Here is a 56449-nt window from a genome sequence, read left to right on the forward strand (position 1 = left end):
GTGCCGAGTTCGGGGTGAGCCGGGCCGATTGCGTGGCCTATGGCGACTCGGGCTCGGACAAGGATCTCTTCGGCATCGTGCCGGTGTCCGTCGCCGTCAACGCGGACCGGCATCTCCGCGGTCTCGCCACGCATTCCTACACGGGACAGGACCTGCGGGCCGCTTATCAATTGGTGGCGGGCACCAGGTAGTCACGGACGGCAGAGCCGCGTCCGCGCCGCGGGGAGTCAGCCCAGGTCGGGTGCGTGCATGGCCCGTACGCCCTCGATGTTCCCGTCGAGGTAGTGTCGCAGCGACAGGGGCACGAGGTGCACGGAGGCGATTCCGACCCGGGTGAACGGGACCCGGACGATCTCGTATTCGCCCGTGGGCTCGTCCACCTCGGGACCGTGGCGCAGGGACGGGTCCATGGACTCCAGGCGGCAGACAAAGAAGTGCTGGACCTTCACTCCGGTCGCCCCGCCGTCGTCGCCGATGTGCTCGACGGTGTCGACGAAGCAGGGCACCACATCGACGATCTTGGCGCCGAGTTCCTCGTGCACCTCACGATGGAGCGCTTCGACGACAGTCGTGTCCTCCGGTTCGACCCCGCCACCCGGTGTGAGCCAGTAGGGGTCGACGCCGGGCTTGGTGCGCTTGATCAAGATCAGGTCGTCACCGTCGAGCAGGACGGCACGTGCGGTGCGCTTGACCACGGGTCGGACGGTCATGGGAGAAATGTGGCCCGACTGGTTCCACGTGAAACATCGTGTGGCCGCGATTCCTCGGGAAAGCCCCGAAGGATGCCCCGCGCCGCGGGGAACCGGGTGACGGCCGGTCTTGGGATGCCTGCCGCGGTCCTCGGCGCCGGGCTGCGCAGCGTGCTCGGCGACCGTGCCCGGAGGCCCTCGGTCCCGGGCGGCCTCACGTCCAGTCGGAGGCAGCCCGCAGCAGCCATGCGTGTGCTCGGGCGATGTGCGCCATCGCCAGCGTCCCGGTCCGTACGACAAGGAAGTACGTACGCAGCGGGGGAATGACGGGATCGAGGAGGGGGACGACATCGCCGCGCTCGATGGCGTCGGCGCAGAGGTACCGGGGCAGGACGGCGAGGCCGGCGCCCGCGGAGGCGCAGGCGAGGACCGCCCGGAGATCCGGGACGATCACCGTGCCGGACGCGGCAGGGCGGCAGTCGAAGACGGAGGCCCAGTAGCCGGCGACGAGCGGCAGCGATTCGTGGACCTCGACGATGGGGACGTCCTCCAAGGCGTGCGCGCCCTTGCGGCGGAGTCTGCCCGCACGGATCCTGGCGGCCCAGCGCGGAGCGGCGACCAGGACATGCTCTTCGTCGCAGAGCGGAGTCGCGGTGAGGAGCGCACCCCGTGGCTGGGCCGTCGTGATGGCCAGATCATGATGTCCGGCGGCGAGCCCCTCCATCGTCTCCTCGGCGTTGCCGAAGGAGGCGCGCAGCGCGAAGCCCTGGCCCTCGCCGCCGGGCATTTCCATGAGCGCGGGCAACGCGCGTTCGGCGGTGAACTCGGACGGTCCCGCGAGATGCAGGGTGCGAAGGGACGAGTCGTCGTCGAGACCGGTCTCCGCGATCTCCACGAGGGCGTCGAGATGGGGCGCCGCCTTGTGGGCGAGTTCGTCGCCCATGGTCGTGGGCGTCACCCCTCGTGCCTGGCGCAGGAACAGGGGCCGCCCCAACTGGCGTTCCAGTGTGCGGATCTGCGAGGTGACGGCGGGCTGGGAGAGGCCGAGCAGGGCGGCGGCACGCGTGAAGGAACCGGCTCGGTGCACCGTCACGAACGTGCGCAGCAAGGCCAGGTCCATGGTGCCCCTCCCCTCTCAGCACCCCCGCGCGAGCCTCAACTATAAATAAGTCGATAGGTCGCTGTCGCTACCGTGATTGGACACTGACACAGAGTCAACTAGCCTTGTTCGCGCGGTTCTTCGCGCGCAGAACCGGAGCGGTCCGAGCCACGAGGGGGGAGGCTCGGACCGTTCGCCGTACCCGGTGGGGCGCCGGTCCCGAGGCGGTGGAGTCCTACGCGGCGGACGTCTCCAGGGCCCGCAGAATGTCCGCCACCAGGTCCTCGGGGTCCTCGGCGCCGACGGAGAGACGGATGAAGCCCTCCGGCACGGCGTCGCCGCCCCAGCGGCCGCGCCGCTCGGCCGTGGACCGCACCCCGCCGAAGCTGGTGGCGTCGTCGACCAGACGCAGTGCGTCGAGGAAGCGCTCCGCGCGCTCACGCGAGGGCAGGGTGAAGGAGACGACGCAGCCGAAGCGGCGCATCTGCTGCGACGCGATCTTGTACGAGGGGTCGTCGGGCAGCCCCGGGTAGCGCAGCCCCGTCACCTCGGGGCGGTCCCGCAGGACCTCGGCGACCGTCCTCGCGGTGGCGGTCTGCCGGTCGGCCCTCAGCTGGAGCGTGGCGAGCGAGCGGTGCGCCAGCCAGGCCTCCATGGGCCCGGGGATGGCGCCGACCACCTTGCGCCAGCGTCGGACAGGAGCCATCAGCGCGGCGTCCCTGCCAGTGACATACCCGAGGAGGATGTCGCCGTGCCCCGTGAGCATCTTGGTGCCGCTGGCCACCGAGAAGTCCGCCCCCAGCTCCAGCGGGCGCTGTCCGAGCGGCGTGGCCAGTGTGTTGTCGACGGCGACGAGGGTGCCCTGCGCGTGCGCGGCGGCCACGAGGCGCCGCAGGTCGCAGACGTCCAGACCCGGGTTGGACGGCGTCTCGATCCACAGCAGCTTCGCGCCCTCCAGCACCTCCAGCTGGGCGTCGCCCGCGGTCGGGGCGGTGCGCACCTCGACACCGAACGCGGTCAGCTGCTCGCGCACCAGCGGCAGCACCTGATAGCCGTCCTCGGGCAGCACGACGATGTCGCCGGCCCGCAGCTGGGAGAAGAGCACCGCGGAGATGGCGGCCATGCCGGAGGGGAAGGAGAGCGTCTCGACGGACTCCTGTCCGGGGGCCTCCAGTTCGCCGATGGCGCGCTCCAGGAGCGTCCAGGTCGGGTTCTCGTCGCGGCCGTAGGTGTAGGGGCCGGTGGGCTCACCGGGGAGATGGAAGTGCGCGGCGAAGACCGGGCCGGGGAGGGTCGGCTCGTACTTGAGCGGCTCGGGCAGTCCGGCGCGCACCGCTCGCGTGCCGTCGCCCGGCGTCGCGGGCCCGCTGCTCCCGCTCTGCGCGGGGCCGCTGCCCCTGTCGTCCGCCGTGCCGAATTCCCCTGACGTCATGCCGCTCGTCCTTCCACGTGCTCGCGTACCGCGGCGAGCAGTCCAGGGCTCGCCGCCTCCACCATCTCAAGACATTCCTCGAAGCCGTCCAGGTGTCCGTAGTACGGATCGGGGACGTCGAGGTCGTCGCCGGCGGCGGGGTCGTACGAACGCAGCAGCCGGACCTTCCCGGCGTCCTCGGGACGGGCCGCGAGGCGGCGCAGGGCGTCGAGGTGGCCCGTGTCGAGGGCGATGACGAGATCGAGCCGGGAGAACCACGAGGCCTGGAACCGGCGGGCCGCGTGATCGCTCTCGTAGCCGTTCGCCTCCAGCACGGCGACGGTGCGCTCGTCGGCCCCGTCGCCCTCGTGCCAGCCGCCCGTGCCCGCGCTGTCGACCTCGACGAGGTCACCGAGACCCGCCCGCTCCACATGAGCGCGGAAGACGGACTCGGCCATCGGCGAGCGGCAGATGTTGCCGGTGCAGACGAAGCAGACGCGGTAGGTCATGAATTCCTCTCGGTCGTTCAGTCGCCGTCGGGCAGCACGATGTTGAGCGCCCAGGAGACGATGGAGATGATCAGGCCGCCCAGCACGGCGGTCCAGAAGCCCTCCACGTGGAAGCTCAGATCGAGTTTGTCGGCGAGCCACGAGGTGAGCAGCAGCATCAAGGCGTTCACCACCAGGGTGATCAGGCCGAGAGTGAGGATGAAGAGCGGGAAGGTCAGCACCTTCACGACCGGCTTGACCAGGAAGTTCACCAGTCCGAAGACCAGTGCGACGAGGATGAGCGTGCCTATCTTCTTGCCCGTGCTGTCGCCCGTGAGGGTGATCTTGTCGAGCAGCCAGACGGCGACGGCCAGGGCCCCCGCGTTGGCGAGCGTCTTGACTACGAAATTCTTCATGTGTCTGATCGTGGCAGAGAGATCGACTGGCCAGAAGAGGCTGCGGAAACAGCCTGAGGTGCACAGGAACGGACGAGGGCGATGAAGGCATTCCGGCTGGACGAACTGGAGGCGGAACGCGCCGCCAACGATGGTGCCTATCTGCAGTTCCTGCGGGAGCGGAACATGTCCGTCGGGCTGTACGCGCTCGACGCGGGAACCCAGGACCCGCAGAAGCCGCACGCCCAGGACGAGGTGTACTTCGTGGTCAGCGGACGGGCGTCGATCACCGTCGGTCTGGAGACCACCCAGGTGGCCCGGGGCAGCGTCGTCTACGTGCCGGCCGGGGTCGCCCACAAGTTCCACCACATCACGGAGGATCTGCGGGTTCTCGTGATGTTCTCTCCCCCCGAGAGTTGATGCCGCGTCTCAGGGTTCCCTAGGGGAACGGTCAGGGGAGGACAAGGGGTGCCAGGGCCCCGCACGGCCTCCTTCCCGGCCTAGCATCGGATGCGAGACATCACAGAACCCGGAATCGGTGTCCCGGCGTCGGGACCGCGGGCGAGGAGAGGTAAGGACAAGGACGATGCAGGAGATCTTCAGCGGTATGCCGTGGTGGGTGAAGTGGGTCGCCGTTCCCGTCATCGCCCTGGTGGTGTTCGGCGGTCTGATAGCGAGCATCGTCGGGTTCTTCATCGGCCTGCTCTTCAAGCTGCTCGTCTTCGTCGCGCTGGTCGGCGGACTGATCTTCATCGTGCGGAAGTTCATGTCGGGCTCCTCGTCCCGCAGCGACTGGTGAGGCGCGAGAGGGTGAGCGAGGGGTAACGAAAAAAGAGGAGAGGGAACCCAAGGTTCCCTCGGCCGGGGGAAGTTTTCCGGTGAGACGGCATCCGGGCGGTGACGGGCCGTTAGAGTCCGGAACTCGCGGGGCCGATCCCGCGGGAAGCGCACAGCCCCCTCCCGTGATTCCCCGCACGGGCGGTCCTCCTCGCTCTTCGGAGTGCCCCTTGGCCACGGTCGACACCGCACCCGCACCATCCGTCGCTCCTCCCTTCCGGCGACCGGGCACGCCCGTGGCCGCACGCGTGCCACCGGTCCAGCCGCGCACCTCGCCGGGGGAGCCACCCCGTTCGCGCACCCCGTCCTCCCCGGCCGGGGAGCCGGCGCCCTCCGGGCCCTCGACGGGGGCGACGCCCGCCCGGCGCACGGCGCCGGCGGAGGGGCTCACCGGGCCCACCAGGCCGTCGGTGACGCGCGGTACGCCGTCACCGGTCGCGCGGACGGCGCGACCCGCCCGCGCCCCTTCCAGGGAGCCCGAGGCCGGTCCCCTGGACTCCCACGCCACCACGCTGATCGGCTCGGTCCAGCGCGCGATGCGTCTGCTGGAGGCCGTGGCCTCGCGCGAGCAGGGCGCCCCCGCCAAACAGCTGGCCCGGGACGCCGGACTGGCGCTGCCGACGGCCTACCACCTGCTGCGCACCCTCGTCCACGAGGGCTATCTGCGCCGGGACAGCGGGCTGTTCTTCCTCGGTGAGGCCACCGAGCGGCTGAGCAGCAGCGGAGCCCGGCAGAAACGTCGCAGCACGGTCAGGGACCTGCTCGCGCACTGGCGGGACGCGATCGGCGCGCCCGTGTACTACGCGGTCTACCGCGAGGGCGAGATCGAGGTCCTGTGCGTCGCCGACTCCCCGGGGAACCCGGCGGTCCACGAGTGGGCCGACTTCCGTGAGACCGGGCACGCGCATGCCGTCGGCCAGTGTCTGCTGGCCCAGCTGGACGACACGTCCCGGCGTGACCACCTCGACCGCTATCCGGTGCGACCGCTCACCCCGTACACGGTGCGTGACAAGGACCGCCTGCTGAGGCGCCTGGAGCGGATGGGCCGGATGGAGCCGGTGATCGAGCGGCAGGAGTACGCGCTGGGCACGGTCTGTGCCGCGATCCCGGTCACCGCGGGCAGTTCCGCCGCGGCCGTGGCCTTCTCCCTGCCGTCCCATCAGGGGGAGCGGCTGATGCCCGCGGCACGCAGGCTGCAGAGCGAGGTGGGCGGGCTGCTAACAACACTCGCCATCTCTATCAGTATCTGAAAAATCACTCCTTGTAATGCGGCATGCACGTTGAGCAAGATTTCCAGCAGTGTCAGGTGAGACCACTCCTGGCCAGTCGACGGCAAACGACGGGGTAGGCGATGCGCGAGTCGGTACAGGCTGAGGTCATGATGAGCTTCCTCGTGTCCGAGGAGCTCTCCTTCCGCATTCCTGTCGAGCTGCGATACGAGACCTGTGATCCGTACGCGGTGCGGTTGACCTTCCACTTGCCCGGCGACGCGCCTGTGACCTGGGCCTTCGGGAGGGAACTGCTGATCGACGGTGTGGGCAGGCCCTGCGGCGACGGGGACGTGCACATCGCTCCGGCCGAGCCGGAGGCGCTCGGCGAGGTGCTGATCCGGCTCCAGGTGGGCGGCGATCACGCGCTGTTCCGGTCCGGGACCGCGCCGCTCGTCGCCTTCCTCGACCGGACGGACCGGCTCGTCCCCCTCGGGCAGGAACGATCTCTGGAGGGCTTCGACACCTCCCTCGACGCCGTGCTCGACCGCATCCTGACGGAGGAGCAGAGCGCGGGCTGACGCCCCGGCGGCCGGGAGCGGAGGAACGCTTCCTCACAAGGGCCGTCCGTGCAGGATGGTTTCGGCTTCCGGGGGCGGGTCAGCGCTTGCGGCGATGTCCCTTCCCGCTCCGGGCCGGAGCCCCGGCGGCCGCGGGCTGGGCGGGGACGGCGGCGCCGTCCGACCGGTCCGCGGCGACCACGAGGGCGGCCAGCGCGGTCGTCACCGGCACCGCGGCGACCAGGCCGATCGATCCGACCAGCGTGCGCACGATCTCCTCGGCGACCAGTTCGCTGTTGGCGACCGTGTCCACGCTGCTCTGCGCGATCGAGAAGAGCAGCAGCAGCGGCAGCGCGGCACCCGCGTAGGCCAGGACGAGTGTGTTGACGACCGACGCGATGTGGTCGCGGCCGATACGGATGCCCGCGCGGTACAGGCCGCGCCGGCCCATCGTGGGGTTCGCCTCGTGCAGCTCCCAGACCGCGGACGTCTGGGTGACCGTCACGTCGTCCAGGACGCCGAGCGAACCGATGATGACGCCGGCCAGCAGCAGACCGCTCATGTCGATGGACGGGTACAGACCGTGGATCAGCCCGGTGCTGTCGTCGGTGTTGCCGGTCAGGAAGGCCCAGTCGATGAAGACCGAGCCGAGCAGGCCGATCAGGATCAGCGAGAGCAGGGTGCCGACCACCGCCACGGACGTGCGGGCCGACAGACCATGGCACATGTACAGGGCGATCAGCATGATCGCGCTGGACCCGACCACGGCCACGAGCAGCGGGTTCGAGCCCTCCAGGATCGCGGGCAGGATGAAGAAGTTGAGGATCAGGAAGCTGATGGCCAGGGCCACCAGTGCCATGACGCCGCGCATGCGGCCGATCACCACGACGACGACGGCGAAGATCACGGACAGCAGCGCCAGGGGCAGTTTCCGGTTGGCGTCGGTCACCGAGTACTGCAGGTCCTTGGGGGCGGAGGGCTCGTAGGCGACGACGACCTTCTCGCTCTGGTGCAACTGCCGTGACTGGTCCGGCTGAACGATCTCGGTGAAGGTGCGGCCCTTGTCCTTGCCGCTGTCGATCCGGACCGTGGCCTTCTTGCACTCCCCCGCCGTCCGCTGCTGGGAGGAGGAGCCCCCGGCGGCGGAGCCGTCGGCCGTCGCGGAGCCGGAAGAGGCGTTGACGGACTTGCAGTCCACCTGGTCGATTCTCGTGACCGTCGCCTGCTGGGTCTGCCGGTCGAAGCCGACGCCGGTGCGCTCGTGGGCGGGCGCACTGCCGGGCCACAGCACCACGAGGCCCACCGCGACCGCGGCCGCGAAGGGGATCAGCACCGCGGCGATGACCTTGCGCAGATGCTTGGAGACCGGCGCGGCCGGACCGTGGCTGTGAGAGTGTCCGTGCCCGCCGCCCACGGGCTCGGTGCGCCCGCGCCGGGTACCGGGCGCGCGCTCCTCGTCGAGGCCGTGAGGGTCGGTGTCCCGCCCGTGTCCGTGCTCATGGCCGTGGCTGTGGTCCTGGCCGGAGCCGTGCCCGCGGCCGCCGTCGGAGCCGGGGCGCCGGGGCGGCTCGGACGGGGGGAACGGGTGCTGGCGGGTCGTCGTCACCGCCCGATCATCGCAAGAACGTCAAGGGCCCTCTGTTCACCGCGCCAAACATGGCGCTAGCGTGGAGGCACCTTTGCACACGCGGGAGCTCGGAGCACCGGGCTGAGAGGGCGCTGACCTCCGTCTTCGCGATGTTTCACATGAAACATCGGCGATCGGAAGCCGCTGCGTCGACCGCTGAACCTGTTACCGGGTAATGCCGGCGTAGGGAGTAGGTCTCATGACCGACAAGGATGTACGCACGCCTGCCTCCGATCGGACGGACGGGGTTTCCCCGCCGTCCCCGGCCGGCCCGAACGGCCGGGACGGGCAGTCCATCGGCTGGCACAAGGCGTATGTCGGGGGTACACGCCCCGATCTTCGGGTGCCCGTCCGCCAGGTGCACCTCACCAACGGGCAGTCCGTGACGCTGTACGACACCTCCGGTCCGTACACCGATCCGACCATCGACACCGATGTGCGCAGGGGACTGGCCCCGCTGCGGGAGAGCTGGATCATCGCCCGCGGAGACACCGAGGAGTACGCGGGCCGTCCCGTCCGGCCCGAGGACGACGGGATCAAGCACACGTCCCCGCGCGGGGGGCTGCGCAACCTCGACGCGGTCTTCCCCGGCCGGCCGCGCCAGCCGCGCCGCGGGCGCCCGGGGCAGCCGGTCACCCAGCTCGCCTATGCGCGCCGCGGGGAGATCACGCCCGAGATGGAGTTCGTGGCGGTCCGCGAGAACGTGGACCCCGAGGTCGTACGGGAGGAGATCGCGGCGGGCCGGGCGGTGCTGCCCGTGAATGTCAATCATCCGGAGATCGAGCCGATGATCATCGGCAAGCGGTTCCTGGTGAAGGTCAACGCCAACATCGGCAATTCCGCGGTGACTTCCTCCATCGAGGAGGAGGTGGAGAAGATGACCTGGGCGACCCGCTGGGGCGCCGACACGGTCATGGACCTGTCCACCGGTCGCAACATCCACACCACGCGGGAATGGGTGCTGCGCAACTCCCCCGTCCCCATCGGCACCGTGCCGCTCTATCAGGCGCTGGAGAAGGTCGACGGCCGTGCCGAGGAGCTGACCTGGGAGATCTACAAGGACACCGTCATCGAGCAGGCCGAGCAGGGCGTGGACTACATGACGGTCCACGCGGGCGTGCGCCTGGCGTACGTGCCGCTCACCGCGAACCGCAAGACGGGCATCGTCTCGCGCGGCGGCTCGATCATGGCCGCCTGGTGCCTCGCGCACCACAAGGAGTCGTTCCTCTACGAGAACTTCGAGGAGCTCTGCGAGATCCTCGCCGCGTACGACGTCACCTACTCGCTCGGCGACGGGCTGCGGCCGGGGTCCATCGCGGACGCCAACGACGCCGCCCAGTTCGCGGAGTTGAGGACGCTCGGGGAACTCAACAAGGTCGCGAAGCGTTTTCAGGTACAGACGATGATCGAGGGCCCGGGACATGTCCCGATGCACAAGATCAAGGAGAACATCGACCTTCAGCAGGAGATCTGTGATGAAGCTCCGTTCTATACCCTCGGCCCGCTGACGACGGACGTCGCGCCGGCCTACGACCACATCACCTCCGGCATCGGTGCCGCGATGATCGCCTGGTGGGGCACGGCGATGCTCTGCTACGTCACGCCCAAGGAGCATCTGGGCCTGCCCGATCGTGACGACGTCAAGACCGGCGTCATCACCTACAAGATCGCCGCCCACGCGGCCGACCTCGCCAAGGGGCACCCGGGTGCGCAGGAATGGGACGACGCGCTCTCGGACGCCCGCTTCGAGTTCCGGTGGGAGGACCAGTTCAACCTGGCTCTCGACCCGGACACGGCAAGGGAGTTCCACGACCGGACGCTGCCGGCCGAGCCCGCCAAGACGGCCCACTTCTGCTCCATGTGCGGGCCGAAGTTCTGCTCGATGAAGATCAGCCAGAACATCAACGAGCGGTTCGGCGGTGACGTGGCCGAGGGCGCCTCGGCCGAGGAGGTCGCGGCGGGCATGCTGCAGAAGTCGCGGGAGTTCGCCGAGGCGGGCAACCGCGTGTATCTGCCGCTGGCCGACTGACCCACCGCACGAGGGCGCGGTCCGGGACGGGTACCCGGACCGCCGTCCCTCGGCAGGCTCACGACGTGACGTCCTCGGGGTACCAGCGCAGCTCGACGGTGTTTCCGTCCGGGTCCTGCACGTAGACCGAGGTGGCGTTGCCGCGCGCGCCGTAGCGCTGCACGGGTCCCTCGAGCACGGTGAAGGTACCCGCCGCGATGACCGGGTCCCAGTCCAGCGGTTCCACGGTGAGGCAGAAGTGGTCGACGTTGGAGCCTTCGGGCGCGTGGGCGACCAGGTCGACGATGGTCTCCCCGGTGATCCGCACCGACGGGAACGGGGCCTCGCCGCGTCGCCACGCGTCGACGCGTACGGGCTCCAGTCCGAGCAGGCCGATGTAGAAGTCCAGGGACCGTTCGACGTCCTCGACGTTGAGGACCAGGTGGTCGAAGGCCTTCACACGCAGGGTGGTCATGTCGTCTCCAGGGCGACGGCGTGGCGGGCCACGCGCTGACAGGTCGGGTCGATCGTCGGCACGGACGGGCCCGGCTCCTGTGCCCGGGCCTCCCGTGGACGCCTTCCACGATCCGCCGTGCGGAGCACGGCATCAAGGCAAGATCTCTGTACGACCGTTGAGCCAGATTTAACGCCGGGGGATACATGCTGGAACGACTGGAGACCGAGACCATTCTGACGCTGGCCGAGGAGCTGCACTTCGGCCGGACCGCCGCACGGCTGGGGATCACGACCGGGCGGGTCAGTCAGGTGATCAAGGCGGTCGAGCGCAGAGTCGGCGGACTGCTCTTCGAGCGCACCAGCCGTTCGGTCCGGCTCACCCCGATCGGGCGGCAGCTGGCGGAGGATCTGGCGCCCCTGGCCGTCGCGATGGAAGCGGCCCTGCGCAGGGCGGCCGACGCGGGCCGGGGGATCACCGGAGAGCTGCGGGCCGCCTTCCTCGGCGAGTCGACCGCACCCGCCCTGCTCCGGGCGGTCTCCCTGTTCGGCGAGCGGCACCCCGACTGCCGGGTCGAGGTGCGGGAGGTCCAGCTGTCCAACTCCCGGGCGAGTCTGCTGGACGGCTCGATCGACATACTGCTCGCCTCCTTCCCCTTCGACGGCATGGCCACCGGACCCGCCCTGATGCGGGAGGGACGGGTCCTGGCCGTCCCCGCGGGGCATCCGCTGGCCCGTGAGGAACGGTTGTCCCTCGAGGTGCTCGCGGAACACCCCGTCGTGCAGTACCCGCAGGCGACCTCGGCCGGCTTCAAACGGGACCGCACACCGGAGCACACCCCCTCGGGCCGGCCCGTTCCCAAGGGCCCGGCCGGAGAGTCGTTCTCCGAGATGCTGACGCTGGTCGCGATGGGCCGGGGTGTCCTCCCGGTGGGGGAGCACTCGCGGCAGTACTACCCCCGGCCCGACGTCGCCTACGTACGCCTTCACGACGCGCCCCCCATCGAGCGGGGACTGGTGTGGAGAGAGGGCAACACCACCGAGCGGCTGCGCGCGTTCGTCCGGGCCGCGACCGACTCGGCCGGCTCCGGCTCCGTCCCCGGGCGGGCGCACCGGTCGGATCCATCGACGGCTTCTGCGGGGAGACTGGGCACATGACACCGACATCGATGAGCAAGGGCGCCAACCTTCCCGTCGCCGCGCGACAGGTGCGGGTCGTCCTCGGCTGGTCCGCGGGCCCCGGTGCGCCGGACGCCGACGCCTCGGCCCTGCTGCTGCGCGAGGACGGACGGGTGCGTGACGACAGTGACTTCGTCTTCTACAACCAGCCCCGGCACGCCTCCGGCGCCGTGCGCCACGCGGGCAAGCGGAAGGAGGGCGACGGCACGACGGACACGCTCGAGGTGGATCTGCAGGCTCTGGAGCCCGAGATCCAGCGGGTCGTTCTCGGCGCCTCCGCCGACGGGGGGCCCTTCGGCCGGCTGTCGGACCTGAGACTGCGGCTCTTCGACGCCGGTACGGGCCAGGAGCTGGCGTTCTTCGACATGGAGGCGACGACCGAGACGGCCTTCATCGGGGGCGAGCTGTATCTGCGCAGCGGTCAGTGGAAGTTCCGGGCGGTGGGCCAGGGGTATGCCTCCGGTCTCGCGGGCCTGGCCACCGATTTCGGGATCAGCGTCGACGAGGAGCCCGGTGCGGCTGCTTCCGGTGGCGCGGGCGCGACGGGCGTCACCGGGGGAGCCGTCCCGCCCGCTCCGGCGTCGTCGCCGAATCCGTTCCCGCAGGCCGCGTCCGCCCCGCCGGTCCCTCCGTCGGCTCCCGCACCGCAGGCCGCGCCCATGCCCCCGGCACCCCCGTCGGCACCCGTGCCCCCGCCCGGGCCTCCGGCACCGGCGGCTCCCCCGGCCGGCGGCGCGGCCCCCCGGCTCGTCAAGGGGGAGGAGCAACTGCCCGTGGACATGCGCAAGCGGCTCTCGCTGCGCAAGGAGCAGGTGGCGGTCAGTCTCCGCAAGCACGGGGCCGTGGGGGTCAGGGCCCGCGTGATCCTGGTCCTGGACGCCTCCGGGTCGATGTCGTTCCTGTACTCCAAGGGCGTCGTGGCCGATGTGGTGGAGCGGATGGCCGCGGTGGCGGCCCAGCTGGACGACGACGGCGAGATGCAGGCGTGGACCTTCGCGTCGAATCCGGCCCGGCTGCCGGACCTTGCCCTCGGGGAGCTGCCGGAGTGGCTGGAGCGTCATGTCCGGGTCGGTGAACTGACCCTGTTCCGGCGGAAGAAGCCGAAGAAGGGCCTGTTGCCGGGGCAGGTGGACATGCGGGCGGTCGGCATCCAGAACGAGGAGCAGAAGGTGATCGCCGAGGTCCGGGCGTTCGTCCGGGAGAACCCGGCCGCCGATCCCACGCTGGTGCTCTTCTTCTCCGACGGCGGCGTCTACCGCAACAAGGAGATCGAGACGGAACTGCGGGAGGCGGTGGAGGAGCCGGTTTTCTGGCAGTTCGTGGGTCTGGGACGCTCCAACTACGGCGTTCTGGAGCGGTTCGACACCCTCCCGGGCCGCCGCGTCGACAACGTGGGCTTCTTCGCGGTCGACGACATCGGCAACGTACCGGATCCGGAGCTCTACGACCGGCTGCTGTCCGAGTTCCCGTCCTGGATGAAGGAGGCGCGGCGGCTGGGCATCATCTGAGGACGCCCGGGCGGTTGCCCGGGATCGATGGGCAGCCCGCAGCCCGCGGTGAGCGGACCGTCCAGATACAGCCGGCGAGCCGTCCGGACGCTGCGGACGATCCGGGGTGGCGCACGGCGCACGAGGGGCACCAGGGAGCGGCGGCGGCCGCACGAGGCCGCGCCGGAGGCGGTGTGCGGGCCCGCGCACGCGCGGGCCCCCTTCCGCCGTGAAACCCGGCCGTCGGCCGGCCGGGTCACTCCGGCTGGTGTTCAGGTCCTCCGAAGTCCGGGCTCGTGAAATCCGGGCTGGAGAAGCTCGGACGCGGGCCCGCGGTTCCGTCCTCGGGGCTGCTGAACCCCGGCCGGCCGTACCCCAGGTGGGGTATGCGGCTGGGGGCCGGGGCGGGGCGGTCCAGGGCCGCCGAGCCCGGGTCCGCGAGGGCGTCCCGGAGGAACGGCAGGATGCCGCGTTCCAGGAGGGCGTCGTGCCAGGCCTCCTTGGCCCGGGCGACCTGTTCGGACAGCTCGTCCCCCGCTCCGGCCCGCAGGGACGAGGAGCCGTTGCGCAGGGCGGTCAGCAGCAGTCCGGCCGCGGCGACCAGGATGGCGGCCGCCGTGACCGCGCCGAAGACCCATCCGGTGGTCAGCAGCGTTCCGGCGATCGCCGGCTCGGGGTCGAGCACCCTCAGGACGTAGCCGACGAGCAAGAAGATCGCCGCGGCCGTCCCGGCGAGGACGGGGGCGAGGACCGCGACGACCGCGACCGCGCCGGCGCCCGCGGTCTCGGTGACCTCCCCCACGGTGGCGGCGAGGCCCATCACGGGCGTGCCCGGCTCCTGGGGGCCGGTTTCCTCGCCGACGGACGGGGCGGGCCGCACGGGGCGGCGCATGTCGCTGCGGACCTTCACATAGTGCGCGTACTCGTCCGACGCGGCCGTCGTGATGAGGGCCGTGGCGTTGAGCGCCATGGTGCGCAGTTGTTCGAGGTTGAGCCGCCGGCCGACGGCGGCGAGTTCCGGGCGGTGTGGTGCGGAGCGCAGCGCCTCATCGAGGATCCGCTCGTATTCCTGGCGGTCCTCGCTCAGCAGGTGCTGCGGAACGCTGTTCATCTGCATCCCCCGATGCTCCGTAGGGCTGATGGCTCGCACGCTGACGAGCCGTTGGGCAGAAACGGAGGGGAGCCTGCTACGGATAAGGCGATGGTAGAGCGGCGACGGCACGCCGTGACAGGGGGTTTCCAGAAATTGGCCCCCCGTCCGCCGTGCCGGGCCCGCCGGGCGCCTGTCCGGCGAACGCTCAGATATCCAGGGGAAGTTGCTGGACCAGCAGCTTTCCGGCCATGGTCACTCCGCCGTCCATCGCGATGGCCAGTCCGTCGGCGTAGACGTGCGGTCCTTCGATCACGGGACCGGCTCCGGCCTCGCCGTCCTCCGGGACCGTCTCGCCCAGGAGGTAGGGGATGGGGCTGTGGCCGTGGACGATGCGGGTGCCGCCGTAGGTGTCGAGCAGTTCGTGGACCGCCCCGGCTCCGTCGTCGCGGAAGGCGAAGCGACGGGTGAACTTGCGAAAGAGGTCCCAGCAGTCCTCGGCGTCGTTGCGGGTGAGGGTCTCGCGGACGGTGTCGTTGACCGCTTCGATGGAGTCGCCGTAGTCGAGGTAGGCGGTGGTGTCGGAGTGCACCAGAAGGTGTCCGTCGACCAGTTCCATGGCGTCGAGGCGGGCCATCCACTGCAGGTGGTGGTCCTGGAGGCGGTCCATGTCCGTCTTCTGGCCGCCGTTGAGCAGCCAGGCGGCCTGGAAGGTCGCGGTGCCGGCGCCGGAGCTGACGGGTGTGTCGCCGAACCGCTTGGCGCCGAGCAGCAGCAGCTCGTGGTTGCCCATGAGGGCCTTGCAGTAGCCGCCGGCGGCGGCGGCCTCGGCGGAGAGCCGCATCACGAGGTCGATGACGCCGATGCCGTCCGGGCCGCGATCGGTGAAGTCGCCGAGGAACCACAGGCGCGCGGTGCCGGCCGACCAGTTGCCGGCCGCGTCGACCAGGCCCTTGTCCTGGAGCGCGGCGAGGAGCTGGTCGAGATAGCCGTGCACGTCCCCGACGACGTACAGCGGGCCGGGTCCTCCGTCGCCGGGTGCGGGCGCGGGGGCCCCCGAGGGGGCGACGGCGACCTGCTGGGTGTCGCCGCGGTTGATGACGGGCAGGTCGCGCTGGGTGGGCGTGTACCCCTCGGAGAACTCACCCGGGAACTCGGACGGGGGCGGGGGCTCGCTGGACATGTACGGGTTGGACTCCCCCGGCGCGTAGCGCCCGCTCTCCCCGACCGGTCCGGCGCTCTCGCCCTGAGGCGTGTTCTGCGCATACGGACCGGTCTCGTGGACGTACCCGGGTACCCGGAAGTCGCGCAACGTCGCCGTCCGCACCACCTCGGGTCCCTGACCGGCCCCCTGAGTCATCGACCCCTCCACCACCATCGCGCCGCATCTGCACCGGTTCGGACTGCCTGGTCGCAGCGGCCCGCGGTGTCGTCCGCCCATCATAGGAATGCGGATCGCGCCATGTGATGACCCAGGGGTGGTGAATCGGAACAGGAGCCCAGTTCACCGCGGTTTTCGCCCGAATTGGGCGGGGCTCGGCCCGCCCGGATCCTGTCGGGTCTCAGCCCTGCTCGGGTGATCGGGGCGGACTGACGGTCGTACGGGGCGACCGGCGCTGTGACGAGGTCCGCACGATCAGCTCTGTCGGTATCACCTGCTCGACCGGTTGGTCCGATTCGACCCCTTCGATGGCGTCGATCAGCAGCTGGACGACGGCCGTGCCGATTCTGCGCGGTTTGAGGGAGAGGGTCGTGACGGGCGGCTCGGTGCTGGCGTAGACGTTCGACTCGCTGCAGCAGACCAGGAGCAGGTCGTCGGGTACGCGCAGCCCGTAGCGGCGGGCGGCGGCGAGCAGGTCGGTGCCGTTCGGGTCGAAGAGACCGTAGACGGCGTCCGGGCGGTCGGGCCGGGCGAGGAGCCGGTCGGCCGCCACGGCTCCCGCGCACGGATCGTGCGCCGGGTAGGCCTCGTACACCGGATCCTGGCCCACGCGCTCGCACCAGCGCAGGTAGGCGGTGGTGGAGAGGTGGGTGTAGGTGTCCGTGGTGGTGCCGGTGAGGAGGCCGATGCGGCGGGCGCCCGCGTCCGCGAGGTGGTCCAGGATGCCGAGGACCGCGGCCTCGTGGTCGTTGTCCACCCAGGCGGTGACGGGGAGCGATCCCGCGGGCCGGCCGTCGGAGACGACCGGCAGTCCCTGGCGGACCAGCTCGCTGACGACCGCGTCCTGGTCGGAGGGGTCGATGACCACGGTTCCGTCCAGGGCCACGTTCGACCACACGTCGTGGCGGGAGGTCGCGGGGAGGATGACCAGGGCGTATCCCCGGGCCAGCGCGGCCGAGGTGGCGGCTCTGGCCATCTCGGCGAAGTACGCGAACTCCGTGAAGGTGAAAGGTTCATCCCCGTACGTGGTCACGGTCAGGCCGATCAGGCCGGACTTGCCCGTGCGGAGGGTCCGGGCCGCCGCCGAGGGGCGGTAGCCCAGCCGGTCCGCGACCTCGCGGACATGGCGGCGGGTGGCGTCCGGCAGCCGCCCCTTGCCGTTGAGGGCATCGGAGACGGTCGTGATGGAGACCCCTGCGGCCGCGGCCACGTCTCTGATGCCCGCCCTGCCTGGCCGACCGCCTCGGCGCGTGGTCTCCGCCCGGCTCACCTGGTGCTTCCCTGCTGCTGTCATGGCGAGCCGATATTAGGGCTCCTGCGGTGGGGTAGCGCGGACGCATATGCACGCGTTGACAGGCACGTTTCTGCATGATCGATGTGTGCTAACTCCCTTTGAAGTGAAGGCAGTTGAGCGATCTCATCCCAAGACGTGACTTGTCGGCGCGTGCGTGCCTGCCAAGGGGGCGATGTCTCGAAGAGGTCTCAACTCACCTGTACGAGGGATGCGCGCCACGGCGTGAGCCACCGGCGCATGTGGTAGCGGGCGACGCGCCCCCTTTTCGTACGACTTCGTACGAGGAGCCCCGCGGCGGGTGCGCCGAGCGGTGGGCCCGGCCGGGTGTCCGCGGCGGCGGGGCCGGTGTCCGCGGTGCCGGACGGTGATCACCTGGCCGGTCACGAAGAGGTGTCCGTCGGACACGACCTGGTGTCCGGTTGTCCACAGGCCATTCGCACCGGAGCGGAATCCTCATAAGGTGAGAAGCATTGGTAGCCGGTGGTGGTCATGAGCCGCTGGTGGTCACGAGGAGGACTGCGGTGAGCGACACGAACCCCAAGCTGCGTGCCGAGCTGGCGGGTATCCCCACCTACAAGCCCGGGAAGCCCGCCGCAGCCGGCGGAGCCGTGGCGTACAAGCTGTCCTCCAACGAGAACCCGTATCCGCCGCTGCCCGGTGTCCTGGAGAGCCTGACCGCGGCGACCGGTTCGTTCAACCGTTACCCGGACATGGCGTGCACCGGGCTGATGAACGAGCTGGCGGACCGTTTCGGCGTCCCCGTCTCCCACCTGGCGACCGGCACCGGCTCGGTCGGCGTCGCCCAGCAGCTGCTGCAGGCCACGAGCGGTCCCGGCGACGAGGTCATCTACGCCTGGCGGTCCTTCGAGGCGTACCCGATCATCACGCAGATCAGCGGGGCGACCTCGGTGCAGGTGCCGCTGACCCCGGGCGAGGTGCACGACCTGGACGCGATGGCCGACGCCATCACGGACCGGACCCGGCTGATCTTCCTCTGCAACCCGAACAACCCGACCGGCACCGTGGTCCGCCGGGCCGAGCTGGAGCGGTTCCTGGACCGGGTCCCGAGCGATGTGCTCGTGGTGCTGGACGAGGCGTACCGCGAGTTCATCCGTGACGTCGAGGTGCCGGACGGTGTGGAGATCTACCGTGACCGGCCCAACGTCTGTGTGCTGCGCACCTTCTCCAAGGCGTACGGGCTGGCCGGCCTGCGGGTCGGTTTCGCGATCGCCCACGAGCCGATCGCGGCCGCGCTCCGCAAGACGGCGGTGCCGTTCGGCGTGAGCCAGCTGGCCCAGGACGCCGCGGTGGCGAGCCTGCGGGCCGAGGACGAACTGCTCGGCCGGGTCGGTTCGCTGGTCTCGGAGCGCACCCGGGTGGTCGACACCCTGCGCACCCAGGGCTGGACGGTGCCCGAGACGCAGGCCAACTTCGTGTGGCTGCGGCTGGGGGAGCGCACCCTCGACTTCGCCGCGCACTGCGAGCAGGCCGGTGTCGTGGTGCGTCCGTTCGCCGGTGAGGGCGTCCGCGTCACGATCGGCGAGACTGAGGCGAACGACATCTTCCTCAAGGCGACCGAGGGCTTCCACAAGGGCCTGTAGGCGCCCGGCGGACCAACCGCCCACCCGAGCGGGCCGGTCCCTGATCCGCGAGGGCGCCCGCCCATGAGTTCCGGCGAGGGCCCCGTACGCGTGAGGCGTGTACGGGGCCCTCGGCGTGCCCGGCGCCGGTCCCGAGGGGCCGAGAACGGGCGGACCCGGAGCGCGGGCGGCGCGGATGGCTCGTTCGGGCCCTTGGGCCGGCCGGTTCCACCCGGTCGGGACCCTTGGGCCCCACTGAGGGACCCCCCACCCCTCGGACGTCGAACGGGTATGCGTCATAATTGCTTGTGAATGTGAACGCGTTCACAAGCGTGTCCTGTTGCTCCCGTGATGTCTGTTGTAAAGCGGGCACACTGCCGCTGTGACCACGGCGACGTAAGGAGACTGACGACGTGGAATTGGCTTTGGCGCCGGAGACCATGGCGCGATGGCAGTTCGGCATTATCACCGTCTACCACTTCTTCTTCGTCCCTCTGACGATCTCGCTCGCCGCGCTCGTCGCCGGCCTGCAGACCGCCTGGGTGCGTACGGAGAAGCAGAAGTACCTCAGGGCGACCAAGTTCTGGGGCAAGCTCTTCCTGATCAACATCGCGATGGGTGTCGTCACCGGCATCGTCCAGGAGTTCCAGTTCGGGATGAACTGGTCCGCCTACTCGCGCTTCGTCGGTGACATCTTCGGGGCCCCGCTCGCCTTCGAGGCCCTGCTCGCCTTCTTCTTCGAGTCCACCTTCATCGGGCTGTGGATCTTCGGCTGGGACAAGCTCCCGAAGAAGCTCCACCTCGCCTGCATCTGGATGGTCTCCATCGGCACGATGCTGTCGGCGTACTTCATCCTCGCGGCCAACTCGTGGATGCAGCACCCCGTCGGCTACCGGATCAACAAGGCCAAGGGGCGCGCGGAACTCACCGACTTCTGGCACGTCCTGACGCAGAACACCGCGCTCGCCCAGGTGTTCCACACGCTCACCGCGGCGTTCCTGACCGGTGGCGCCTTCATGGTGGGCATCGCCGCGATCCATCTGGCCCGCAAGCGGCACGTCGCGGTCATGAAGACCTCGCTGCGGCTCGGCCTCGTCACCGTCGTCATCGCCGGTCTCCTCACGGCGATCAGCGGAGACACCCTCGGCAAGGTCATGTTCAAGCAGCAGCCGATGAAGATGGCCGCGGCCGAGGCGCTGTGGGACGGCCAGGACTCCGCGCCGTTCTCGATCTTCGCGTACGGAGACGTGAGCAAGGGCCACAACTCCGTCGAGCTGTCGATCCCCGGGATACTGTCCTTCCTCGCCAACGACGACTTCAACTCGTACGTCCCCGGCATCAACGACACCAACAAGGCCGAGCAGGAGAAGTACGGCCCCGGCGACTACCGGCCCATCATCCCGGTCACCTTCTGGGCGTTCCGCTGGATGATCGGCTTCGGCATGGCCTCCTTCGTGATCGGCATCGTCGGACTCTGGCTGACCCGTAAGAAGTTCATGCTGCCGCAGCACCTGAGGGTCGGCGAGGACGAGGCACCGCACCTGGTCCTGTTCAAGAACAAGGCGCTCGGCCCGAAGCTCAGCAAGTGGGGCTGGCGGATCGCCATCTGGACCCTGGCCTTCCCGCTGATCGCCAACTCCTGGGGCTGGATCTTCACCGAGATGGGCCGTCAGCCGTGGGTCGTCTACGGCGTCCTGCAGACCCGGTACGGGGTCTCCCCCACCGTCTCGCAGGGCGAGGTCATCACCTCGCTGACCGTCTACTCGCTGCTGTACGCGATCCTCGCCGTCATCGAGGTCAAGCTGCTCGCGAAGTACGTGAAGGCAGGGCCGCCCGAGCTCACCGAGGCCGACCTCAACCCGCCCACCAGGATCGGCGGCGACTCCGGTGACGCCGACAAGCCGATGGCCTTCTCCTACTAGGCTCGGGGAGCACTGAGTCATGGAACTTCACGACGTCTGGTTCGTCCTCATCGCGGTCCTGTGGACCGGTTACTTCTTCCTGGAGGGCTTCGACTTCGGAGTCGGCATCCTCACCAAGCTGCTGGCCCGCGACCGCACCGAGAAGCGGGTTCTGATCAACACGATCGGCCCGGTGTGGGACGGCAACGAGGTGTGGCTGCTCACCGCCGGCGGTGCCACCTTCGCCGCCTTCCCCGAGTGGTACGCCACCCTCTTCTCGGGCTTCTATCTGCCGCTGCTGATCATCCTCGTCACGCTGATCGTGCGGGGTGTCGCCTTCGAGTACCGGGCCAAGCGCCCCGAGGAGCACTGGCAGCGCAACTGGGAGACGGCGATCTTCTGGACCTCGCTGATCCCCGCGTTCCTGTGGGGAGTGGCCTTCGGCAACATCGTGCGCGGGGTGAAGATCGACCGGAACTTCGAATACGTCGGGAACTTCTGGGACCTGCTCAACGTGTACTCGATCCTCGGCGGTCTGGTCACGCTCACGCTGTTCACCTTCCACGGGGCCGTGTTCGTCGGACTCAAGACGGTGGGCGACATCCGGGAGCGGTCGCGGAAGCTCGCGCTTCAGGTCGGCCTGGCAACGGCCGTGCTGGCGCTGGTCTTTCTGATCTGGACCCAGATCGACAGCGGTGACGGCGCCTCGCTGGGCGCACTGATCGTGGCCGTCCTCGCCCTCGTCGGGGCGCTGGCGATGGTCAACGCGGGACGAGAGGGGTGGGCCTTCATCCTCTCGGGGCTCACCATCATCGCGGCCGTCGCGATGCTCTTCCTGTCGCTCTTCCCGGACGTCATGCCGTCCTCGCTCAACGCGGACTGGAGCCTCACGGTCACCAACGCCTCGTCGAGTCAGTACACCCTGAAGATCATGACCTGGTGTGCCGTGATCGCCACACCGATCGTTCTGCTCTACCAGAGCTGGACCTACTGGGTGTTCCGCAAGCGCATCGGCACGCACCACATCGCCGTCGACGCGTCGCACTGAATCTGATGGACTGGCATGTTTCACGTGAAACATGCCTGATGGATCAAAAGGTGTGTTTCACGTGAAACCGATCGATCCGCGCCTGCTTCGGTACGCCCGAGCCACCCGCCTCTTCCTGGCGGCGGTCGTGGCCCTGGGCGTCGCCGGAGCGGCCCTGATCATCGCCCAGGCGATGCTGATCGCCGAGGTGGTGGTCGGTGCCTTCGAGCACGGTTTCTCCGTCGCCGAACTGCGCGATCCCCTCCTCCTGTTGGCGGCCGTGGCGCTCGGGCGCGCCGCGGTGGCCTGGCTCACGGAGCTCGCCGCCCACCGCGCCAGCGCCGCGGTCAAGTCCGAGCTGCGGGGGCGGCTGGTGGAGAAGGCCGCGTCGCTCGGGCCCGGGTGGCTCAGCGGCCAGCGGACGGGATCCCTCGTCGCCCTCGCGACCCGGGGCGTCGACGCGCTCGACGACTACTTCTCGCGCTATCTGCCGCAATTGGGCCTCGCGCTGGTGGTGCCGGTGGCCGTGCTGGCGCGGATTGTTACCGAGGACTGGGTCTCTGCGGCGATCATCGTCGGCACACTGCCGCTGATCCCCCTGTTCATGGTGCTCATCGGCTGGGCGACGCGCAGTCACATGGACCGTCAGTGGCGGATGCTCTCCCGGCTGTCCGGACACTTCCTGGACGTGGTCGCTGGACTGCCCACCCTCAAGGTGTTCGGCCGGGCCAAGGCGCAGGCCGAGTCGATCCGGAAGATCACCGGCGAGTACCGGCAGGCGACCATGCGGACCCTCCGGATCGCGTTCCTCTCCTCCTTCGCCCTGGAACTGCTCGCCACCATCTCGGTCGCGCTGGTCGCGGTCACCATCGGCATGCGGCTCGTCCGCGGCGAGATGGACCTGTACGTGGGACTCGTCGTCCTTGTGCTGGCTCCCGAGGCATACCTGCCGCTGCGGCAGGTGGGCGCCCAGTACCACGCGGCCGCCGAGGGCCTCGCGGCCGCCGAGGCGATCTTCGAGGTGCTGGAGACGCCGGCATCGCGGTCCGGAACGCGGCGGGCGCCCGCGGGGGACATCACCTTCGAGGGCGTGACCGTGCGGTACCCCGGGCGTTCCGCGGACGCGGTCTCCGACGTCACCTTCACCGTCGGAGCCGGTGAGACCGTCGCCCTCGTCGGACCCAGCGGCGTGGGCAAGTCGACGCTGCTGAACGTCCTGCTCGGCTTCGTCGAGCCCACCGCCGGCCGGGTCCGGGCCGGGGGAGCCGATCTCGCCGACGCCGACCTCGCGCACTGGCGCTCGCGGATCGCATGGGTGCCGCAACGGCCGCACCTGTACGCCGGGTCCATCGCCGAGAACGTACGGCTGGCCCGGCCCGACGCCGACGAGGCCGCGCTGCGCAAGGCGCTCGTCGACGCCGGTGCCGCCGTCTTCGTCGACGCGCTGCCCGCCGGGGCCGACACCGTCCTCGGTGAGGACGGCGCCGGACTGTCGGCGGGCCAGCGTCAGCGGCTGGCACTCGCGCGGGCGTTCCTCGCGGACCGGCCCGTGCTGCTGCTCGACGAACCGACGGCCGCGCTCGACGGGGAGACCGAGGCCGAGGTCGTCGCGGCCGTCCGGCGGCTGGCCGTGGGCCGGACCGTCCTGCTGGTCGTGCACCGGCCGGCCCTGCTCGAAGCGGCGGACCGGGTCGTACGCCTCGAAGCCCACGCCCTCGGCGGGCCCGGGCCGGCGGCTGACGCCGGCGTCTCCGGCCCCGTGCCGGCGACCGGCACCCTGCCGTCCCAGGCGGTCGGGGCTACGGCCCGCCAGGACCTTGCCGAGCCGGCCGACGTTGCCGCGGCGGCCCCTGAGGACCTCGCCGAGCCGTCCCGGAGCCGGGGTGGTGTGCTCGGCCGGGTCCGGGCGATGGCGGCTCCCCGGCGCGGGCCACTCGCGCTCGCCCTGTTGCTCGGGGCCCTGGCGCTCGGCAGCGCGGTCGGTCTCATGGCGACCTCCGGCTGGCTCATCTCCCGGGCCTCCCAGCAGCCCCCGGTCTTCTATCTGATGGTGGCCGTGACGGCCACCCGCACCTTCGGCATCGGACGGGCGGTGTTCCGGTACGCGGAGCGCCTGGTCTCGCACGACGCCGTCCTGCGGATGCTCGCCGACACCCGGGTCGCGGTCTACCGGCGGCTGGAGCGGCTCGCGCCCGCCGGACTGCGGACCACCCGGCGCGGCGACCTGCTGACGCGGCTCGTCGCCGACGTGGACGCCCTGCAGGACTACTGGCTGCGCTGGCTCCTGCCCGCCGGAGCCGCGGCCCTCGTGTCCACCGCCTCCGTCGCCTTCACCGCCTGGCTGCTCCCCGAGGCCGGGGCCGTGCTCGCCGTCGGTCTCCTGGCGGCCGGAGCCGGGGTGCCCCTGGTGACCGGAGCCGTGGCGCGCCGCGCCGAGCGCCGGCTGGCCCCCGCCCGCGGCGCCCTGGCCACCCAGGTGGCCGATCTGCTCACCGGGACCGCCGAGCTGACCGTCGCGGGCGCGCTGCCCGCCCGGACCGCGCGGACCCGGCAGGCCGACCGCGTCCTCACGGACATCGCCTCGCGGGGCGCCACCGCGACCGCGCTCGGCGACGGCCTCACCGCGCTCGTCTCCGGACTCACCGTCGCGGCCGCCGCCCTCGTGGGCGCGCAGGCGGTCGCGGCGGGACGGCTGCACGGCGTGCTCATGGCCGTCGTCGTCCTGACCCCCCTCGCGGCCTTCGAGGCCGTCATGGGACTGCCGCTCGCCGTCCAGTACCGCCAGCGGGTGCGGAGGTCCGCGGAGCGGGTCCACGAGGTGCTGGACGCCGCCGATCCCGTACGCGAGCCCGAACAGCCGTCTCCGGCGCCCACGTCGCCGTTCCCGCTCCGCGTGTCCGGGCTCCGGGCCCGTCACGCGGGAGCGGACCGGGACGCGCTGGCCGGTCTGGATCTGACCCTCGAACAGGGCCGCAGGATCGCGGTGGTCGGCACGTCCGGGGCCGGCAAGACCACGCTCGCGCAGGTGTTGCTGCGGTTCCTGGACCCCCGGGAGGGGACGTACACGCTCGGCGGGGTCGACGCCCGCGCGATGGACGGGGACGACGTGCGCCGCCTGGTCGGGCTGTGCGCCCAGGACGCCCACCTCTTCGACAGCACCGTGCGCGAGAACCTGCTGCTCGCCCGCAAGGACGCGACCGAGGCCGCGCTGCGCGACGCGCTGGGGCGGGCCCGGCTCCTGGACTGGGTGGACGAACTGCCCGACGGGCTCGACACACCGATCGGCGAACACGGGGCACGGCTGTCCGGCGGCCAGCGTCAGCGGCTCGCGCTGGCCCGGGCGCTCCTCGCCGACTTCCCGGTGCTCGTGCTCGACGAACCCGCGGAGCACCTGGACCTGCCGACGGCGGACGCGCTCACCGCGGATCTGCTGGCCGCTACCGAGGGCCGGACGACCCTGCTGATCACCCACCGGCTGGCAGGACTCGACGCCGTGGACGAGGTGGTCGTGCTCGCGGAGGGAGGCGTGGTCCAGCGCGGGGCGTTCGCCGAGCTGTCGGCCGTGGAGGGACCGCTGCGGGAGATGGTGGACAGGGAGCGGGCGGCGGACCTGCTGGTGCGGGCCGCGGCGTCCTGAGCGCCCTGCGGCGATCCATGCCCGCGATCCGACTTTTGCGGGCAAAAGGTTCTCATTAGGCTCGAGGCATGTCAGCGGTGAGGGGTCCCTCAGCCCCGGGTGACGGCATGGGCGCGGCGGGGCCGGCGGCCCGTGCTCGAGAAGGGCCGGCCGACGCCCCGGCCCTGCGGGTGCCGCGGCTGCTGGAGGCCGTGCGCTCGGTCGGATCGGGTCTCGAGCTGCACTCCAAGCTGGACCGGATCTGCGAGACGGCGGCCGAGCTCACGGACGCGCGCTACGCGGCCATCGGGGTCGTGGACACGAGCGGAGACGGCCTCGCGGACTTCGTCCCGCACGGCGTCGACGAGGAGACGGCCCGCAGGATCGGCCGGCGGCCCGACGGCCACCAGGGACTGCTGGGCGCGCTCATCCGCGACCCCGACCCGGTGGTCCTCGCCGATCTGACGGACGACCCGCGCTCGTGCGGGTTCCCGGCCGGACACCCGCCGATGCGCAGCTTCCTCGGAGTGCCGATCCGGGTGCAGGGGGAGATCTTCGGAAACCTGTACCTCGCGGACAAGCGCGGCGGCCCCTTCGGCGACGAGGACCTCGCCATGGTCAAGGTGCTCGCGACGGAGGCCGGCATCGCCATCGGCCATGCCCGGCTGTACGAGGCGGCGAAGCAGCGGGAGCGCTGGATCGACGGTTCGGTGGCCGTCACCACGGCGCTGCTGGCCGGCGGGGACGCCGAGGACGTCCTGGGGACCGTCGCCGAACAGGCCCGCCGGCTGTCCGGCTCCGCCGCCGGGATCGTGCTGCTGCCCACGGACGACGGGGGCCTGGAGGTCGTTGCGGTCGCCTCGGACCGGCCCTCGGACGTTCTCGGCGTGGTCGTGCCGCCGGAGAGCGAACTGGTCGCCGAACTCCGCGAGGGGAACCCGGTGTTCCTCGCGGACGCCTCCGCCGACCCCCGCATGCGGACGGAGCTGACGCGCACCTATGGGCCCGTCATGATGCTCCCCCTGGAGAGCGACGGCCGGGTCCTCGGCGCCCTGCTGACCCCCCGCTCCCGCGACGGACGGCAGTTCACCGGGACCGAACGGAGCGTCGCCGGCCAGTTCGCCTCGCAGGCCGCCCTGGCGCTGATCATGGCCGAGACCCAGCGCGACCGGGAACGGCTCGCCGTCTACGAGGACCGCGACCGGATCGCACGCGACCTGCACGACCTGGTCATCCAGCGGCTGTTCGCCACCGGGATGACGCTGGAGAGCGCGCAGCGCCGGTCGGACGTGCCGGAGGTGCGGCGCGGCATCGGCAAGGCGGTCGACGAACTGGACGTCACCATCCAGGAGATCCGCACCGCGATCTTCGCGCTCCGGCAGGGTCCCGCCGAGACCCCGTCCGCACTGAGCACCCGCGTCCTGCGCGAGATCAACATGGCCGCCGTCCCGCTCGGTTTCCAGCCCGGGCACCGCTTCGAGGGACCCGTCGACACCCGCGTCGGGGAACTCACGGCAAAGAACCTCATCGCGGCGCTGCGCGAAGCCCTCTCCAACGCCTTCCGGCACGCGGGGGCCTCCCGGATCGAGGTCACCGTCGACGCGGACGCCGAGCTCCCGGACGGGCGGCCGGGTGTGCGGCTGGAAGTGGCGGACGACGGTGTCGGCATCCCCGAGGGCGGCCGGCGCAGCGGTCTGAGGAACCTCGCCCGGCGCGCCGAGTCGCTGGGCGGCGCGAGTTGGCACGGGCCGGGAATCGGTGCGGACGGGGGCGGCACGACGGTGGTGTGGCAGGTACCGCACTGAACCCCCTTGCCCGGACGCGCTGTTCGCGCGTACGGAGTGCGCGGCCCGCACGAGGGCCACCGGGCCGGGATCCGACCGGTCGCGGTGCTGCGCCATTCGTGACGTCCTGTCCCCCAGGTGTACGCCTTGAACGGGCCGGTCCCCGGGGCGCGGGCCACGATCGCTGTCATGCGCCCATCTCGCCGCCATCCCCTGCTCGTACCGGCCCTGTTGTCCGTGCTCGTGGTGCTTGCGGCCCGGCCCGCGGTGGCCGACGGCGACGGGGACGGCGCGGAACTCGACATCAGCGCCCAGGTGGCGCGGCTGTACGAGGACGCGTCCGTGGCGACGGGACGCTACGAGGCGGGGCGGCAGGACGCCGATGCCCAGCGCGGCCGGGCGGAGCGGGCCGAGCGTCGGCTCGTGCGGGAGCGTGCGGAGACCGCGGTCCTGCACGAGGACCTGGGCCGTATCGTGCGGGCCCAGTACCGGCAGGGCGGCGGGCTGCCGTACACGGCGCAGATCCTGTTCGCGAAGGACCCCGAAGGGCTGATGCGCGGTCAGCACGCCGTGCGGCGGGCCGATCTGGCCGTCGCCGGGGCCGTGGCGAGGAGCAGGCGGGCGGAAGGACGGCTCGCCGCGGACGAGGCGAGGGCCCGGTCCGAGTGGCAGGTGCTGGAGAAGCGCAGCGGGGAACTCGCCGCGATCAAGCGGACGATCGAGGAGAAGCTCGACGAGGCGCGCTCGGCGCTGCAGAGCCGGGCGGACGCGTCCGTGGCGGCCGGTTCCTGCCGCGGGGCGGTCCGGCTCGACCAGCCGCCGGCGCACTTCACGCAGGCGTGGGTCGCGCCGGTGGAGACGTACGAGCTCTCCGCGGGCTTCGGCAGCGGGGGCGAGCACTGGGCGCACCGGCACACGGGGCAGGACTTCGCGGTGCCGATCGGCACCCCGGTGCGGGCGGCCGGGGCGGGCCGGGTGGTGCGGGTGTCCTGCGGCGGTGCCTTCGGCATCGAGGTCGTGGTCGAGCATCCCGGCGGCTACTACACCCAGTACGCGCATCTCGCGTCCGTCGCCGTCGACCAGGGGCAGCGGGTCTCGGCCGGGGAGTGGATCGGGCAGTCGGGCACGAGCGGCAACTCGACCGGTCCGCATCTGCACTTCGAGGTGCGGGTCACCCCGGACATGGGATCGGCGGTCGACCCGGTGCCGTGGCTGGCGGAGCACGGGGTGGTCGTCTAGAGCCGCAGCCGGCGCTGGCGCCGGACAGGGCCTGACCGGGCACCGCGGACCCGGGGAAGGGCCCGGACGGTACCGAGGCCGGACAGCACCGAGGACGGACAGCACCGAGGCCGGACGGCACCGAGGCCGGACAGCACCGAGGCATGGACGGCACCGAGGCCCGGGCGCCACCTGGGCCCGGATACCACCGAGGGTCGGACAGCACCGCCAGTCCTGCGCCGCACCAGTCCTGCGCCGCACCGCCGGTCCTGCGCCGCACCGCCGGTCCACCGGGTCCTCCGCCAACCGCCGGAGGACCCGTGACCCCGACCGCGGTGCCGGGGCGGTTCCGCCTAGGAGCGGTCCGCCAGGATCTGCTCGATCACGACCGCGACCCCGTCCTCGTTGTTGGCGACGGTGCGGCCGGAGGCGGCGGCGATCACTGCGGGGTGGGCGTTGCCCATCGCGTAGGACCGGCCCGCCCAGGTGAGCATCTCGACGTCGTTGGGCATGTCACCGAACGCGACGACCTCCTCGGGTGCGATCCCGCGCTCGGCGCAGCACAGCGCGAGGGTGCTGGCCTTGGAGATGCCGGGGCCGCTGATCTCCAGCAGGGCGCTGGGGCTCGACCGGGTCACGTTGGCCCGCTCCCCTATGGCGGGCCGGGCGACGGCGAGGAATTCGTCCGGGTCCATCTCCGGGTGGAAGGCGAGGACCTTCAACACCGGCTGGTCGGCGTCCAGGGCGTCCTCGGCGAGGAGCTTCTCGGCGGGCAGGACGATCTCCGGGGGCTCCATGTGCATGAGGGGGTAGCCCGGCTCGAGGTGGAGTCCGTACGTCCGCTCGACGGCGCACACCGTGCCGGGGGCGACGGAGCGCAGGATCCCGATGACGTCCAGGGCGATGTCCGGCGTCAGTTCGCGGATCTTGACGAAGCGGTGGGCGCCGGGGCCGCCGTGCAGGTCGACCACGGCGGCGCCGTTGCCGCAGATGGCGAGGCCGTGCCCGTGGACGTGGTCGCTGACGACGTCCATCCAGCGGGCCGGGCGGCCGGTGACGAAGAAGACCTCGATGCCGGCCTGTTCGGCGGCGGCGAGGGCGGCGATCGTGCGGTCGGACACCGATTTGTCGTCGCGCAACAAGGTGCCGTCGAGGTCCGTGGCGATCAGCCGGGGCGGGACGGTGGAGGCCGGGGTCTCGGGCCGGCGAGTCGCTGAGGTCACGGGCTCATTCTCCCGCATATATGCGCACGGCCGTGCGGCGGTGCGCACACTTGAGTGGTTACCGCCGCATCCCGCCCTCCGCCGTCGTGTCCCGTCGGACCCCGGGAAGCGCTTCAGCCCAGCTGGGCCACGGCTTCCATGGCGATCCGCTCGAAGACCTTCGCGTCGGCGGCGAACTCGGAGTCGGGGATCGGCCAGTGGATCACGATCTCGTCGAAGCCCAGTTCGGCGTGCCGGCCCGCGAAGTCGACGAACGCGTCGAGGGACTCCAGGGGGCGGCCCCGGTCGGGGGTGAAGCCGGTGAGCAGGATCTTGTCGAGCCCCGCCACGTCCCGGCCGATCTCGGCGCACGCGTCGGCGAGCTTGGAGACCTGTCCGCGCAGTGCCTGGACCGACTGCTCGGGGGTCCCCGTCTCGAACAGCTTCGGGTCTCCGGTCGTCACCCAGGCCTGTCCGTGGCGGGCGGCGAGCTTCAGCCCGCGCGGTCCGGTGGCGGCCACGGCGAACGGCAGCCGGGGGCGCTGGACGCAGCCCGGGATGTTCCGCGCCTCGTGCGCCGAGTAGAAGTTGCCGCCGTAGGAGACGGAGTCCTCCGTGAGGAGCCGGTCGAGCAGCGGGACGAACTCGCCGAAGCGGTCGGCGCGCTCCCGCGGGGTCCACGGGTCCTGTCCGAGCGCGGTGGCGTCGAAACCGGTGCCGCCCGCTCCGATGCCCAGGGTGATCCGGCCGTTCGAGATGTCGTCGAGGGAGATCAGGTCCTTGGCGAGGGTCACCGGGTGCCGGAAGTTCGGTGAGGTCACCAGGGTGCCGAGGCGCAGCCGGTCGGTGACGGCGGCCGCGGCGGTCAGCGTCGGCACGGCTCCGAACCAGGGGCCGTCGCGGAAGGTCCGCCACGACAGGTGGTCGTAGGTGAAGGCGGTGTGGAAGCCGAGCTCCTCCGCGCGCTGCCATGCGGAGCGCCCGCCCTCGTGCCAGCGGACGTACGGCAGGATCACGGTGCTCAGACGCAGACTCATGCGTCGAGCGTAGACGCAGCCGGTCCCGGGCGCCGCAGGGCGGTGGGGGTGCCGGCCCGCCGCCCCGGATCAGTGCGGTCCGGGAAACCGCAGGTAGCGCGGGGGTACGGTCTCCGTCAGCCAGACGCCGTTGGCGCTGACGCGGAAGACGTGGCCGTCGCGGTGCATGGCGGCGGCGTCCACCGAGAGGACGACCGGGCGGCCGCGGCGGGCGCCGACGCGGGTGGCCGTCTCCCGGTCCGCCGAGAGGTGCACGTCGTGCCGGTTCATGGGCTTCAGGCCCTCGGCGCGGATCGGGTCCAGGCTGCGGGCCACGGTCCCGTGGTAGAGATACGCGGGCGGGGTCGCCGGGGGCAGCCCGAGGTCGACCTCGACGGAGTGGCCCTGGCTGGCCCGGATCCGGGTTCCCTCGACGGCGAAGCGCCGCTTGTCGTTGGTGGCCACCACATGATCGAGCTCGGCCCGGGTGATCCGGAAGTTGTGTGCGGTGGCGGCGGAGATCAGCGCGTCGATCTCGACCCAGCCGCCCTCGCCGAGCGTGAGTCCGATGCGTTCGGGCTGGTGCCGCAGATGCTTCGAGAGGTACTTCGACACCTTCACGGTGCGCCTGTCGTCCATCGGCTCGTCGGACGGTCTTTCCGTCCGATCATCCGTCCGATCATCCGTCCGATCATCCGTCCGCTCATGCGCTCGGCCCCGCGTTCGCTCACGCGTCCGATCGTGCGCCTGTTCACCGTTCTGTTCCTTCATCCTCCCAGCGTGCCTGGAGAGAGGCGGATCACGCAGGTTATTTTCGCCGGGAGGTTTGATCCACAGCCAAGTGAGCTTATCCACAGGCCAATTGACGAGTCTGTGGACAACGAGGCTGCGTTTTAGGGTACTTCGTCAACAGTCGTGTGCTGGGCGTGGTTTGCAGCGAGCCGGTCCATCGCCCTTGCCCGCAGCTCGCGTTCGGCCGCCGCCGTCACGAATTCCGCCGCGTGCTCCACGCCAACCAGCCTTTCCACGGCCCGCATCGTTCCGGCGGCCAACTCCACCGGACGGTCCCGTTCCGGCTCCATCGGCACCGGACCGGCGGCGAGCTGCCGACTCAGCTGACGGGTCGCGAAGTGACGCATTGCACGGGCCAGTTCGGCGTCCACCGTCTGCTGCGCGAGCGGGCGCAGACGCCGTACCAGCGAGGCCGCCTCGGCCGCCTCCGCGTCGCTCGGCGGACGTCCCTCCGCGAGGTAGCGGGCGAAGACGTGTTCCGTGGTGAACTCCAGGAAACGGGAGGCGATGTGCTCCACCTGCCCCCTCAACTCCCTCAGATGGCAGGTGATCGCGGACAGGGGCACCCCGGCCCTGTGCAACTCGACGGCCACGGCCAGCTCTTGGGGGCTCGGGACCAGGAAACTGTCCTCGTCCCCAGGGACGGGTTCCAGCACCCCCAGCTCCACCGCCTCCGCGACCGCCGTGTCGTCGGGACGGCCGCCGAACCGCTCCACCAGCTCCGCCCGGGAGATCCGGTCCGCCTCCTCGTCGGTCCACGGCCCGTCCACCTCCGCGACCAGGCCGAGGATCCCGCCCAGACCCCGGCCCGCGTCCCAGGCCTCCAGAAGCTCCTTGATCGAGGCCAGGGTGTAGCCGCGGTCCAGGAGGTCGGCGATCTGCAGCAGCCGCGCCAGATGGGCGTCCGCGTAGACGTTGGCGCGCCCGCGCCGCTCGGGACGGGGCAGCAGCCCCCGGTCCTGATAGGCGCGGATCGTCCGGACCGTGGCACCGCTGCGGTGCGCCAGATCCTCGATGCGGTAGGCGGCACCGCCCGGCTCGTCGCTCATCGCTCCCTCACCAAGATGACTTCACACGATCACAGGGGTGGTTCCGCGCGGGCGATCGCACGCAGCGCCCCCGGGGCGAACCGGTGCAGAAGACGGGCGCCCCGCGCCTCGGGGGTGACCGGCACCACCGCCTCGTCCCGGACGACCGCGCGCAGGATCGCCTCGGCGACCTTCTCCGGCGGGTAGTTGCGCAGTCCGTAGAGCCGCGCCGACCTCTTCTGGCGCCGCTGCTCCTCGGCCGCGTCCACTCCGGCGAACCGCGCGGTCGAGGTGATGTTGGTGTTGACGATGCCGGGGCAGATCGCCGAGACGCCGATGTCCCGCCCGGCGAGTTCCGCGCGCAGGCACTCGCTCAGCATCAGGACGGCCGCCTTGGAGGTGCTGTAGGCGGGCAGCGCCTTCGAGGGCATATACGCCGCCGCCGAGGCGATGTTGACGATGTGCCCGCCCTGCCCGCGCTCGGCCATCTGCTTCCCGAAGAGGCGGCAGCCGTGGATCACACCCCACAGATTGACGTCGAGGACCTTCCGCCAGTCCTCCGCCGTGGTGTCGAGGAAGGAGCCGGACAGGCCGATCCCGGCGTTGTTCACCAGTACGTCCACCACGCCGTATTCGGCGGCGACCCGGCCCGCCAGCTTCTCCATGGCCTGTTCGTCGGAGACGTCCGCCGTCTCCGCCCAGGCATCCGGCGCGCCGATCAGCCGGGACATCTCCGCCGTGCGGGCCGCGGCCTCCGCGTCCCGGTCGACGGCCACCACCCGCGCGCCGGCCTCGGCGAACGCGAACGCCGTGGCCCGCCCGATCCCGCTGCCGGCACCGGTGACCAGGACGAGCTGTCCGCCGAACCGTTCCGCGTACCTGCCGGTGGCCACCGGCCCGTTCGCCGGCACCCCGTTCTCGCGTCCCTCGTTCGCCGTCACGAACTCCGCTATCCAGGCCGCCAGTTGATCGGGGCGGGTCCGCGGGATCCAGTGCTTGGCCGGAAGGGTGCGGCGCACCGCGTTCGGAGCCCACTTCTCCAGTTCGTCGTAGAGCCGCTCGGAGAGGAAGGCGTCGCCCAGGGGCGTGATGAGCTGCACGGGCGCGTGCGCGTACGCGTCCTCGCGGGGGCGGCCGAGCCGGGAGCGCACGTTGTCGCGGTAGAGCCACGCGCCGTGGGCCGCGTCCGACGGCAGCGAAGCGGTCGGATAGCCGTCCGCGGGCACCTTCTCCAGCCGCTGCAGGATCCCGGGCCAGCGCTTGCCCAGGGGGCCGCGCCAGGCCAGCTCGGGCAGCACGGGCGTGTGCAGCATGTACACGTACCAGGACTTGGCGCCCTGGCCGAGCAGTTGGCCGATCCTGCGCGGGGTGGGCCGCCGCACCCTCGTCTTGATCCAGTGCCCGAAGTGGTCGAGCGACGGACCCGACATCGATGTGAACGAGGCGATCCGTCCCTCGGTGCGGGCGACCGTCGCGAACTCCCACGACTGCACCGAACCCCAGTCGTGGCCCACGAGGTGCACCGGCTCCCCGGGGCTGACCGCGTCGATCACCGCCAGGAAGTCGTCCGTCAGCTTCTCCAGCGTGAACCCGCCGCGCAGGGGCCGCGGCGCCGTCGACCGGCCGTGCCCCCGTACGTCGTACAGCACGACGTGGAAGCGGTCCGCGAGCCGCACCGCGACCTCGGACCACACCTCCTTGGAGTCCGGATAACCGTGCACGAGCACCACGGTCGGCTGCCTCTCGTCACCCAGCTCGGCGACGCACAGCTCGATCCCGCCCGTCCGCACCCGGCGCTCACGCGCCCCCACGAGACTCACTTGTCCTCCGCCCAGCGCCGCACGTGCGGCAGATCGTCGTCGAGCCAGAACGCGCTCTGCTCGGGGTCCCGGGAGTCCGTGACGACCAGGAGCTCCTCGAACTTCGCGCCCGTACCCCGGAATCCGAGATGCGGTTCGACCGCCCACAGCCCCGGCCGGGGCGGATGGTCGGAGAAGGCGTAGGGCGACCACAGCGGGGACCAGCCCTCCCGGTGCCCGTGCAGCACGTCGCTCGCCAGCCCCTTCAGAGCCTGGACCCCGAACCCGAACAGACTCGGGGACCACGGCCGTTCCCGGACCCGGTCCACCTTGTGCGCGATCACGCCGAACGGATACGCGCGGTGCCGGTTGGCGCAGCCCTGGCGGACCATCAGCCGGTCCACGTCCTCGTAGATCTCCCGCAGCGGGCGCCGTTCGCGCACCTCGCGCAGGATCAGCTCGCGGTGCGCCTCCAGGTCGGCCAGCAGCCTGTCCTGCACCGGGTTCGGACCCAGCGAACCCGAATAGCCGATGTCCGCGGTGAAACCCCGGTGCACCGGGGCCATGTCGAGGATGAAGGGCATCCCCGGCTCCAGCGCGCGGTCGGTGGGGAAGAACTGCAGCGGGATCCGGAAACCGGCGAAGGCCGTGCGGTCGCCGAACCAGGCGAACGGCAGATGGAACCAGTCCCGCACCCCGCGCTCGCGCAGCCACACCCGCTGCATCCGGGCCGCCTCCCGCTCGGTGACACCCGGCTTCAGCTGCGCCGCGACCGCCTCGGCGCAGGCGTACGCGAGCCGCTGCACCTCCTTGAACCCCCGCAGCTCCGCCGAGAGCCCTTCCGCCGTCACCGTCGTCATGCCACCGCCCCACCTGTCCGCACCGCCGACCGCGGTACGTGCCCGTAACGTGACACCGGCGAATGTGACAGTTGTTAGAGGCTGCGTCAATAGGCCCGGGTCTCCCTGTGGACGACCGACGGCGCGCGAGACGGCCGCGCGCCCGGGTGCCGTACCTGAGGGTGACCCCTACGGGCCCGTACGCCTGGAGGCTGACGCCGATCCACCTCCACGGGCTGACGACCCCTGTGGTGTGCGCCACTACCGTCGAGAACGTGACTGTGATCGCGACCGAAAGCCTGAGCAAGCGGTACCCCCGGGTGACCGCGCTTGACCGGCTCTCCGTGGACGTCGGGCCCGGTGTGACCGGACTCGTCGGAGCCAATGGAGCCGGCAAGTCCACACTGATCAAGATCCTGCTGGGTCTGTCCCCCGCCACCGAGGGCCGCGCACACGTGCTCGGTCTCGACGTCGCCACCGAGGGCGCCGCCATCCGCGAGCGCGTCGGGTACATGCCCGAGCACGACTGCCTGCCGCCCGACGTCTCGGCCACCGAGTTCGTCGTCCACATGGCGCGCATGTCCGGACTGCCGCCGGCCGCCGCCCGCGAGCGCACCGCGGACACCCTGCGCCACGTCGGTCTGTACGAGGAGCGCTACCGCCCCATCGGCGGCTACTCGACGGGCATGAAGCAGCGCGTCAAACTCGCCCAGGCCCTCGTCCACGACCCCCAGCTGGTCTTCCTGGACGAACCGACCAACGGCCTCGACCCGGTCGGCCGCGACGACATGCTCGGACTGATCCGCCGCATCCACACGGACTTCGGCATCTCGGTCCTGGTCACCTCCCACCTCCTGGGCGAACTGGAACGCACCTGCGACCACGTCGTGGTCGTGGACGGCGGCAAGCTGCTGCGCTCCAGCTCCACCACGGACTTCACCAAGACCACCACCACCCTCGCCATCGAGGTCACCGACAGCGACGAACACCCGGACGGCACGAAAGCGGTCCGCGAGGTGCTCCACGCGCGCGGGATCGAGACCCACGACGGCGGCGGACTCCCCGGAGCCGGACACATCCTGCTGCTCACCACGGAGAGCGAGGACACCTACGACCTCGTCCGCGACGCGGTCGCCGACCTCGGCCTCGGCCTGGTCCGCATGGAACAGCGCAGGCACCACATCGCCGAGGTCTTCACCGACAGCGACGAACAGCGGAAGGAGGCGGTCGGCCATGGCGGTTGAGCACCCCCTCACCCAGCCCGGTGAGCAGACCCGGATCCACAACATCGGCTACCGCGACTACGACGGCCCGCGCCTCGGCCGCGCGTACGCCCGCCGCTCCCTCTACTCGCAGTCCCTGCGCGGCGCCTACGGACTCGGCCGCTCCGTGAAGTCCAAGATCCTTCCCATGCTGCTCTTCGTGGTGATGTGCGTCCCCGCGCTGATCATGGTGGCCGTCGCGGTCGCGACCAAGGCCAAGGACCTGCCCGTCGACTACACCCGTTACGCCGTGCTCCTCCAGGCGGTCATCGGTCTCTACGTCGCCTCGCAGGGACCCCAGGCCGTGTCCCGCGACCTGCGCTTCAAGACCGTGCCCCTGTACTTCTCCCGCCCCATCGAGACCGCCGACTACGTACGCGCCAAGTACGCGGCCCTGGCCTCGGCCCTGTTCATCCTCACCGCAGCCCCGCTGGTCGTCCTCTACGTGGGCGCGCTGCTCGCCAAGCTCGACTTCGCCGACCAGTCCAGGGGCTTCGGACAGGGACTGGCCTCGGTCGCCCTGCTCTCCCTGCTCTTCGCCGGCATCGCCCTGGTCATCTCGGCCGTCACCCCGCGCCGCGGCTTCGGCATCGCGGCCGTCATCGCCGCCCTGACCATCTCCTACGGAGCCGTCTCCACCGTCCAGGCCATCGCCTTCGAGCGCTCCAGCGGCGGAGCCGTCCCCTGGCTCGGACTCTTCTCCCCGATCACCCTCATCGACGGGGTCCAGACGGCCTTCCTCGGCGCCACCTCCGCCTTCCCCGGCCAGGAGGGTCCCTCGACCGCCCAGGGCCTCGTCTACCTCGTCGTCGTCCTCGGTCTCATCGCCGGCTGCTACGGCCTTCTGATGCGCCGCTACCGAAAGGCCGGACTGTGACCACGCTCACCATCGACCACGTCTCGCGCTGGTTCGGCAACGTGGTGGCCGTCAACGACATCACCATGACCATCGGCCCCGGAGTCACCGGACTCCTCGGCCCGAACGGCGCCGGAAAGTCCACCCTCATCAACATGATGGGCGGCTTCCTCGCCCCCTCCACCGGCACCGTCACCCTCGACGGACAGCCGACCTGGCGCAACGAGGACATCTACCGGCACATCGGCATCGTCCCCGAACGCGAGGCGATGTACGACTTCCTCACCGGACGCGAATTCGTCCTCGCCAACGCCGAACTCCACGGCCTCGGGCCGAAGGCCGCCGACCGGGCCCTGGCCACCGTCGAGATGGCGTACGCCCAGGACCGCAAGATCTCCACGTACTCCAAGGGCATGCGCCAACGCGTGAAGATGGCGTCCGCCCTGGTCCACGATCCCTCGCTGCTCCTGCTCGACGAGCCGTTCAACGGCATGGACCCCCGCCAGCGCATGCAGCTCATGGACCTGCTGCGCCGCATGGGGGACGAGGGCCGCACCGTCCTGTTCTCCTCCCACATCCTCGAAGAGGTCGAGCAGCTCGCCGCCCACATCGAGGTGATCGTCGCCGGACGGCACGCCGCCAGCGGCGACTTCCGGCGCATCCGCCGCCTCATGACCGACCGTCCGCACCGCTACCTGGTCCGTTCCAGCGACGACCGCGCCCTGGCCGCGGCCCTCATCGCCGACCCGTCGACCTCCGGCATCGAGGTCGACCTCGCCGAGGGCGCCCTGCGCATCCAGGCCGTCGACTTCGGCCGGTTCACCGCCCTGCTGCCGAAGGTCGCCCGCGACCACGGCATCCGGCTGCTGACGGTGTCGCCGTCCGACGAGTCGCTGGAATCCGTCTTCTCGTATCTCGTCGCGGCGTAGGAGGCCGAAGATGTACGACCCCACAGTCGCCCGGCTCACCTACCGGGGCCTGCTCGGCCGCCGCCGGGCCCTCATCCTCGGCGTCCTGCCCGTCCTGCTGATCGTGCTCTCGCTGGCCGTCCGGAGCTTCTCCGGAGCCGACGACCAGGTCGCCTCGGACCTGCTCGGCGGGTTCGCGCTCGCCACCATGGTCCCGATCATCGGCGTCATCGCCGGCACGGGCGCGATCGGACCCGAGATCGACGACGGCTCGGTGGTGTACCTGCTGGCCAAGCCCCTGAAGCGGCCCACGATCATCTTCACCAAGCTGATCGTCGCGATCGCCGTCACCATGGCCTTCTCCGCCGTGCCGACCTTCATCGCGGGCATGATCCTCAATGGCAACGGCCAGCAGATCGCCGTCGCCTACACCGTGGCCGCCCTCGTCGCCTCGATCGCCTACGCCGCGATGTTCCTGCTCCTCGGGACCGTGACCCGGCACGCGGTGGTCTTCGGACTCGTCTACGCCCTCGTCTGGGAAGCCCTGTTCGGCTCCCTGGTCTCCGGGGCCCGCACGCTCAGCGTCCAGCAGTGGGCGCTCGCCGTGGGCCACAAGGTGACCGGCGGCGACCTCGTCACCTCGGACGTGAGCCTGACGACGGCCACGGTCCTGCTGACCGTGGTCACCGTCCTCGCCACCTGGTACGCGGGACAGCGGCTGCGGTCGCTGACGCTGGCCGGCGAGGAGTGAACCAGGGCTCCCCGTGCGCGTGCCGACTGGTGGGCGGCGCGCGCGGGGAGCCCTTTTCGCTTGCGGCGGTTTCCGACAGCCGCCTCGGACAGCGGCTTCTTCCGGCGGCGGCTTTCGACAGCAGTTTCTGACCGCAGCTTTTGACAGCTGCTTCTGACAGAGGCTTCACCCCCGCCCGGGCACACTGACCGAACGGGACGCACGGCCGGGAGGAACGGGGATGACGACCGAGGAACCAGGAGACGAGCGCCGGGACCGGACCACGGACGGCTTCGGCGACGGGCCGCGCGACGCGGCGGGGGAGCCGTGGGACGACCTCGTGCTCGACGAGGACTTCATACGCTCCGCGGAGACCAACGAACCGTCGGCCCGCGCGCGGATGCTCGCCGCCCGCTGGCGCGAGGGCGGACCCGATCCGCAGCCCTGGCGCTCCGACGAACCGCCCGCCGGATGGTTCTTCAGCAGGAGCCGCCGGCGCAGATGGCGCGGCAGGTGAACCCCGGCCGGGGCGGCATTTAATCAGTGGCGCCCAAGTCGGCCCACGGGCAGAGTGGTTGTGTACCCGCCGCCGCGAAGCGCCGGCGCCATGAACCGGGAGAGGAGCGCGACGATGTCCAACGGGAAGAGTTCGTCGAGCTCCCGGCAGGGCAGCCCTCTGCGGGTTCCGGAGTAGTTACCCTCCGTCGAACCCGCTCGCAGGGGAGTTGCCCGGGGCGGCCGCTTCGAGCGCGCGTCACCGCGCGGGCCGCCCACCCGGAGGATTGGCCGAGTGGAAAGGCACCGGCTTGCTAAGCCGTGGTCGGGGGTGAAACCCCGCGCGCGTTCGATCCGCGCATCCTCCGCACGACACAGCGACACAGCGACACAGCCCACGATGGCCGCGACACGACGGCCGCCGCATGACACGCGCGGTCGCGCGATGGCCTGCCGCACTGGGCGGTGATCGCGTGAGACGGCGACGACGCGAGACGGTCGCCGCACAATACGGCGGCCGCGCGACACCATCGGTCGCCGTGTGACACAGCCGCCGCTGGACGCAACGGCCGAGCGGCACCGCGCCCCGGCCCCTACGACCGCGTCAGCAACCGCTCCAGGACAACCGCGATGCCGTCCTCCTCGTTCGAGGACGTCACCTCGTCCGCGATCGCCTTGAGGTCGTCATGGGCGTTGGCCATGGCCACCGAGTGCGCCGCCCAGGCGAACATCGGCACGTCGTTCGGCATGTCGCCGAAGGCGATGGTGTCGGCCGCCTTCAGGCCCAGACGCCGGGCCGCCAGCGACAGCCCCGTCGCCTTGGTCAGCCCGAGCGGCAGCAGCTCCACGATCCCGGGACCCGCCATCGTGACCCCGACGAGTCCGCCCGCGACCTTCACGGCCACCGCCGCGAGCTCGTCGTCCGAGAGCGTCGGGTGCTGGACGTACACCTTGTTCAGCGGAGCCGACCACAGGTCCGCCGCGTCCCTGAGCGGTACGACCGGCAGCGCGCCCTCCAGCCGGCGGTAGCCGGGTCCCACCAGCACCTCGCCGTCGAGCCCGTCGCGGCTCGCGGCCAGCAGCAGCGGGCCGACCTCCGCCTCGATCTTGGCGAGCGCCAGACCGGCCAGCTGCCGGTCCAGCGTCACGGACGTGAGCAGCCGGTGGTCCCCCGCGTCGTAGACCTGCGCGCCCTGACCGCACACGGCCAGACCGCGGTAGCCGAGCTCGTCGAGGACGTGTCGCGTCCAGGGCACCGCGCGACCGGTCACGACGATGTGGGCCGCGCCCGCCTCGGTGACCGCCGCGAGCGCCTCACGTGTGCGCGCCGAGACCGTCTCGTCGGGACGCAGCAGCGTCCCGTCGAGGTCGGTCGCGACGAGCCTGTACGGGAACGTCCCGGGCCCGGTGGCCCCGGACGTCCCTGCCGAACCGGTGGAGCTGGTCACTTGGAGATCGGCTCCAGAACCTCACGGCCGCCCAGGTAGGGCCGCAGCAGCTCGGGCACCCGCACCGAACCGTCGGCGAGCTGGTGGTTCTCCAGGATCGCGACGATCGTCCGCGGGACGGCGCACAGCGTGCCGTTCAGCGTGGCGAGCGGCTGGACCTTCTTGCCGTCGCGCATCCGGACGGACAGGCGGCGAGCCTGGAAGCCGTTGCAGTTCGAGGCCGAGGTCAGCTCGCGGTACTTGCCCTGGGTCGGGATCCACGCCTCGCAGTCGAACTTGCGGGACGCCGAGGCGCCCAGGTCGCCGCTGGCCACGTCGATCACCTGGAAGGGCAGCTCGAGGCCGGAGAGCCACTGCTTCTCCCACTCGAGGAGCCGCTGGTGCTCGTTCTCCGCGTCCTCCGGGTCGACGTACGAGAACATCTCGACCTTGTCGAACTGGTGCACACGGAAGATGCCGCGGGTGTCCTTGCCGTAGGTGCCGGCCTCGCGGCGGAAGCACGGCGAGAAACCGGCGTAGCGCAGCGGCAGCTTGTCCGCGTCGATGATCTCGTCCATGTGGTACGCGGCGAGCGGGACCTCGGAGGTGCCGACCAGGTAGTAGTCGTCCTTCTCCAGGTGGTACACGTTCTCCGCGGCCTGGCCGAGGAAGCCGGTGCCCTCCATGGCGCGCGGGCGGACCAGCGCCGGGGTCAGCATCGGCGTGAAGCCGGCCTCCGTGGCCTGCGCGATCGCCGCGTTGACGAGGGCGAGCTCCAGGAGCGCGCCCACACCGGTCAGGTAGTAGAAGCGCGAGCCGGACACCTTGGCGCCCCGCTCGACGTCGATCGCGCCCAGGGCCTCGCCGAGTTCCAGGTGGTCCTTGGGCTCGAAGCCCTCGGCGGCGAAGTCACGGATGGTCCCGTGCGTCTCCAGGACGACGAAGTCCTCCTCGCCGCCGACCGGGACGTCGGGGTGCACCAGGTTGCCGAGCTGGAGGAGGAGCCGCTTGGTCTCCTCGTCCGCCTCGTTCTGGTCGGCCTCGGCGGCCTTGACGTCGGTCTTGAGCTGCTCGGCCTGCTTCAGCAGCTCGGCGCGCTCGTCCGGGGTGGCCTTGGGGATCAGCTTGCCGAGCGACTTCTGCTCGGAACGCAGCTCGTCGAAGCGGACGCCGGAGGACCTGCGCCGTTCGTCGGCGGAGAGGAGGGAGTCGACGAGCGCGACGTCCTCTCCACGGGCGCGCTGGGAGGCGCGAACACGGTCGGGGTCCTCACGGAGCAGGCGAAGGTCAATCACCCCTCAAGGCTACCGGTGCGGGCTTCGCGTCAACGAACCGATATTCCAGAGCGTGACCGCTGTCACGGTATGAGTGAAATGCCGGACCGGATCCCTTGATCGTAGGGAAGCGTCATCACTTGATCACCGGGAAGCGTCTTCGGCTGATCGCCGGAGGGCGTCAAGGAAAAGGAGCCCGCTCCCTGGAACGGGGCAGGCGCCGCTTCACCGGTTGACCGGATTTGCTTGCGGGGGGCGGCACTTGCGCGGCGAGTTGTCCACAGGAGTGAAGGCTCCGCCTCAGTTATCCACAGGGTGTGTGGAAGATCTGTGGATGTCGGAATTGATCATTCCGATCCCGTTGTGGCGGCTGAAGAATTCCCGGCCCAAACCCTCCGTACGCTCACTTTCGGGTGTAAATGATTCCCTCCATAGGGTTGATCAATGGAAAAGGGTAGACGAAGAGGGACGTGCGAGGGTGTGGACGGACTTGGGTCGAGTAGCCGATTTGTCGACCATGTAGTGCTTCGTTGTCGACTTGTCCCCAGGTCGAGAAGCGCACCTGTGGATAACTTTGTGGATGACAGGAATCGGCAGGCGGGGCCTGGGGGAAACGCTCCGGCGGGTGGGGTCCGCCGCTCAGAACCGGCCGTCGGCGCAGCGCGCCAGCCAGTCCGACGCGGCGGAGAACTCGTCGTCTGAGGTTCCGGGCCGCAGCGTGCCCACGTCCTCGGGGGCGACGCCGGCCCGCGGATAGGAACCGAGAAAGCGCACCTGGGGGCAGATCCGCTTGAGACCCATCAGGGCCTCGCCCACCCGGCGGTCGGTGATGTGTCCCTCTGCGTCCACCGAGAAGCAGTAATTGCCGATGCCCCGGCCGGTCGGGCGGGATTCGATCCGCATCAGGTTGACGCCGCGCACAGCGAATTCCTGGAGCAGTTCCAGCAGCGCGCCGGGGTGGTCGTCGCCGAGCCAGATGACCACGGACGTCTTGTCGGCGCCGGTGGGCGCGGCGGGCCGGGCCGGGCGGCCGACCAGCACGAACCGGGTCTCGGCGTTCGCCGCGTCGTGGATCTCGGTCACCAGCGGCTCGAGGCCGTACGTGGCCGCGGCGAACTCGCCCGCGAAGGCCGCGTCGTATCGGCCCTCCTGGACCAGCCGGGCGCCGTCCGCGTTCGAGGCGGCCGACTCCCACAAGGCGTCCGGCAGATGCGCGGCCAGCCAGTTGCGCACCTGGGGCTGGGCGACCGGGTGCCCGGTGACCGTCTTGACGTCCTTCAGCGCGGTGCCGGGCCTGACCAGCAGGGCGAAGGCGATCGGCAGCACGACCTCGCGGTAGATCATCAGCGGGTCGCCCTTGGCGAGTTCGTCGAGGGTGGCGGTGACACCGCCCTCGACGGAGTTCTCGATCGGCACGAGCGCGCCCGCGGCCTGGCCGCCGCGTACCGCGTCGAGCGCGGCCGGGACGGACACCATGGGGACCAGCTCCCGCGTCGCGGCCTCGGGAAGCGTGCGAAGGGCGGCCTCGGTGAACGTACCCTCGGGGCCCAGATAGGTGTAGCGCGTCGCCGACATACCGTCACCCTAATGGGCCCCGCCCGAAGCGTCCGACGCCTGCGGATCCCGGTCGCCGCGCCGGGTACGGGGTCCGGTACTGCGGTACGGGACGCGGTACCGGCCGGCGCCCACAGGGGCGGGCGGCCGGCGTTCAGGGGGGCGGGAGCCCGTCAGCCCTCCAGCAGTCGCTGCCCCACGTACTCGCCCTCCCCGGCGCCGCCCGGCACCGCGAAGAGGCCGCTCGACTCGTGGCGGATGTACTGCGAGAGCGCGTCGCCGCGGTCGAGCTTGCGCTGGACGGGGACGAAGCCGCGGACGGGATCGGCCTGCCAGCACACGAAGAGCAGACCGGCGTCGGGCGTGCCGTCGGTGCCGATGCCGTCGTGGAAGGAGAACGGACGGCGCAGCATCGCGGCCCCGCCGTTCTGGTCGGGCCGCGTGATCCGGGCGTGCGCGTTGATCGGTACGGCCAGGTTGCCGTCGGCGTCGGTCTTGTCCAGGTCCATCGCGGTGGTCTCGGTGCCGCCGCTGAGCGGTGCGCCGGTGGACTTCCTCCGCCCGATGACGTCCTCCTGGGCCGTGCCCGAGAGCTTCTCCCAGTCGTCGAGCAGCATGCGGATCCGGCGGACGACGGCGTAGGAGCCGTTCGCCATCCATTCCGGGGTGCCGGAGGAGGGGACGAAGATCCGTCCGTCGAAGTCGGGCTCGGACGGCTTCGGATTGCGGGTGCCGTCGATCTGGCCCATCAGATTGCGGGCGGTCATCGGCGCGGCGGTGGCACCCGGTGACCGGTTGAAGCCGTTCATCTGCCAGCGCACCCGCGCGGCGGAACCGGCGTCCTTCTGGACCGCGCGCAGAGCGTGGAAGGCGACGAGGGCGTCGTTCGCTCCGATCTGCACCCACAGGTCGCCGTTGGAACGGGCCTTGTCGAGGCGGTCGGAGGAGAAGTCGGGCAGCGGGTCCAGGGCGGCGGGGCGCTGCTTCTCCAGGCCCGTGCGGGCGAAGAAGCTGTGTCCGAAGCCGAAGGTCATGGTCAGGGACGAGGGGCCGGCGTCCCGCGCCACACCGGTGTCGCCGTGGTCCGCGGCCTCGCCCGCCATGAGCCGCCGGGCGGTCGCCGACCAGCGGCGCAGCAGTGCGGCGGCCTCCCTGCGGCCCGAGCCCGCCGTCAGGTCGAAGGCGACGAGGTGGCCGCAGGCCTGGAGGGCGTCGGTGATGCCCGGCTGATGTTTCCCGTGAAACATCGCCATGTCCGCGCCGACCGAGTTCAGCGGCACGGTCTTCTCCGGAGCGGGGGCCGCGGTGTACCCGACGGCGGCGCCGGCCGCTCCGAGGACGAGCCCGGTGGCGCCGGCGGTGCCGAGCAGCCGGCGCCGGCTCATGACGCCCGTCGGGGTGTCCTCGGGCGAAGCGGGGCCGGAGGGCGCCGCCTGCCGGGCGGTGGGGGCGGAGGTCCCGGGGGTGGACTGGTCAGCCATGGTCAGGTTCAGCCGATCTGCGCGTTCTTGTACACGGTGGCCTGGTCGATGTCGGAGGTGCGCACGGTCACCGCGATCTTCCACTGGCCCGCCATGGGGATCTGCACACCGCTCGCCGCCCAGTGCCCCGTGGCGACCCGGTCGGGGGTCACGGGCAGCGGTCCGACGTTCTTCGCGGTGAGGGTGAAGGCGACCTTGACCTCGGGGACGTCGAAGGCCTTGCCGTTGGGCCGGAGGACGAACACGTGCATCTGGTTGCCGCCGACACGGGCCGGGTCGAGGGTGACCTCCACCGTGCCCTTGCCGTCCTCGCCGCCGGTGTCGAACGGCATCTTGAGGGACAGCGGGCCGGAGCGCTGCGAGGCGGCCGCGGTGGCCTGCCGGGCGGCCTCCGCGGTGCGTCCCGGTTCGGTGGCCGTCAGCGCGGTGGTGACCGCGAGCAGCACGACGGCGACCCCGGCCTCGGCGAGTACCGAGCGCCGCAGGCCCGAGCGGTGCGGGTCGGCGTCACGGACCCGCTTGTCGCGGGTGGAGTCCAGGGCGGCCTGCTGCCGGGCGAGCTGGGCGGCGCGTCGGGAGTCGGCCGGGACGGTGGCGGGTGTCCGCACCGCGGAGCGCTGCTCCACGACGACGGCGGCTTCGGGAGCGGCGGTCTCGGCCAGCCGGCCCGTCCAGCGCCGGGAGATCCACGCGATGCCCACGAGGACGGCCACCAGGCCGATCTTGACGAGCAGCAGCCGGCCGTACGAGGTGCCGGTGAGCGCGGACCAGGAGCCGAGCTGGCGCCAGGACTGGTAGATCCCGGTCCCGACCAGGACGAGGACGGAGCCGAAAGCGAGGCGGGAGAACCGGCGTACGGCGCTCGCCTCGATCGGGGTGTCCGCGGGAGCCCGGAACAGGGCCGTCACGAGGGCGGCCAGACCGCCGAGCCAGGTGGCGACGGCCAGCAGGTGCAGGACGTCGACGGGCATCGCGATGCCGGGCTGGAGGCCGGTCGAGGCGTGCTCGGCCATGGCCCAGGTGGCGGCGAGACCGGCCGCGACGACGGCTCCGCCGACGGCGAGTCCGAAGGTGAGGTCGTTCTTCTCCGCGGCCAGGTGAGCGGCCTCGGAGCCGTCCTCGGCGCCGGGGCCCTGAGCGGCCGTGACCTCGGCCTCCGCGACCCCGGCTTCCGTGATCTCGTCCTCGGCGCCCGTCTCCGGGCTTCCGGCCTCCCGCTCGTCCTCGTCGCGCCGGGCGTACGCGCCGAAGAGCACGGCGATGAACAGCGCCGCCGCGGCGAGCAGCAGCAGCCTCGACACCAGGGCGGCGCCCGACTTGGTCTGCAGCACCTCGCCGAGCAGGTTCAGGTCGAAGATGTCGCCGACCTTGCCGGAGCCCACGTACGAGCCGCGCAGGAGCAGCAGGGCGAGGGTGGCGGCGGTCAGCGTGAGCCAGCCGCCGACGACGAGGCGCTGGAGGGGCCGAATGCCGGCGCCCCGCTGCCAGCAGGCCAGGACGAAGGCGGCGCCGCCGACGAGCACGATGAAGCCCGCGTAGGAGAAGTACCGCCCGGCTCCGTAGAGGAAGCCGACCACGCCGCCGCCCGCCGCCTGGCCGGACAGGGCGACGGAGGTCCCCGAGGGGGCGCCGATGGAGAAGGTGAAGGCGCCCGCGACGGGGTGGCTGTCCGCGGAAACCACCTGGTAGGTGACGGTGTAGGTGCCGTCGGGCAGCCCGGGGCGCAGCTTCAGTCCGTAGGTGTCGCCGCCCAGGTCGCTCGCGCCGCCGGCGTCGACCCGCCCGCCCTTGGGGTCGAGGACCTGGAGCGAGTCGTCGTTCAGCGAGACCTGTTCGGAGAAGGTGAGCGAGACCTGTTCGGGTGCCTTGCCGACCACCGATCCCTGCGTCGGGTTGCTCCCGGTCAGCGCGGCGTGCGCGGAGGCGGGCGCGGCGCCCGCGAGGAGCGCGCCGGTGACGGCGAGGAACAGCAGCAGGAGGGTCCTGAGGCGGGGAGCGATGGTCGGTGTCACGGTGATGCCTCCCTCAGCGTCCGGTCTTCGGGTCGTAGGTCGCGGGCTTCACGGGCATGGAGATCCTGACCGTGCCGGACTTGGCGAAGTGCAGTTCCACGGACACCTTCTCGCCCTGTCCGGGCTTGTGGGTGAGCTTTTCGAACATGAGGTGGTTGCCGCCGCTGGCGAAGGTGAGGGTGCCGTCGGCGGGGACGGCGAAGGACGTCCGCTCCTCCATCGCGCCGTCCACGGTCGCGTGCATCGTCACGTCGTCCGCGAGGCCGCTGGTGACCGAGGTGAGGGTGTCGGCGCCGCCGGAGTTGGTGACGGTGAAGAAGCCGGCGGCCATCGTGGCCATGCTCGGGGCGGGCATGTAGGCGCCGGTGACCTTGAGTTCGGGGGCGGCCGGGGACGACGGGGAGCCGCCGTCGCCGCAGGCCGTGAGGGTGCCCGCGGCGGCCAGGACGAGGGAGCAGGCGGTGAGGAGTCCCGCGCGGCCCGTGCGGCGGCTCACGGGGTCCTGCCCTCGACGATCTTGGGGAGGTCCTTGGTGTAGTCGCCGACGGTGGCGCTCTCGCCGTAGAGCACGTAGCCCGCGTCGGTCTTCGGGGAGAAGGCGATGACCTGGGTGCCGTGGACGGAGACGGTCTTGCCGTTCTTGTCCTTGGTCGTCGGCTCGATGGTGATGCCGAGGCTGCGGGCGCCGGCCTGGATGGCGGCGAAGTCACCGGTGAGGCCGACGAAGTCGGAGTCGATGCCCTTGAGCCAGGCGCCGAGCGCGGCGGGGGTGTCGCGGGCCGGGTCGGTGGTGACGAACACGACGCGCAGCTTGTCCTGCTCGGCCTTCGGCAGCTGCTTCTTGGCGACGGCCAGGTTGTTCATCGTCAGGGGGCAGACGTCGGGGCAGTGGGTGTAGCCGAAGTAGACGAGGGTCGGCCTGCCCTTGGTCTCCGCGCGCAGGTCGTACTTCTTGCCGGCCGTGTCGGTGAGGACGAGGTCCGGCTTGGTGAAGGGGTTGTCGAGGACCGTGGCTGCCTTGGCCGCGCCGGCCGCGGCCGACACGTCGGCGACCGGCGTCCCGCTCCCGGTCTCGCTGCCGCAGGCGGAGAGGGTCAGGGCGGCGGCGGCGAGCAGCGCGGCCGCGGCGTACGTCTTCTTGCGCATAGAAAAATGTCCCAGATGTGAGCGCTCCGGCGGGCACCGGGGGCCGGACGGGGCCGATGAGCCTCGTCGGACGCGGTCCGGGGCCGGTGCGGGACCGGCCCCGGACCGGTCCGGGGAGCCGCGTCCGCGACCCTCCGGTACCTGCCGGGAGCGTGTGTGTCTCAGTACCTCAGCGGTACCTCAGCGGTGTGCCTGCGCCTCAGGCGGTCGTGCGCCGGCGTCCGGCCAGGACGCCGTAGGCCACGCCGGCCAGGCCGACGAGGATGCCCACGACGCCGAGGACACGCGCGGTGGTGTCGCTGCCGTCCGCGGCGGAGGCCGTCTCGGTGTGCTCGGCGGTCTTCTCCGCGTGGGTGTCCTCCGCGGCGGCTGCTCCGTGGTGTCCTCCCTCGGCGGCGGCCGTGAGCACGAGCGTCGGGGCCGGGTGCTCGGGCTCCTCGGCGCCCTCCTTCTGCGGCTCGATCCAGCGGACGACCTCCTTGTCGGAGTACGTCTGGACGGCCTTGAAGACGAGGGAGTCGGTGTCCTCGGGCAGCGCGCCGATGGAGAGCGGGAACTTCTGGAAGAAGCCCGGCTCGATGCCCTTGCCGTCGGCGGTCCAGGTCACCTTGGTGACGGCTTCGCCGATCTTCTCGCCGTGCGCGGTGACCGGCTTGTCGAGCTTGGACTTGGTGACCTTCACGGTCCAGCCCTCGAGCGGCTGCGGCATGACGGAGGCGAGCGGGTGGTCGAGAGGGAGGTTCACCTCGACCTGGGTGGTCGAGGCGTTGTCGCGCTCGTTGGGCACCTTGAAGTCGACGACCGCGTAGCCGCCCTTGGCGGCCGCGCCCTCGGGCTGCACGCTGACGTGCGCGAACGCGGGGGCGGACAGGGCGAGAACGGCCGTGGCGGCGACGGTGCCGGCGGCGGCGAGACGAGAAGCCTTCATGGAAGGAAACACTCCACATTCAGTCCGGTGACGAAGGGGACGCGCGTGCGTCTCGGCGTCCCGTGGACGGGGCGAGACGGTGCCCGGGGGAGTCCCGGCGGGCAGGCGCGTGTGCGGCACGACCGCGTCCCCTTCGGGAAGGCCCGTGAAGCCACCGGGGCCGGTGGAGTCCGTGCGAGCGAGGACTCCGGGGACCCGGGGCGTTCCGTGGATTTCCGTGCGGCGGCGCGTCGTGTCAGGCGACGAGGGCGAACGCGGTGGAGGCGGGCGGCCCGCGGCGGACGACGGTGTGCTGGAGCGCCGTCGTCCGGGGGGCGAGGGGCGCGAGGAGCGCGGTGCGCGGAGTGCGCGCGATCTCGGGCGCCCCGGGAAGTCCCGTACGCAGGGCGCGTACGAGGGTGAGCGCGGCGCGCAGCGAGCGGACGAGCGCCGCTTCCGTGACTCCCTGCGCCGACAGCCGCATGAGCCGCAGCAGGGCCAGATCGCCGTGGCGCAGCACCCATCCCGCGGCGACGGCCGCGAGCACGTGGCCGAGCAGCATCGAAACGGAGGGCAGCACCGGCATCGCGGAGCCGCCCGCGGTGGGCAGGGCGTCCGCGCCATGGCGCATGGACGACGTCATGCCCGTCATCCCCGCCATCGACGTGTCGATCCGCGCGTCGGTGAGGATCTTCATGGCCTGCGCGGGGCTGATCGCCGCCGCGGCCGTACCGCACACCAGACGCGCGGCGCGCTCCACGAGCAGGGCGTCGGGCATCGTCGTCCCCGGCGCCATCGCACCCATGGAGCCGGTGGCCGCCGTACGGGTCCCCAGACCGAGTCCGAAGAGCGTGTGCAGCACCGTCTGGCCGAGCGCGAGCAGCACCACGATGCCCGGCAGGGCGCGTTCGCGGCCGGCCAGCGACGCGGCGACGGCGAAGACCGCGAGGAAGCCCGCGCCCAGCGTCCACAGCGGGACGGTGGTGCAGGAGGCGATTCCGTGACCGGCCGCGGCCAGCACGACGCAGACCGCGGCGAACACCGCGGCCCTCAGGGTCCGGAGGCCCGCTCCGGAGTGCGCCGAACGCTGGTGGGGGGCAGTCATGGCGGGCTCATCATCGCACTGGGCCCCCACACCCCGTGCGGCAGGTCCGATTGACGGCTTGTGACCGGTCCGTCCACCGCCCGGAGTACGCCGAACGGAATACCGCCGAACGGCCCTCGTCGGAGGCTTGATCGCTCGCGCATACACCGCGTCCCCGGGGGAGCGCGTCGGCCGTATGGGCGGCATCACGTCGCGTATGCGATTGCGCACGGGTGGTTGCGGCAATACGTAACGGTATGTCGAGCCGCGGCCGGGAGGCTGGAGCATGAGCATCTGGTGGTCACTCCATCTGCGGCGCGAGGCTGCGAGTGTTCCGCTCGCCAGGCGCCTGCTGCTCGGCACGATGGAGAGCGCGGGCGTCGACCCGGACATCTCCTACGACCTCTCGGTCGCCCTCACCGAGGCATGCGCCAACGCCGTCGAGCACGGCGGGGACGGCGTACGGGACCCCGACTGCGAGGCGTACCGGGTGACCGCCTATCTCGACGGCGACCAGTGCCGCATCGAGGTCACCGACTTCGGCCCCGGATTCCCGGCGGGCGGCGCCCGCCCCCCGCTGCGCCAGGCCGGCGAGGACGCGGAGCACGGGCGGGGCCTGTGCCTGATCCGTGAACTCGCCGACCACGTCCACATCGGCAACAGGCCGGGGCGCGGCGGCGCGGTGGTGAGCTTCGACAAGATCCTCAAGTGGAAGACGGTCCCCACACTGCTTCCCGCCTGATGGGCCGGACGCCGCTTCCCGCCTGACGGGCCGTACGACGGGTGCCGCCCGGTCCTGCCCGGTCCTGACCCGCCCCGGTTCACAGCCCGGCGACAGGCTCCGCCCAGGTTCCTGACGGCTGCCGCGTCTAGGTTCCCTTCGCACAGGGCCGCAGCCGGTTCCGGTGCCCGCACCCGCCGGCGTCCTCGGGAGAAGGGGTACGTCGATGAGCAGCCGCGAGGACGACCGGGCGCTGGCAGGGGCCGCCGTGGCCGCGCTGACCGGACAGCTGGAGCTGACCCCCAAACCCGGGCTGCCGGACCCTCGTGACCTGCGTGCCCGGGCCAGCTGGCGGGACCTGTGTTCGCTGCGCTGGTCGGCCAGGGCACTGGCCCCCGGCCTCGCGGCCATGGCCGCCGCCGCCCGCCGCACCGGCCGGGCCACACCCGAACTCCGCGCGGAACTGGGCGCGATCGGCCGGTGCACCGAACACTCGGTGGCCCTGACCGGCGGCGGCCACCGGGGTGCCCTGTGGGCCCTCGGGCTGCTGGTCGCCGCGGCGGCACTCGACCCGGGGGCGCACGGCAGCGAGGTCACCGCGACCGCCAAGAGCATCGCCGCGCACACCGACCGGCGGGCACCGCGCCGGCCCTCCCGCGGCTCGTCCGTCTCCGCGCAGTACGGAGCGGCCGGCGCGCGCGGTGAGGCGCGGGCCGGATTCCCGCACGTGCGGCGGGCGTTGGAGGCGCTCGCGACCGCCCGCTCGGCCGGGGCGCCCGAGCCCAGCGCCCGCCTCGACGCCCTGCTGACCGTCATGTCCACGCTCCAGGACACCGAGTTGCTGTACACGGCCGGACCTCACGGTCTGCGCCATGTCCAGGCCGGCGCCCGGGGCGTGCTCGAAGCGGGGGGCACGGCCACCCCGGAGGGGCGTGCGGGCCTCGACGCCCTGGACGACGATCTGCACGCACGCGGCTGGAGCCCCGGAGGCAGCGGGGCGCTGCTCGCGGGCGCGCTGTTCGTGGACGCACTCCCACTCGCCCCCGCCTGACGGCCCACCGAGCCGGCCCGCCACCGACCGGATCTCCCCGCCGACCCGGGCACCGTTTCCCGGGGCTCCCCTGAGGCGGGCCCCAACACCCTGCCGGGCTTGGCGTCCCCGGGCACACCGATGTCCCCACCCGCCACTGTCCCCGGACACACCGACGGCCGGGCCCCGAAGGGAACCCGGCCGTCGGTCGCGTGTCGGCCCTCGCGGGCCCCGCGTCAGCCCTTGAGGGACGCCATCCAGGCCTCGACCTCGTCCGAGCGGCGCGGCAGGCCGGCCGAGAGGTTGCGGTTGCCGTCCTCGGTGACGAGGAGGTCGTCCTCGATGCGGACGCCGATGCCGCGGTACTCCTCGGGCACGGTCAGATCGTCCGCCTGGAAGTACAGGCCCGGCTCGACGGTCAGGCACATGCCCGGCTCCAGCGTGCCCTCGACGTACGTCTCGGTGCGCGCGGCGGCGCAGTCGTGGACGTCCATGCCGAGCATGTGGCCGGTGCCGTGCAGGGTCCAGCGGCGCTGGAGACCGAGCTCCAGGACCCGCTCGACCGGGCCTTCGAGAAGACCCCACTCGACGAGCCGCTCGGCCAGCACGTGCTGCGCGGCGTCGTGGAAGTCGCGGTACTTGGCGCCGGGACGGACGGCCGCGATGCCGGCCTCCTGGGCGTCGTACACCGCGTCGTAGATCTTCTTCTGGATCTCCGTGTACGTGCCGTTGACGGGCAGCGTGCGGGTGACGTCGGCGGTGTAGAGGGTGTGGGTCTCCACGCCCGCGTCCAGCAGCAGCAGATCGCCGGAGCGGACCGGGCCGTCGTTGCGCACCCAGTGCAGCGTGCACGCGTGCGGGCCGGCGGCGCAGATCGAGCCGTAGCCGATGTCGTTGCCCTCGACCCGCGCGCGCAGGAAGAAGGTGCCCTCGATGTAGCGCTCGCTGGTGGCCTCGGCCTTGTCGAGGACCTTCACCACGTCCTCGAAGCCGCGCACGGTGGAGTCGACGGCCTTCTGCAGCTCGCCGGCCTCGAACTCGTCCTTGACGAGCCGTGCCTCGGAGAGGAAGACGCGCAGCTCGTCGTCGCGCTCGCGGGTGACCTTGTCGGTCAGCGCGGCCTCGATCTCCGCGTCGTAGCCGCGCACGACACGGACCGGACCGGTGGCCTCCTTCAGCGCGGCGGGCAGCTCGCGGACGTCCGAGGCGGGGATGCCGTACAGCTGCTCGGCCTCGGCCAGGGAGTGGCGGCGGCCGACCCACAGCTCGCCCTGCCCGGACAGCCAGAACTCGCCGTTCTCGCGGTTGGAGCGCGGCAGCAGGTAGATCGTCGCCTTGTGGCCCTCGGTGGCGGGCTCCAGCACGAGGACGCCGTCCTCGGTGAGGTTGCCGGTGAGGTAGGCGTACTCGACCGAGGCACGGAAGGGGTATTCCGTGTCGTTCGAGCGGGTCTTCAGGTTGCCCGCCGGGATCACCAGGCGCTCGCCCGGGAAGCGCGCGGACAGCGCGGCGCGGCGGGCCGCGGTGTAGCCGGCCTGGGCGACGGGCTCGAGGCCGCGCAGCTCGGTGTCGGCCCAGCCGGACTTCATGCTCGCGGCGAGCTCGTCGGACACGCCCGGGTACAGGCCGTTCTTGCGCTGCTTGATGGGCTCTTCCTCGCCCGCTTCGTCAGCGGCTTCGTCGAGTACGGCTTCCGGGGTCTCCGGGGTGAGCGCCTCCGACACGGTCTGCCTCCTTGATACGACTCTGGACCTCCCCCATCGTACGGTCGTACTGAAGGGGGCCCAGGGCCGGAAGACCTATTACACCGGGTGAGAGCCCTCTCACTCGAAGCGGGCCGCCAGCAGGACGACGTCCTCGTCGCTGTCCGCCTCGTCCAGGCCGTCCGGCAGGACACCGCGCAGCACGTGGTCGGCGATCGCGCCGGGGTCCTCGCGCAGCGCCCTGGGGACGCTCGCCGCCGCGGCGTGCAGCCGGGCGAAGGCGCGGTCCATCGGATCGCCGGTGCGGTGCAGCAGACCGTCGGTGTAGAGCAGGACGGTCTCGCCGGGCTCGGCGGTCAGCTCGACGCTCGGCGCCTCCCAGCAGGCGAGCATGCCGAGCGGAGCGGACAGGGAGGTCTCCACGAACTCGGTGCGCCGGGGGCCGATCACCAGGGGCGGGCTGTGTCCGGCGCCGGCGAGCGTGATCTTGCGCAGGGCGGGCTCGCAGTAGGCGAACAGGGCGGTGGCGCAGCGCGCGGGTTCGGTCAGCCGCAGCAGCAGTTCGAGGTCGGAGAGCACGGCGACCGGGTCCTCGCCCTCCATGACGGCGTAGGCGCGCAGGGAGGCGCGCAGCCGGCCCATGGCGGCGACGGCGCTGGGACCCGAGCCGGTGACGGAGCCGACCGCGAGGCCGAGCGCGGCGTCGGGCAGCGGCAGTGCGTCGTACCAGTCGCCGCCGCCGCGCGGGCCGGTGCGGTGCCGGGCGGCGAGCTGGACACCGACGACTCGGGGCAGCCGTGCGGGCAGCAGCTCCTCGGAGATCGTCGTGACGCGGGCCCGCGCGCGTTCGAGTTCCACCAGCCGGGCCAGGTGTTCCGTGGCGTAGCGGGTGTAGAGGCCGACGAGATGGCGCTGGCGCTCGACCGGCTCGGCGGGTTCGTCGTAGAGCCACACGGCGGCGCCGAGGCGGCCGGCGGCCTCGGTCGCCAGCGGCAGCGCGTAGCTGGCGGCGTAGCCGAGCCGGGCGGCGACCTCGCGGTGGCGCGGGTCGAGCCCGTCCTCCGAGAGGAGGTCCGGCTCGGTGATCTCGCCCTCGCCGCCGGGCAGTCCGTCCAGGATCCTGCCGTACGACATGGAGCTGCGCGGCACCGTCTCGATGTGGCCGAGGTCGGCCCGGGCGAGGCCGAGTCCGATCGTGGTGTCCGGGCCCAGCCCGTCGCCGGGTTCCATGACGACCAGACCGCGCCGGGCACCGACGAGGGCGGCTCCGGCGCGCAGCAGTTCCTGCAGGGCGTCGCTCAGTGTCGCGGTGCGCGCGAGCCGCTCCGTGAGTTCGTGGAGCGTGGTGAGGTCCGAGACCCAGCCCGCGAGGCGGTCCTGGAGCGCGGCTCCGGGGCCGGCCGGCGGGGCGGCCGAGGAGGCGTCCGCGGGCGCGGGCGTCGGCGCGACAGTGTGTGCGGGCGAAGGAACCGTTGAATCGATTCCGGCCACTTTCGGAAGGTGAGGGGCGTTCATGACGACCGGCTTTCCGACCGGTGCGTATTGCTCAATAGCATCGCAAACCCCCATGTCGTTCTGCGCCGCTAGCGGTGTCTCCACATGTACACGTACTCGTGAGGGGATGTCCAGCATTGTCCTGCCGGGATTCCTGGTGTCCGTGAGACCGGTGGTAACCCTTGCGGGAAATCAAAATTGGCTTAAAACTGACTCGGGCAACGGCTTATTGAGGTCGACTGGCCTCGTTCGACGGAGCGTCACAGCGGTCGTGATGGGTACGTACTCGGTGAAGGCCAGGGGTGGTTGAGATCCGCCCGGAACCTGGCGACGGACCCGGGCGTCTTAACCACCGACGACCGTGCCCCATCCTCCCGTGGCGGAGGCGGCTAGGAAATCGCGGGACGTAAAACGCCAGGCGCCGCCACCCCACGCCATGCCCATGCTGTGAACGGACGCGGTATGGGCGCGGACACAGCCACATGCTCGGCCCAGAGGGGTTCCCCTTGCCTCCAGCAGGGGTGTGATGCGCCAGCAGGTACGCACAGTGAAGTGATCGACACATGGTGTGATGTGATCCTCGGTGTTGCCAGGCGTGCAACGGAAAGGAACGAGCGCTCATGCGCGAGATCCTCGGAAGGCGACGCAGGCTCCTGTCCAGGCGAGCCGACGGGAGGGCCGAGATGCTCGGCGCGGCCCTGACGTTCGCGGACGCATGGCGGTGGCCCGTACTCCCGGGTGTGGCGGCCGACCCGCAGGGGCGTGCCCGCTGCGGCTGTCCCGACCCGGAGTGCTCGGTGCCCGGCGCCCATCCCTTCGACCCCGGCCTCCTCGCGGCCACCACGGACGAGCGCATGGTGCGCTGGTGGTGGACCAACCGGCCCACGGCCCCCATCGTGCTGGCCACCGGGGGCGGCGCGCCGTGCGCGGTGAGCCTGCCCGCGGTCGCCGCGGCCGGCGCGCTCGACGCCCTCGACCGCACGGGCATGCGCCTCGGCCCGGTCGTCGCGTCCCCCTCGCGCTGGGCGATCCTCGTCGCCCCCTACTCGATGGAGCAGCTGGGCGAACTGCTCTACGCCAAGGACTTCGTCCCCGGCTCCCTGCGCTTCCACGGCACCGGCGGCTACATCGCGCTGCCGCCGTCCGAGACCGGCGAGGGGCAGATCCGCTGGGAGCGGGCTCCGCTGCCCGGTTCGGCCGCCCCCTGGGTGCCCGACGTGGAGGCCGTGGTGGACGCGGTCGTCGAGGCCCTCACTCGTACGGGTGTGAGCGCGCCCGAGTTGTAGGGGCGTCCGGCGCGCGGCGGTCCGCGCGCCCGCCCCCGCTCGTTATCGTCCGCCCATGCAGCGTCATTCCG

At 71.4% G+C, this 56449-nt stretch carries 50 protein-coding genes and 1 tRNA gene (2 of these 51 running past the window's edge); 24 read left to right on the forward strand and 27 right to left on the reverse strand.

Annotated elements, in window-relative coordinates; all coding sequences use genetic code 11:
* A protein-coding gene (locus IO36_RS01545) for an HAD family hydrolase (RefSeq protein WP_037615028.1) crosses the window boundary here: on the forward strand, positions 1 to 191 show its 3' end. It extends 442 nt beyond the left edge of the window; 191 of the gene's 633 nt are visible here — the last part of the coding sequence; its start codon lies beyond the left edge, outside the window; its stop codon occupies positions 189 to 191.
* A 36-nt stretch (positions 192 to 227) separates the two neighbouring features.
* Here IO36_RS01545 and IO36_RS01550 read toward each other — a convergent pair whose 3' ends face one another.
* The 5 genes from IO36_RS01550 to IO36_RS01570 all read right to left on the reverse strand — a co-directional run bounded on the left by IO36_RS01550 (position 228) and on the right by IO36_RS01570 (position 4103).
* Positions 228 to 710: an NUDIX domain-containing protein gene (locus IO36_RS01550; protein ID WP_037615030.1), complete on the reverse strand. Its 483-nt coding sequence runs from the start codon at positions 708 to 710 to the stop codon at positions 228 to 230.
* 193 nt (positions 711 to 903) lie between these two features.
* Positions 904 to 1809, reverse strand: a complete 906-nt coding sequence (locus IO36_RS01555; RefSeq protein ID WP_037615032.1) for a LysR family transcriptional regulator — start codon at positions 1807 to 1809, stop codon at positions 904 to 906.
* Positions 1810 to 2023: 214 nt separating this feature from the next.
* Positions 2024 to 3220 (reverse strand): cystathionine gamma-lyase, encoded by a 1197-nt coding sequence (locus IO36_RS01560; RefSeq protein ID WP_037615035.1) that lies wholly within the window; start codon positions 3218 to 3220, stop codon positions 2024 to 2026.
* Positions 3217 to 3708, reverse strand: a complete 492-nt coding sequence (locus IO36_RS01565) for a low molecular weight protein-tyrosine-phosphatase (protein WP_037615037.1) — start codon at positions 3706 to 3708, stop codon at positions 3217 to 3219. Before IO36_RS01565 ends, IO36_RS01560 begins: the two co-directional genes overlap by 4 nt.
* Positions 3709 to 3725: 17 nt before the next feature.
* Complete coding sequence (locus tag IO36_RS01570; protein WP_037615040.1) at positions 3726 to 4103, reverse strand: phage holin family protein; 378 nt, start codon at positions 4101 to 4103, stop codon at positions 3726 to 3728.
* An 81-nt stretch (positions 4104 to 4184) separates the two neighbouring features.
* Between IO36_RS01570 and IO36_RS01575 the strand changes: the two genes are divergently transcribed.
* From IO36_RS01575 to IO36_RS01590, 4 genes are all read left to right on the forward strand, one after another.
* Entirely contained in the window at positions 4185 to 4502 is a 318-nt protein-coding gene (locus tag IO36_RS01575) for a cupin domain-containing protein (RefSeq protein ID WP_037615041.1), read from the forward strand.
* Positions 4503 to 4668: 166 nt separating this feature from the next.
* Positions 4669 to 4881, forward strand: coding sequence for a DUF5326 family protein (locus IO36_RS01580; RefSeq protein ID WP_037615043.1), 213 nt, complete (start codon positions 4669 to 4671; stop codon positions 4879 to 4881).
* 574 nt (positions 4882 to 5455) lie between these two features.
* Positions 5456 to 6169, forward strand: coding sequence for an IclR family transcriptional regulator (locus tag IO36_RS01585; protein WP_037615390.1), 714 nt, complete (start codon positions 5456 to 5458; stop codon positions 6167 to 6169).
* A gap of 101 nt (positions 6170 to 6270) precedes the next feature.
* Positions 6271 to 6708: an SsgA family sporulation/cell division regulator gene (locus IO36_RS01590; protein ID WP_037615045.1), complete on the forward strand. Its 438-nt coding sequence runs from the start codon at positions 6271 to 6273 to the stop codon at positions 6706 to 6708.
* Between the two features lie 79 nt (positions 6709 to 6787).
* On the opposite strand, the gene IO36_RS01595 is transcribed toward IO36_RS01590, so the two are convergent.
* On the reverse strand, positions 6788 to 8293 hold the full coding sequence (locus IO36_RS01595; RefSeq protein WP_037615047.1) for a YibE/F family protein: 1506 nt from the start codon (positions 8291 to 8293) through the stop codon (positions 6788 to 6790).
* 220 nt (positions 8294 to 8513) lie between these two features.
* Here IO36_RS01595 and thiC point away from each other — a divergent pair, with 220 nt between their 5' ends.
* Positions 8514 to 10343 (forward strand): phosphomethylpyrimidine synthase ThiC, encoded by a 1830-nt coding sequence (gene thiC, locus IO36_RS01600; RefSeq protein WP_037615049.1) that lies wholly within the window; start codon positions 8514 to 8516, stop codon positions 10341 to 10343.
* Positions 10344 to 10401: 58 nt separating this feature from the next.
* On the opposite strand, the gene IO36_RS01605 is transcribed toward thiC, so the two are convergent.
* Positions 10402 to 10797: a VOC family protein gene (locus IO36_RS01605; protein WP_037615051.1), complete on the reverse strand. Its 396-nt coding sequence runs from the start codon at positions 10795 to 10797 to the stop codon at positions 10402 to 10404.
* Between the two features lie 185 nt (positions 10798 to 10982).
* On the opposite strand from IO36_RS01605, the gene IO36_RS01610 reads away from it, so the two are divergent.
* Entirely contained in the window at positions 10983 to 11933 is a 951-nt protein-coding gene (locus IO36_RS01610) for a LysR family transcriptional regulator (protein ID WP_051899886.1), read from the forward strand.
* Positions 11930 to 13462, forward strand: coding sequence for a VWA domain-containing protein (locus IO36_RS01615; RefSeq protein ID WP_037615053.1), 1533 nt, complete (start codon positions 11930 to 11932; stop codon positions 13460 to 13462). The genes IO36_RS01610 and IO36_RS01615 overlap by 4 nt, the downstream gene beginning before the upstream one ends.
* A gap of 235 nt (positions 13463 to 13697) precedes the next feature.
* Here the strand turns inward: IO36_RS01615 and IO36_RS01620 are convergent, their stop codons facing one another.
* From IO36_RS01620 to IO36_RS01630, 3 genes are all read right to left on the reverse strand, one after another.
* Entirely contained in the window at positions 13698 to 14558 is an 861-nt protein-coding gene (locus IO36_RS01620; RefSeq protein ID WP_037615055.1) for a membrane protein, read from the reverse strand.
* A 181-nt stretch (positions 14559 to 14739) separates the two neighbouring features.
* The gene (locus IO36_RS01625; protein WP_037615057.1) at positions 14740 to 15891 is read right to left on the reverse strand and encodes a metallophosphoesterase; all 1152 of its coding nucleotides are present in this window, start codon (positions 15889 to 15891) and stop codon (positions 14740 to 14742) included.
* A gap of 202 nt (positions 15892 to 16093) precedes the next feature.
* Positions 16094 to 17206 (reverse strand): LacI family DNA-binding transcriptional regulator, encoded by a 1113-nt coding sequence (locus tag IO36_RS01630; protein WP_078942941.1) that lies wholly within the window; start codon positions 17204 to 17206, stop codon positions 16094 to 16096.
* A 521-nt stretch (positions 17207 to 17727) separates the two neighbouring features.
* On the opposite strand from IO36_RS01630, the gene hisC reads away from it, so the two are divergent.
* The 6 genes from hisC to IO36_RS01660 all read left to right on the forward strand — a co-directional run bounded on the left by hisC (position 17728) and on the right by IO36_RS01660 (position 28353).
* Positions 17728 to 18807 carry a histidinol-phosphate transaminase gene (hisC, locus tag IO36_RS01635; RefSeq protein WP_037615061.1) on the forward strand — a complete coding sequence of 360 codons (1080 nt, stop codon included), beginning with the start codon at positions 17728 to 17730 and terminating at the stop codon, positions 18805 to 18807.
* Positions 18808 to 19199: 392 nt separating this feature from the next.
* The gene (locus IO36_RS01640; RefSeq protein WP_037615062.1) at positions 19200 to 20708 is read left to right on the forward strand and encodes a cytochrome ubiquinol oxidase subunit I; all 1509 of its coding nucleotides are present in this window, start codon (positions 19200 to 19202) and stop codon (positions 20706 to 20708) included.
* Positions 20709 to 20727: 19 nt separating this feature from the next.
* Positions 20728 to 21735, forward strand: coding sequence for a cytochrome d ubiquinol oxidase subunit II (gene cydB, locus IO36_RS01645; protein WP_037615064.1), 1008 nt, complete (start codon positions 20728 to 20730; stop codon positions 21733 to 21735).
* 61 nt (positions 21736 to 21796) lie between these two features.
* Entirely contained in the window at positions 21797 to 25351 is a 3555-nt protein-coding gene (cydD, locus tag IO36_RS01650; RefSeq protein WP_209441132.1) for a thiol reductant ABC exporter subunit CydD, read from the forward strand.
* 107 nt (positions 25352 to 25458) lie between these two features.
* Positions 25459 to 27135, forward strand: coding sequence for a GAF domain-containing sensor histidine kinase (locus IO36_RS01655; protein WP_245173097.1), 1677 nt, complete (start codon positions 25459 to 25461; stop codon positions 27133 to 27135).
* Between the two features lie 168 nt (positions 27136 to 27303).
* Positions 27304 to 28353: a M23 family metallopeptidase gene (locus IO36_RS01660; RefSeq protein WP_037615068.1), complete on the forward strand. Its 1050-nt coding sequence runs from the start codon at positions 27304 to 27306 to the stop codon at positions 28351 to 28353.
* Positions 28354 to 28685: 332 nt separating this feature from the next.
* On the opposite strand, the gene IO36_RS01665 is transcribed toward IO36_RS01660, so the two are convergent.
* The 6 genes from IO36_RS01665 to IO36_RS01690 form a co-directional block, all read right to left on the reverse strand.
* Positions 28686 to 29573, reverse strand: a complete 888-nt coding sequence (locus IO36_RS01665; protein WP_078942942.1) for a Cof-type HAD-IIB family hydrolase — start codon at positions 29571 to 29573, stop codon at positions 28686 to 28688.
* 95 nt (positions 29574 to 29668) lie between these two features.
* Complete coding sequence (locus tag IO36_RS01670; protein ID WP_037615072.1) at positions 29669 to 30571, reverse strand: LLM class flavin-dependent oxidoreductase; 903 nt, start codon at positions 30569 to 30571, stop codon at positions 29669 to 29671.
* 69 nt (positions 30572 to 30640) lie between these two features.
* Positions 30641 to 31189, reverse strand: a complete 549-nt coding sequence (locus IO36_RS01675; RefSeq protein ID WP_037615073.1) for an RNA 2'-phosphotransferase — start codon at positions 31187 to 31189, stop codon at positions 30641 to 30643.
* Positions 31190 to 31443: 254 nt separating this feature from the next.
* Entirely contained in the window at positions 31444 to 32391 is a 948-nt protein-coding gene (locus IO36_RS01680) for a MerR family transcriptional regulator (RefSeq protein WP_037615075.1), read from the reverse strand.
* Between the two features lie 29 nt (positions 32392 to 32420).
* The gene (locus tag IO36_RS01685; protein WP_037615077.1) at positions 32421 to 34190 is read right to left on the reverse strand and encodes an SDR family oxidoreductase; all 1770 of its coding nucleotides are present in this window, start codon (positions 34188 to 34190) and stop codon (positions 32421 to 32423) included.
* Positions 34187 to 35029 (reverse strand): M24 family metallopeptidase, encoded by an 843-nt coding sequence (locus IO36_RS01690; RefSeq protein WP_037615079.1) that lies wholly within the window; start codon positions 35027 to 35029, stop codon positions 34187 to 34189. Before IO36_RS01690 ends, IO36_RS01685 begins: the two co-directional genes overlap by 4 nt.
* Positions 35030 to 35289: 260 nt before the next feature.
* On the opposite strand from IO36_RS01690, the gene IO36_RS01695 reads away from it, so the two are divergent.
* The 6 genes from IO36_RS01695 to IO36_RS01720 all read left to right on the forward strand — a co-directional run bounded on the left by IO36_RS01695 (position 35290) and on the right by IO36_RS01720 (position 39627).
* Entirely contained in the window at positions 35290 to 36252 is a 963-nt protein-coding gene (locus IO36_RS01695; RefSeq protein ID WP_037615405.1) for an ABC transporter ATP-binding protein, read from the forward strand.
* Complete coding sequence (locus IO36_RS01700; protein ID WP_037615081.1) at positions 36242 to 37147, forward strand: membrane protein; 906 nt, start codon at positions 36242 to 36244, stop codon at positions 37145 to 37147. Before IO36_RS01695 ends, IO36_RS01700 begins: the two co-directional genes overlap by 11 nt.
* Positions 37144 to 38055 (forward strand): ABC transporter ATP-binding protein, encoded by a 912-nt coding sequence (locus IO36_RS01705; protein ID WP_037615083.1) that lies wholly within the window; start codon positions 37144 to 37146, stop codon positions 38053 to 38055. Before IO36_RS01700 ends, IO36_RS01705 begins: the two co-directional genes overlap by 4 nt.
* Positions 38056 to 38065: 10 nt before the next feature.
* A complete protein-coding gene (locus IO36_RS01710) occupies positions 38066 to 38785 on the forward strand; it encodes an ABC transporter permease (RefSeq protein WP_037615085.1) in 720 nt (239 codons plus the stop codon).
* Between the two features lie 220 nt (positions 38786 to 39005).
* Positions 39006 to 39281 (forward strand): SGM_3592 family protein, encoded by a 276-nt coding sequence (locus IO36_RS01715; protein ID WP_037615086.1) that lies wholly within the window; start codon positions 39006 to 39008, stop codon positions 39279 to 39281.
* 259 nt (positions 39282 to 39540) lie between these two features.
* Positions 39541 to 39627: transfer RNA gene (locus tag IO36_RS01720), tRNA-Ser, on the forward strand.
* A 225-nt stretch (positions 39628 to 39852) separates the two neighbouring features.
* Here the strand turns inward: IO36_RS01720 and IO36_RS01725 are convergent.
* The 9 genes from IO36_RS01725 to IO36_RS01765 all read right to left on the reverse strand — a co-directional run bounded on the left by IO36_RS01725 (position 39853) and on the right by IO36_RS01765 (position 50165).
* Entirely contained in the window at positions 39853 to 40707 is an 855-nt protein-coding gene (locus IO36_RS01725; RefSeq protein WP_037615088.1) for an HAD family hydrolase, read from the reverse strand.
* Positions 40704 to 41981 carry a serine--tRNA ligase gene (serS, locus tag IO36_RS01730; protein WP_037615090.1) on the reverse strand — a complete coding sequence of 426 codons (1278 nt, stop codon included), beginning with the start codon at positions 41979 to 41981 and terminating at the stop codon, positions 40704 to 40706. The genes IO36_RS01725 and serS overlap by 4 nt, the downstream gene beginning before the upstream one ends.
* 618 nt (positions 41982 to 42599) lie before the next feature.
* Positions 42600 to 43535, reverse strand: coding sequence for a prephenate dehydratase (pheA, locus tag IO36_RS01735; protein WP_037615092.1), 936 nt, complete (start codon positions 43533 to 43535; stop codon positions 42600 to 42602).
* 152 nt (positions 43536 to 43687) lie between these two features.
* Positions 43688 to 44995, reverse strand: a complete 1308-nt coding sequence (efeB, locus tag IO36_RS01740; protein ID WP_037615094.1) for an iron uptake transporter deferrochelatase/peroxidase subunit — start codon at positions 44993 to 44995, stop codon at positions 43688 to 43690.
* Positions 44996 to 45003: 8 nt separating this feature from the next.
* A complete protein-coding gene (locus IO36_RS01745; RefSeq protein WP_037615096.1) occupies positions 45004 to 47007 on the reverse strand; it encodes a copper resistance CopC/CopD family protein in 2004 nt (667 codons plus the stop codon).
* A 13-nt stretch (positions 47008 to 47020) separates the two neighbouring features.
* Positions 47021 to 47503 (reverse strand): copper chaperone PCu(A)C, encoded by a 483-nt coding sequence (locus IO36_RS01750; RefSeq protein ID WP_037615098.1) that lies wholly within the window; start codon positions 47501 to 47503, stop codon positions 47021 to 47023.
* On the reverse strand, positions 47500 to 48153 hold the full coding sequence (locus tag IO36_RS01755) for an SCO family protein (protein WP_037615099.1): 654 nt from the start codon (positions 48151 to 48153) through the stop codon (positions 47500 to 47502). Before IO36_RS01755 ends, IO36_RS01750 begins: the two co-directional genes overlap by 4 nt.
* A gap of 199 nt (positions 48154 to 48352) precedes the next feature.
* Positions 48353 to 49081: a YcnI family copper-binding membrane protein gene (locus IO36_RS01760; protein ID WP_037615100.1), complete on the reverse strand. Its 729-nt coding sequence runs from the start codon at positions 49079 to 49081 to the stop codon at positions 48353 to 48355.
* 235 nt (positions 49082 to 49316) lie between these two features.
* Positions 49317 to 50165, reverse strand: a complete 849-nt coding sequence (locus tag IO36_RS01765; RefSeq protein ID WP_037615101.1) for a hypothetical protein — start codon at positions 50163 to 50165, stop codon at positions 49317 to 49319.
* A 265-nt stretch (positions 50166 to 50430) separates the two neighbouring features.
* On the opposite strand from IO36_RS01765, the gene IO36_RS01770 reads away from it, so the two are divergent.
* Together IO36_RS01770 and IO36_RS01775 are read left to right on the forward strand one after the other, a co-directional pair.
* Positions 50431 to 50886 (forward strand): ATP-binding protein, encoded by a 456-nt coding sequence (locus IO36_RS01770; RefSeq protein ID WP_037615102.1) that lies wholly within the window; start codon positions 50431 to 50433, stop codon positions 50884 to 50886.
* Between the two features lie 205 nt (positions 50887 to 51091).
* Complete coding sequence (locus IO36_RS01775) at positions 51092 to 51916, forward strand: triphosphoribosyl-dephospho-CoA synthase (RefSeq protein ID WP_037615104.1); 825 nt, start codon at positions 51092 to 51094, stop codon at positions 51914 to 51916.
* A gap of 215 nt (positions 51917 to 52131) precedes the next feature.
* On the opposite strand, the gene IO36_RS01780 is transcribed toward IO36_RS01775, so the two are convergent.
* The gene (locus tag IO36_RS01780) at positions 52132 to 53619 is read right to left on the reverse strand and encodes an aminopeptidase P family protein (RefSeq protein WP_037615105.1); all 1488 of its coding nucleotides are present in this window, start codon (positions 53617 to 53619) and stop codon (positions 52132 to 52134) included.
* A gap of 99 nt (positions 53620 to 53718) precedes the next feature.
* The gene (locus tag IO36_RS01785) at positions 53719 to 55230 is read right to left on the reverse strand and encodes a PP2C family protein-serine/threonine phosphatase (RefSeq protein WP_078942943.1); all 1512 of its coding nucleotides are present in this window, start codon (positions 55228 to 55230) and stop codon (positions 53719 to 53721) included.
* A gap of 482 nt (positions 55231 to 55712) precedes the next feature.
* Here IO36_RS01785 and IO36_RS01790 point away from each other — a divergent pair, with 482 nt between their 5' ends.
* Entirely contained in the window at positions 55713 to 56378 is a 666-nt protein-coding gene (locus IO36_RS01790) for a bifunctional DNA primase/polymerase (RefSeq protein ID WP_037615109.1), read from the forward strand.
* A gap of 55 nt (positions 56379 to 56433) precedes the next feature.
* Positions 56434 to 56449 carry the beginning of a hypothetical protein gene (locus IO36_RS01795; protein ID WP_245173083.1) on the forward strand. It continues 575 nt past the right edge of the window, so the window shows 16 of its 591 coding nt (coding positions 1-16); its start codon is at positions 56434 to 56436; the stop codon falls past the right edge of the window.

This window comes from Streptomyces aureus, assembly GCF_000725495.1.
Lineage (GTDB): Bacteria > Actinomycetota > Actinomycetes > Streptomycetales > Streptomycetaceae > Streptomyces > Streptomyces aureus_B.

What these genes read in the sequence shown, in the direction of transcription:
- IO36_RS01550 (WP_037615030.1), bottom strand. Translation starts at nt 710, where the DNA reads ATGACCGTCCGACCCGTGGTCAAGCGCACCGCACGTGCCGTCCTGCTC.
- IO36_RS01555 (WP_037615032.1), bottom strand. Translation starts at nt 1,809, where the DNA reads ATGGACCTGGCCTTGCTGCGCACGTTCGTGACGGTGCACCGAGCCGGT.
- IO36_RS01560 (WP_037615035.1), bottom strand. Translation starts at nt 3,220, where the DNA reads ATGACGTCAGGGGAATTCGGCACGGCGGACGACAGGGGCAGCGGCCCC.
- IO36_RS01565 (WP_037615037.1), bottom strand. Translation starts at nt 3,708, where the DNA reads ATGACCTACCGCGTCTGCTTCGTCTGCACCGGCAACATCTGCCGCTCG.
- IO36_RS01570 (WP_037615040.1), bottom strand. Translation starts at nt 4,103, where the DNA reads ATGAAGAATTTCGTAGTCAAGACGCTCGCCAACGCGGGGGCCCTGGCC.
- IO36_RS01575 (WP_037615041.1), top strand. Translation starts at nt 4,185, where the DNA reads ATGAAGGCATTCCGGCTGGACGAACTGGAGGCGGAACGCGCCGCCAAC.
- IO36_RS01580 (WP_037615043.1), top strand. Translation starts at nt 4,669, where the DNA reads ATGCAGGAGATCTTCAGCGGTATGCCGTGGTGGGTGAAGTGGGTCGCC.
- IO36_RS01585 (WP_037615390.1), top strand. Translation starts at nt 5,456, where the DNA reads ATGCGTCTGCTGGAGGCCGTGGCCTCGCGCGAGCAGGGCGCCCCCGCC.
- IO36_RS01590 (WP_037615045.1), top strand. Translation starts at nt 6,271, where the DNA reads ATGCGCGAGTCGGTACAGGCTGAGGTCATGATGAGCTTCCTCGTGTCC.
- thiC (WP_037615049.1), top strand. Translation starts at nt 8,514, where the DNA reads ATGACCGACAAGGATGTACGCACGCCTGCCTCCGATCGGACGGACGGG.
- IO36_RS01605 (WP_037615051.1), bottom strand. Translation starts at nt 10,797, where the DNA reads ATGACCACCCTGCGTGTGAAGGCCTTCGACCACCTGGTCCTCAACGTC.
- IO36_RS01610 (WP_051899886.1), top strand. Translation starts at nt 10,983, where the DNA reads ATGCTGGAACGACTGGAGACCGAGACCATTCTGACGCTGGCCGAGGAG.
- IO36_RS01615 (WP_037615053.1), top strand. Translation starts at nt 11,930, where the DNA reads ATGACACCGACATCGATGAGCAAGGGCGCCAACCTTCCCGTCGCCGCG.
- IO36_RS01620 (WP_037615055.1), bottom strand. Translation starts at nt 14,558, where the DNA reads ATGCAGATGAACAGCGTTCCGCAGCACCTGCTGAGCGAGGACCGCCAG.
- IO36_RS01625 (WP_037615057.1), bottom strand. Translation starts at nt 15,891, where the DNA reads ATGACTCAGGGGGCCGGTCAGGGACCCGAGGTGGTGCGGACGGCGACG.
- IO36_RS01630 (WP_078942941.1), bottom strand. Translation starts at nt 17,206, where the DNA reads ATGACAGCAGCAGGGAAGCACCAGGTGAGCCGGGCGGAGACCACGCGC.
- cydB (WP_037615064.1), top strand. Translation starts at nt 20,728, where the DNA reads ATGGAACTTCACGACGTCTGGTTCGTCCTCATCGCGGTCCTGTGGACC.
- IO36_RS01655 (WP_245173097.1), top strand. Translation starts at nt 25,459, where the DNA reads ATGGGCGCGGCGGGGCCGGCGGCCCGTGCTCGAGAAGGGCCGGCCGAC.
- IO36_RS01660 (WP_037615068.1), top strand. Translation starts at nt 27,304, where the DNA reads ATGCGCCCATCTCGCCGCCATCCCCTGCTCGTACCGGCCCTGTTGTCC.
- IO36_RS01665 (WP_078942942.1), bottom strand. Translation starts at nt 29,573, where the DNA reads ATGCGGGAGAATGAGCCCGTGACCTCAGCGACTCGCCGGCCCGAGACC.
- IO36_RS01670 (WP_037615072.1), bottom strand. Translation starts at nt 30,571, where the DNA reads ATGAGTCTGCGTCTGAGCACCGTGATCCTGCCGTACGTCCGCTGGCAC.
- IO36_RS01675 (WP_037615073.1), bottom strand. Translation starts at nt 31,189, where the DNA reads ATGGACGACAGGCGCACCGTGAAGGTGTCGAAGTACCTCTCGAAGCAT.
- IO36_RS01680 (WP_037615075.1), bottom strand. Translation starts at nt 32,391, where the DNA reads ATGAGCGACGAGCCGGGCGGTGCCGCCTACCGCATCGAGGATCTGGCG.
- IO36_RS01690 (WP_037615079.1), bottom strand. Translation starts at nt 35,029, where the DNA reads ATGACGACGGTGACGGCGGAAGGGCTCTCGGCGGAGCTGCGGGGGTTC.
- IO36_RS01700 (WP_037615081.1), top strand. Translation starts at nt 36,242, where the DNA reads ATGGCGGTTGAGCACCCCCTCACCCAGCCCGGTGAGCAGACCCGGATC.
- IO36_RS01710 (WP_037615085.1), top strand. Translation starts at nt 38,066, where the DNA reads ATGTACGACCCCACAGTCGCCCGGCTCACCTACCGGGGCCTGCTCGGC.
- IO36_RS01715 (WP_037615086.1), top strand. Translation starts at nt 39,006, where the DNA reads ATGACGACCGAGGAACCAGGAGACGAGCGCCGGGACCGGACCACGGAC.
- pheA (WP_037615092.1), bottom strand. Translation starts at nt 43,535, where the DNA reads ATGTCGGCGACGCGCTACACCTATCTGGGCCCCGAGGGTACGTTCACC.
- efeB (WP_037615094.1), bottom strand. Translation starts at nt 44,995, where the DNA reads ATGGCTGACCAGTCCACCCCCGGGACCTCCGCCCCCACCGCCCGGCAG.
- IO36_RS01755 (WP_037615099.1), bottom strand. Translation starts at nt 48,153, where the DNA reads ATGCGCAAGAAGACGTACGCCGCGGCCGCGCTGCTCGCCGCCGCCGCC.
- IO36_RS01760 (WP_037615100.1), bottom strand. Translation starts at nt 49,081, where the DNA reads ATGAAGGCTTCTCGTCTCGCCGCCGCCGGCACCGTCGCCGCCACGGCC.
- IO36_RS01765 (WP_037615101.1), bottom strand. Translation starts at nt 50,165, where the DNA reads ATGACTGCCCCCCACCAGCGTTCGGCGCACTCCGGAGCGGGCCTCCGG.
- IO36_RS01770 (WP_037615102.1), top strand. Translation starts at nt 50,431, where the DNA reads ATGAGCATCTGGTGGTCACTCCATCTGCGGCGCGAGGCTGCGAGTGTT.
- IO36_RS01775 (WP_037615104.1), top strand. Translation starts at nt 51,092, where the DNA reads ATGAGCAGCCGCGAGGACGACCGGGCGCTGGCAGGGGCCGCCGTGGCC.
- IO36_RS01785 (WP_078942943.1), bottom strand. Translation starts at nt 55,230, where the DNA reads ATGCTGGACATCCCCTCACGAGTACGTGTACATGTGGAGACACCGCTA.
- IO36_RS01790 (WP_037615109.1), top strand. Translation starts at nt 55,713, where the DNA reads ATGCGCGAGATCCTCGGAAGGCGACGCAGGCTCCTGTCCAGGCGAGCC.